Raw genomic sequence first — 57,127 nt, 5'->3', positions numbered from 1 at the left:
CAAGTATTAGGGTTATAATTCTTGTTGTTGAAACTGTTTGATCTATTTTTTCATTTTCATTTTGACTAATTGGCAATTCTTTGGCTGGGAGTGTGAATTCTTCTGCAATTTCTTTTGTTTCTTCATCTCTGATGCAATTTACCAAAAGCCTATTTGGTCTAGGTGGCAAAAATGGACTACAGGTTAGTAGGGTTAGCATATCTTCATCTTCCCTAGGCTTTAGCTTGTTCCAATCGTAAGGACCTATGACTTCTTTGTCGAAAACTACATAGCGCATGGTTCTATCTGCTCTTTGTACATAAACATAGTCGCCTGCTTCTAGTTGGTCTAGGTATAAAAATATGGTATCTCCCCAATATCCTCTGTGGCCCGCTATAACTGATCTGGTGTTTTTGCCACCAATTGGAATTGATGTGCCATCAACTTGAGCAACGCCAATTGCCAAATGGTGATTGCTTGCATCTAAATAAATTGGCAAATTTTTATCAAGTTTTGGGATTAGCAAGTAGGCAAATGGAGTGTCGGTGTTTTTGAAATCTACGTAATTTGTTTGGTATTCATCGGCTGTAAAAGGATCTATTACCGACAAATCAGAATTTCTTACTATCTCGTTGTATTTTTCTGCATTTTCATTTTCTTCGTTTATTTGATCAGCTGGTCTTTGTTTTTCTTTTTCTAAAAATTCTTGATCAGCCTTAAAAGCCTTGTAATCATTTATAGATCTTCTTGTCAAAGGAATACTAACAAATAGTAGGCCTATAAGAATTAGCAAATATCCTATTGTGCTAGTTTTTGATAGAATTAATTTCTTCTTCAATGATTTCTACCTCCTTTGAAATTTTTCTGGTTTTCTTGCTTTCTCTAATTACTATGACTAGCAAAAATCCTATCAAAGGCAGCATAATCAAAAATAATTGGAAAAAGTCTGGTTTAAGTCTTGGTGTATTTGCTATGCCATCATCTATGGCTTGTTGATAATCTATCCTATGACCTCTTACCAATAGCCTGTGGGAATTGATCATATAAGGTGTACAAGTAAGTAAAGTTGCATAATCGTGACCTTCTACTACCAAAACTGGATCAAAGTTTGAGGGTTCTACAACTTGAATTTTGTCGATTTTGTAGGCAAGAGTTTTTTCTATATTGTGAATATAAAAAATATCTCCCTCTCTAAGGTCATCAAGATTTCTAAATAATTTGGCATTTGGCAATCCTCTGTGGGCGGTGATTACAGCGTGAGTTGAAACTCCACCAATCGGTAAGCTTGTTCCCTCCAAGTGGCCTGCACCTTTTTCCAAAACTTCGTCAGTTGTTCCAGCATAAATTGGTAAATCTTGTCTGATTTTTGGAATTTCCACATGGCCTAGCATCTCATTTACTTCAAGCATTCTTGCATATTCAACTCTTCCTGCTTTTTCTTCTTCAGTAAAAGGATCTGCAAGTCTTGATGGGTCTAGGGTGTGGTTGTAGGCTCTTGCCAAGCCTATACGTCTTTTGATATCTTCTTTGTCAATTTCGTCAGTTTTTTTGACAAATTCTATAACCTCGTTATTTGCTTCTATCTCATAATATTTTTGACTTATCATTGGATAAGAGAATATTCCAAGCCCTAAAAGAAACACTAGAATGAAGGGCAAGTTTCTCTTGAAATTATCTAGCCTTTTCATCGTCATTTCCTTTATCGTTTATAATCGGAAAATCATTATCATTAGTATTTCCCATTTGCTCAAAAATATCTGCTTTTCTTCTGTTTATCCTAAAAGAATTTCCTTTTAACAAATTTTTGATATTGTCTTGTTCTTTTCTAACTTCTTCAAGCCTTTTGTAATAGTCTTTATTTTCGCGTCTTAATCTTAAAAGTCTAAAGATTAGTAAGAATATCAATAATAAAGCAACGAAGAATAATATTCTAAATATCCAGTTGGTCTTGTTGGTCTTGATCAATTCTTCATCAACTGCCGCAACATAAGGAACTCTATGTCCTCTTACTATAAGCCTGTGAGTGTTAATCATTATTGGCGTACAAGTAAGAAGTGTTACATAATCATGGCCTGGTGCAACCATCAAATCTTTGAAGTTACTTGGATCAATAACTTTTATCTGATCAACTTGATAGGCCAAAACTCCCTCGATATTATGTACATAAAATTTATCGCCTATTTCAAGCTCGTTTAGGTGGGTAAAAAGTGTCGCTTCAGGAAGTCCAGAATGGGCTGTCAAAACTGCGTGCGTTGAGTTTCCTCCAACTGGCAAACTTGTTCCCTCTAGGTGGCCAACGCCTTTTTGCAAAATATCTTCGCTTGTACCTGCATAGATTGGCAAATCTTGGTTGATTCTTGGAACTTCCACGTGGCCAATCATTTCCTCTACTTCAAGCATACGGGCGTATTCTTTCCTGCCCTCTTCTCTTTTTTTCTTGGTGTAAGGATCATCAGCTATGGCGCCTGTTAGCGAATCGTTGTAAGCTCGAGCCAAATCAATTCTTCTTTTGATATCTTCAGAATCCAAATTATCCGTTCCAGTCTTAAAAGTTGTGACCTGTTCATTTGATTCGATTCGATAATACATACGGTTTATCAAAGGATAAAGCATTACTAGAAGTCCAAAGAGAAAGACAAATCGCCATAACCACTTGGATTTTTTGTTATTTTTATTAGATTTTCCTTTTTTATTTTTCTTAAAAGACATATTAATCTCATTTTCATTAAAAAAAGGTGCTTGCCTAAGTTCTTGCCAAGATATTGGTAATGAACTTTTGGCTCACACTTTTAATAGTTATAAATATATTATTTTGCTAATAAGATGGGAGAATAGGTGAAAATCCCTACTCTCCTTTTCTTGATATTTAAAATTTTATCTATAGCTAAAGTAATTTTTTTGTACAAAATTTTTAATTTTATGCCATAATTCTTTGAGCTTTTTCAGATTTTCTTACTAGGAATGTTCCAGCAAAAATCATAATCATTCCGATGGCCATAAAGATTACTATTCTGATATCTCCAGTTTTTACAAGTGGTCCTCTAGGGATTGATGGAGTGTCAGTTGGCACGTAATATGTTTTATTAGGTACATTTGGTTTTGTTGTTTTGACAACTGGTGGAACTATTTGTCTAGTTGATTTTTTATTTTCAATCATTATTGCTGCTTGTTGATAGCTTGTTGATGTAACTAAAAAATCAATCGGCTTTGTATCTAAGATATAACCTTCTGGAGCAGCTGTTTCACGAAGTCTATATTTACCAAATGGCAAATCTCTAACTTCAAACTCACCATTTTCTCCACTTTTTAATGTTACTCTTTCTTTTTTTTCATCCTTTGTTATTTCATAAGGACTTTCTTTGCCATCTTTGTCTAATACATAAAGAGCAAATATTGCATTTTTCAATCTATTTTTATCTTTGCTGTTATCAACTTTTACAAATCTATAGCCACCTGTATTTTCTTTTGGTGGATTTTTAGGATTTTCTGGAGTATTTTCTACTATTACTTCTGTTGTTTCCCTATTTAATCTATCTGAAGTTTTTCCATTATTTTCAGCTAAATTATAGCCTTTTTGTACTATATTTTCTTTAAAATAATATTGGCCTTCAGGAAGATTATTTACATAAATCTTGCCTTCTTTGTTGGTGTATAATTGGGATTCTTTGGCATCTTTTTCGTATTTGTAAGATCCATTTTCTCCATTTACTAAAACCAACTCGTCTTTTTTGCCATCAGCAGCTTTTCTAAATAGTTGGAAACCAACCTTATCTATTGGTTTTTTGCTTATGCTATCGATTTTTCTTAAAAGAATATTTAATTTGTCTTTGGAGTTTTTAACTGTTACTGTGTCATTTAGTTTAACTAAAAAATCTTCATCGGTTCTAGGCAAATATCCATCTAGGCTCTTTACTTCCTTAAAGACATAGCTAGCATCTTTTGGCAATTCTGGCAAGTTTTTGATTATGATTTTGCCATTTTCGTCAGTTTTGTAATCATAGCTAACATTAGCATCAGCATTTGTAACTTTGCCATCTTTTAATTCGCTTAAAATTATTTTGCCATCTTTGATTCCAACTTTTTGGCTAAGTTTGTCGCCTACTTTTGTATAAAGATTAAAGATGACTCCGGAAAGACTTTTATCGCTATCATCAATTTTGTGAAGACCAATGAAATTTTCTTCCTTAGAGTTTATTACAGTTTGCAAATAAGCTTCTCTGTAATTGTAAGTAAATTCTTCTTTGTCTTTATCTTTTTCAGAAAGTTTGTAAGGATCTATAGTTTGAGTTTCTCTAAAGTGATATTTGCCCAAAGGAAGATTAATTATTTCAATTAAACCAGCTTTGTCTGTGACAAGCTCAATATTACCTTTTTCTGGATCGTATTGGTATTTGTCTGAGCTATCTTTGGTGAATTTAAGAGCTTCGCCTTTTTCATCTATCAAATTAAATTTAACGCCTTCAAGGCTTATTTCTTTGCCGTCTTTGTCTTTTTCGGCTGCAATTTTGTGAAGTTTTAGAGATTTTGGCTCGTCTAATTTGTCTTCTATCGTTGCAATTTCGCTGACTTCATGATCTGCATACCAAGCTATGGTTATTGCCCTATATTGGTGAGCATTAGAAGATTCTTCTGTTTCTTTGATTATGTAAGTTCCAGTTGGAATGCCTCTTAATTTTACAAGATCATAATCCTTGCCATCTTTTTTTACTATCTCAGATTCTTCTGAAAGTTCTCCCTCTCCTAAATTTTCCTTTTCTTTGATATCCTTAAAAGATAATTTGTCAAACTTCTTGTAAGCTTCGATAAGTTCTTGGTCAGATAATCTCTTGTCAGATATTTTTATATATCTAAACTGACGAGGCTTTGAGCTTTCTTTGTTATTTTCTCCTTTTCTAGGGATCCATATATCAAGGTTACCAAAAGTATTGCTAGCTGCTTTTTCTTCTGCAAAGGATTTTGGCAAGTTAATAAAACCTAAGATCATAAATAGACTTAGAAAAAGAGTAAAGATTTTTAATTTACTTCTCTTTAGCATAATAACTCCTAACACAAAAATATTTTATGAATAAAGTATAGATAATTAGTTATACGTTTTCACTTATATTATATCTTAAAATCATAAATGACACAATAAAAAACGGGCATTTTTTTAGCTTTCTTAGCATAAAATGACTAAATATAAAAGATTTGTGAAATTTAGCTTAAATGTTTGTAATTTTATTAACTATTCCTACTATTCCAATACTTAGACAAACTCCAAGACCCAATCTCTTGTAAGGAAATTTGCCTTCGTTTTTCTTGTTTTTGTAGTAAGTTTTTATAGTAACAGCCTGTAAAATTTTTCCACATCTAGGATTTGTCTTTATATTGTATTTGCCAACTATCATAGGAGTTTTTGAATAGTTAATGCTAGTAAGTTCATAGTCAGGATTTGTCTTTTTTTGGTATTTTTTTAGTTTTTCATCTTGGTAAGATTGCTTAGGCTTTTGTTCTTTTTCTATAATTTCTTCAAAATCTTTTCCATCGGATAATTTTTCTTTAGAAATTTCCTTATCTTTGGCTTTGATGGATTTTTCTTTTGTAAAAATTTCTTTAAGTCTTTCTTTTATTTGCGAGATGTCGCTTGTATTATAATTTTTATTGCCAAAACCAAAAGATTTGAATAATTCTTCTCCTCTTTTTATTTTTATGGTTGAGTTTTTTTTATTATCAGTCAAAACATCCTCCTTGATTTTATTATTTTATTTATACCCAAAGAAGGGATTTTTGATAAAAAAAGACCACTTTGGATGGTCTGTTTAGTTATTTTCAAAAAATTCATACATTTTTTCAAATATTATCTGCCTATGATCATAGTTGGTAAAGGAATGGTCGGCTCCTTCTATTTGCTCATAATTAGCATTTGGATAGGCTTCTTTTAGTTTGATATTTGCATCGTTAAATACCAATTCATCTTTTGTTCCTCTAAGGATTAGAACATTGCCTTCGTATTTACTTGCTTTGGCATAGATATTTATAGGTAAAAATTCCAACCAAAACTTTACAGAAAGTTTTTCTCCACCTATGTCCATCTCTTTATGTTCTTTAATTAATTTGATAATTGATGCATTACTTGTGTCTTTGTCTATATCAAATACACTTGCTTTCATCACTTCTAAGAAATCAAGGTTGTTCATATCGCTTGCTGGGGCAAGAAGAGCCACAGCTTTGGGATTTACTTCAGAAGCTATAAGAGTTGCTATTACTCCACCAAGTGAATGGCCGATTAGATAAATTCTCTCATTATCGACATAAGCTCGCGTTTTAGTAAAGTTATAGATCATAATCGCTTCTTCTTTTTCGCGATTTACCGTCATATCGTAAAATTCTCCGTCTGATTCGTTTGTGCCAGAAAAATCAAATCTTACAACTACATAGCCTTTGGAAGTTAATTGTTTGGCATTTTGGATTCTCATCCAGGTTCTGCCATCTCTATTTCCCCCAAAACCATGATACATGATAACTGTGGGATATTTTTTGTCGGTATCAAAATCATCTGGAGTATTTACAACTCCTCTTAGGATAATTCCATCTTTTTTGCTAATTTGCTTATAATAATATTTCATTTTTTACCTATCTGTTAAAATTCTTGCCATTTCTACACCTGAGGCAGATGCTTGGGAAAGTGAATGTGTTACCCCCGAACCATCTCCTAGGCAAAATAGTCCTGGCATAGTCGTTTCAAATTTGCTATCTACATCTACTAGAGAGTTGTAAAATTTAACTTCTATTCCGTATAATAGCGTATCTTCATTTGCTGTTCCTGGAGCAATTTTATCTAGTTGATAAATCATTTCTATAATATCATCTAGCTGTCTTTTTGGCATTACTAAAGATAAATCTCCGGCAGTAGCATTTAGGGTTGGCTTTGTAAAAGATTTTGCCATACGTCTTTTTGATGATCTGCGTCCTTTTACCAAATCGCCAAATCTCTGCATCAAAACTCCTCCACCAAGCATATTGGAAAGTCTTGCTATTGATTCTCCATATTCGTTGGAATCTTCAAATGGTTCAGTAAATCTGTTGGTTACCAGCAAAGCAAAGTTGGTGTTTTGACTTTTTAGAGAATCATCTGTGTAAGAATGACCATTTACTGTTAATATTCCATTGGTATTTTCTGTTACGACTTGGCCATAAGGATTCATACAAAATGTCCTAACAATATCATTGTATTGCTTGGTCCTATACATTATTTTTGCTTCGTAAACGTCATCAGTAATGTGTTTGAAAATTTCAGCTGGAAGCTCTATTCTTAAGCCAATATCCACACGATTTTTCTTGGTGTTTACTCCAAATTTTTCACAAATTTCAGAAATCCACTTAGAACCAGAGCGTCCTGATGCAAGGACCAAATTTTTACAAGTATAAGTTTTATTATCATCAGTTATAAGCTTATAAATTCCATCATCGTATGAAACATCCACAACTTTTGTCATGAATTTAAAATCAATGTCATCTTTGATATAATCATAAATTCTTTGCAAAATCACCTTATTTCTTTCAGTTCCAAAGTGGCGAACTTTGGCTTCCAAAAGATGTAGATCGTGTCTTAGACATTTGGTTTTTAGATCGTTTTTATCAGTTGAATATAGGGTAAGATCATCTCCACCATCAAATTTCATCAAGACAGAATCCACATATTCCATAAGCTCCATAGCCTTATCTTCGCCAATATATTGGTGTAAGTCTCCACCAAAATTTGTGGTGATATTGTATTTGCCATCAGATAAGGTTCCTGCTCCGCCAAATCCATACATAATGTTGCAAGGCTTACAGCCTATGCAGTGGTCGACTTTGCCTTCTGTTATTGGACAAGTCCTATTTGAAACAGCTCTTCCTTCATCTATAACTAGTATTTTCTTGTCAGTATTTAATTTTTTAAATTCATAAGCCATAAAAGCTCCGGCAGCGCCAGCTCCAATGGCTATTACATCATAATCAAACATAATTCCTCTCTTTGTTTTGTTTAAGCCACAAAAAATGGTAAGCTTTTCTACTTACCAATTTTCTCTTCTCTCCCATAATAAAATAAATATTGTTGGGCATAGCCAGCATTTTTGCCAAAAAATTTCCTTCCATAATCATCTACCAGTTTTTTGTCAACTTCATAACCTATAAATAATGTTTCCATAACTCTTTTTATCCAAACATCGACAGGAAAAGTTTCTCTTCTGTGGTAGGCAAAAAGCAAAATGCAATCAGCAACCTTTGGCCCTATGCCTGGCATTGCCATCAATTTTTTCTTTAATTCTTCTGTTGATAAGGCCATGTCAGATTCAAAATCCAGATAGCCATCAGCTATCATTTGACTAGCCTTTACTATTCTCTCATCCCTAAAGCCAACTCTTGCAAATTCTCTAAGCTCTTTGGGATCTACTTTTGCTAGAGTCCTAGGATCTGGAAAAGAATAGTAGGATTTTTCTTTGTAATTGCCCAAAAAAGACCCATAACGTTCGCTAATTATTCTCACCGAATTTTTGATTCTTGGAATTTGGTTGTTGGCTGAAATTATAAAAGAGATCACCGTTTCAAAAAGCTCTTGGTTAAGTATTCTTATTCCATAGCCATAATCTTTGGCAAGATTTAGGGTTTGGTTTGTGGATAATTGCTCTTTTATTTGCCTATAATCAACTCCTAGGTCAAAGTAATCGTAGAAAACATCGTAAAAATCATCTAAGCTTACATTTTTTATCAAAATTCCATCAGTCGTATTTTTTAGATTTATAATCTTATCTAGGAAAACTGCAGTATATGAGCCATCTTCTTCTTTGGTGAAATTAAAGCATTGACCACATTCAAAGATATGCTCTGGGTTAAAGCTATCGTGATTTAATAAGAGATTTCCATCTTCTTCTTTTATATCGAGTTTTTCTTTTACTTTGTTTTGATATCTCATCTATTTTACTCTTACAGCGTGAATTGCTAATCTTTGATCCTTGTAATCGTATTGGCAAGTTGAAAGAGTAATTATCTTATCATCTGCTTTAAATGTTGGACTATCAAGTAAAACTTCGGAGTTGCTTCTTAATTTGTTAAAAAATGGGACTACATCATCTCTATCAGTAAAATAAAGTGTCCTATATTGATAGTCGGCTGGTATACCATAGGCAGAGAAAATCTTATATTCTCTAAGCTCTGTAAGGGTTGCCAAATAAATTGTTTGGTGTTTTTCTGCAAATTCTTGTTTTCTATATTGGTCTAGTGGAGTAAACATTGATTTTATTTCAAGATGATGACCGTAAATAACAGTATTATCATCGTTAAAATCAGGCTTGTTGTTCATATCAATAAAAATTGAACCAGCTATATCATATTCTCCATTTAGGCCGCGATTTAGATAGTAGTCATTGTCAATTCCTTGGACAATTGGATAAGAAACTCCAACATCTGGAATATCGATAAAAGCAACAATATCATCATTGTTGTATTTTTCTTTAAGAACTGAAATGATTTTTTGATAATGCTCCTTCTTTTTTTGAAACTCTTCTTCAGGACTTAGTGGCTTAGAATCTGGTTTTTTGTCAGCATCATTTGTGGTATTGTTTGTACTATCTTTTTCTACTTCTTTTACAACCTCTTCTATGGCCTTGTTATTTTGTAAATTTGTTCTATAATCAAGTAATCTTTTGCCTAATATTGCAAGGCAAGCTAATATTATAATGATTAGTATAAACCTAATCACGCTCATTATTTTTGATTTCATTTTACCGCCTTTAAAAAATTAGTTACTATTAGTATAATATACCATAATGAGTTAATTATGAAAATAACAAATTAGTTTATTTGTAAAAAAAGAAAAGTTAGGAGAGAAATATGAAAGATTATATACTATATGTAGGTACGATTTGTCCTTTTTGCAAAAAAGTTGAAAATTTCTTAGATGAAGAAAATATTGAATTAAAAATAGTAAATATAGAAAAAGATCGCGATGCGATGATGAAATTAATAGAAGAAGGTGGCAAAAGACAAGTTCCATGCCTATATCACGACGGAGAATATTTATACGAATCAGACGATATTATAGAATTTTTAAAAGCAAATAAAGAAATTTAAAACTATTAGCAAAGGTCATTTTATGATTAAAATTATTACATCTGACATAGATGAAACCTTAGTTGATAATAATAAAAAAGTTCCCCAAAGAAATATTGATAATATAAAAAAAGCCAAAGAAATGGGTCTTATAGTGATGCTTGCAACCGGTCGTGGTCCTTACGAACTACACGATATCCCAAAAGAAGCTGGCGTTATAGATAAAGATAGATTTATAATTTGCTGCAATGGTGCAGTAATTGTAAGAGCAGATGACAGAAAAATTGTCGATTCTCAAACTTTAGACTTTAAATATGTAAAAAAAATATTTGATTTTTGCAATGAGAAAAAATTAGAATTTTTTATATACACAATGGATAAGAAATATGGGATAAATCTTGATTTTAAAGAAAAGATCAAATCCTATACCAATGATTCATCTGTCGTTGAAATCAAAGATTCTAATATCGATTTTCTAAAAGATGAATTAATACTTAAAGCCCTAATCAAAAATACCGATATGGCTTATCTAAACAGTCTAGAGATAGATATAGCAGAAATTACCGATTATTCTCTTGAAATAGCATATTCTTCTGATATGTTCATGGAAATAAATGCCAAGGGAGTTGATAAGGGCATTGCCCTAAAAAAAGTTTGTGATTATTACGGAATTGACATAAGCGAAGCACTTGCAATTGGCGATAATTACAACGATGTTGCCATGCTAGAAACTGCAGGAATTGGAGTAGCTGTTAGAAATGCCCACCTTCAAGTAAAAGAAAGGGCAGATTATGTGACAGAAGCCACCAATGAAGAGGGCGCAGTTGGGGAAGCTATAGAAAAATTTGTATTAAATAAATAAAAAATAAATCTTGCAAATCCACTAATAATTTAGTAATTTGCAAGATTTTTTAATTGTACCAAAATTTTTCTTTGCCTGTAAGCTTGTTATAGATAAAATATCCCGCTCCTCCAACTAATAAAAAAGGTAATAGTTGAACTATTAAGCCTATACCAAGACCTATAACTATTATTGGGATAAGTACGATAGCACCAATTATCAAAATAGGTAAAAAGATCGCTCCGCCAATTAATTTAAAGATTATGCTAAATAGACCTACTAGTAATTTTATTAAAAAAACAAAAAATACTATTGCCATTGCAGCTGTTAATAATGATATAAGCATAAACTCCTCCTAAAATTGATATCTCTTTCAAATATCTTGATATTATTATACCATAAATTTAAGATTTGCAAACAAATTTAAAATATTTTATATTTTTGCTTTAATATTCTTTTAAATTTATAAGACCACCATTTAAAAAAATGGTGGCCTTATGATGAGAAAGAGTTGACTATAATTATTGAATTTGTGGCTCTACTGCTGGTCCTCTTTGACCTAATTCTTGATCTAGCATATAGATATGATGCCAATCATCACCTATTCTTTCAAGTCTAGTAATTATTTTTGAGAAGTTTTCTTCTTCTTCAACTTGTTCGTCAATATACCATTGAATAAAAGAGAAAACTCTTGGATCTTCATCTTTTGCTGCATTTGAAATATTGATAATTCTTTTTGTAACTTCTTTTTCGTGAGCTAGAGCAGTTTTCATAACATCAAGAACATCCTTGTAATCTCCCTTTGGTGCTGCAATAGCTGTGTAGTGAGGTTTATATCCACAAGATTGTAGGAATTTTCTCATTCCTTCACCATGAAATACTTCTTCGTCAACTTGTGTATCTAGCCAACTTGTAAAACCATCTAGGTCAAGATCATCTGTAAAAGCACTCATAGCCTTGTAGATATATGCTGATTCGAATTCAAAATTCATTTGTTCATTTAGTAAATCTAATACTTTTTCACTCATTTTCTTCTCCTTGTTCCATTTGTAAAAAATTATCGTAAAGTACATAAACACCAAAAAATGGTAGTTTATTAGCAAGCAAAATACTTGTAATCTTTGGAATATTGTCCAAAAGAATTTGGATAGTAAAAGAATCATTTTTTAAAATGAATAAATCTTTACATAGTAAATCCTCATCTTTAATCAAAGTATAGGCTTTTTTTATCCCTTCTCTTGAAAAATCACTGCCCAAATTAAAAGTTACTGGGTAGGATTCTAAAGAATTGGGATGGTATTTAATTTTTTTAATTAAAGATACATCTTCCATACTATCACCTTCATCTTTTGCTATTATACAGATACCCATTATTAAAGAAAAAACACACAAATTATTTTTTTGTGTGCAAATTTTCTTTATTTGTATTTAATTCCTTCATTTCTTTATAGGAAAATATACAGCCACAGTAAGATTGCCTATAAAGCTTGTATTTTTTTGAAAGCTCTATTGACATTTTGTAGCCATTTTTCTTTTTAAAATCTGAATATAAATATTTGACCCCATAAATTTTTTCCAAATCTTTGCCTATTTCATTTAAGTAAGTGGAATTTTTGTAGGGAGATATGGATAAGGTGGTTGAAAAATAGTCATAAGAATTTTCTTTGGCGTAAATGCAAGTTTTTTCAAGCCTAAGTTTATAGCACTGATAGCAAGCAAGTCCTCCCTCTTTTAAATCTTTCCTTAACTTTGCAATCTCAGAAAAATCTCTAATATCATTATTAGGTACGATAATTTCACCTGAAAAATCCATAGAGTCCTTGAGAGTCCTTACTTGGTCAATTCTCTTATCAAGCTCGTTTGCTGGATAGATCATAGGATTATAATAGTATAAATCTATATCAAAATCATCCTTAATCCTAGCCAAAACTGCGCTAGAGCAAGGTCCGCAACAAACTTGTAGCAAAAGCTTTGGTCTTAAGCTCTTCTTTCTATTTTCGTTAATAATTTTTTCCATTTCAAGGTTGTAATTAATTTTGTTCATAAAATGACTATACCTTTAATAATTTCAAATAAAAAAAGCACATACAAATGTATGCGCTCGTTGTTTTTCTTATCTCTTTGAGAATTGTGAAGATTTTCTTGCCTTTTTTTGACCTGCTTTGTATCTTTCTTTTTTACGTGGGTCACGGGTAAGAAATCCTGCTCTTTTTAGAGCTTGTCTATAATCAGGATTTACATCAAGTAATGCTCTTGCTATTGCATGTCTGATTGCTCCTGCTTGTCCGGTAAATCCTCCACCATTTACATTAACTTTGATGTCAAAGCTATGTTCATTTTCTGTAAGTGTTAGTGGTGATTTTACAAGGATTTTAAGTGTTTCATAATCAAAGTAGTTTTCTAAATCTCTACCATTTACAACAATATTTCCGCTGCCTGGTTTCATTGTAACTCTAGCAACAGAAGATTTTCTACGTCCGGTTGATTGAATAATTGTATCTGCCATTTAAATCTCCTTACTTTAATTCCAATTTTTCAGGCATTTGAGCTTCATGTTTGTGGTCAGGGCCTACTACAACTCTAAGTTTTTTAGCCATTTGGCGACCTAATCTGTTGTGTGGAAGCATACCTACTACAGCATGTTCTACTATTCTTTCTGGGTGTTTAGCCATCATATCTTTGAAAGTTGTGATTTTTAATCCACCTGTATAGCCTGAATATCTCTTGTATTCTTTTTGTTCGGTTTTGTTACCTGTAAGTTTAACTTTTTCAGCATTTACAATAATTACATAATCTCCAGTATCGATGTTTGGAGTAAATGTAGCTTTGTGTTTACCCCTTAATATTGCTGCAACTTGGCTTGCTAGACGACCTAGAACCATGCCTTCTGCATCAACAACATACCATTTTCTTTCGATAGCTGGTGCGCTTGGGGTGTAAGTTTTTTGATACTTCATCAATGTTCCTCCTATAAAATTTTTGCCTATCACATTTAGACACCGCTTCTGATAGGTGGCGGCTGTACTCGTCCTGACATTTATTTTTAAAATCGCTTACAGGAAGCGCGATTTAATCAAAAAGTTTCATAAAAGAAACTTAATAATCGACTAATTTATATTACTATATATTACTCTTATTGTCAAGTTATTGTGGCATAAATGTGTTTGTTTCACCCTTGCCAAAGATTGCTTTTCTATTTGACAAGAACAAAAATACAAAGACTGCTACAAAAATTATTGTTGATAGGGCATTTATCGATGGATTTATTCCACGTCTTGCCATTGAGTAAATGGTCATAGAAAGATTGCTTACCCCGTTGCCACTTGTAAAATATGATATGGCAAAATCATCTATTGATAGGGTAAATGATATCAAAGCTCCCGAAAATATGGCATTTTTTATGTTGGGTAAAACAACTTTTCTAATGGCATAAGATGGAGTTGCCCCAAGATCAAGAGCTGCTTCCACTATGTTTTTATCCATCGTTTCTACAGCTGGAAGCACTGATAAAACAACATAAGGTATGCAAAACATAATGTGGGATAAAATCATTGTCGTATAGCCTAATTCCATTTTCAAAAATCCGTATAGGCCCATTAGCGAAATGGCCGTTATGATATCTGGATTTAGGACTGGCAGATAGTTTATATTTAAAATTACCGATCTTTTTCTTCCTCTAAGCTCAGAAATTCCAATTGCTGAGACAGTTCCGATGGCTGTTGCTATTATTGTTGAAACAACTCCAACTATTAGAGTTGTCCTTACTGCTGCTATTATTTCTGGATTTTGAAATAATTCCACATACCAATTTGTCGTAAAACCAACCCATTTTCCCCTTAGTTTGCTATCGTTAAAGGAAAAAACCATCATAACGACAATCGGCGCATAAAGAAAGATAAATATTAAAGCTGTATAGATTTTTGATAAAGCTTTTCTCATATTATATCTCCTTGTAATTCTCTACCGAATTTTCTTTGAATACCAAGAGCGATAAATAGTATCAAAATTAAAATTATCGCCGTTGCAGATCCAAAGCCCCAATTGCCTGTAAAGGTAAATTGTTGGTCGATCAAGTTTCCAATCATGTAAACTTTTTGTCCGCCCAAAAGATTTGAAATTACAAATGTTGAGATAGCTGGTATAAAGACCATAATTATCCCCGTATAAACTCCCGGCAAGGACAAAGGAAAGATTACTTTTTTAAAGATTTCTTTTTTGTTTGCTCCAAGATCAAGAGCCGCTTCTATTAAATTCGAGTCAACTTTTTTTAGGGCATTATAAATCTGTATCACCATAAAAGGCAAAAATTCGTAAACCATGCCGACAATTACAGCTGTTAGGGTATACATCATATTTAAAGGCCCTAGGTTAAAAATCGCCAAAAATCTATTGAGCATACCGTTTCTACCAAGAAGGCTTATCCAGCCGTAGGTTCTTAGCAAAAGATTTATCCACATTGGCATAATAAAAATAAAGAGGAAAATCTGTGCGGTTTTTTCGTCTTTTTTTGAAATTATATAGGCTATTGGATAAGCCAATAAAAGACAAATTACTGTTGTTAGTATTGCAATTAGAATACTTATAGCAAACATCTTTAGGTAAAGCGGGCTAAAAAATCTGCTATAATTATCCAAAGAAAAGCTAAAGTTTTCAAAAGCTATGGATCCTGAGCCGTTAAAAGAATATAGGAAAATCAATATCAAGGGTAGGATTATAAATACAAAAGCCCAAGCTAGATACATTTTAGTGTATTTCTTCATTTGCTTCTCCTAAAGTTTTTCTAGTTTTATTTTCCATAACGTGAATGGCATCAGGCTCTATATCAACGCCAACATTACTTCCTATTTCTATATATTCCGGATGGTAAACGTGAATAGAAAAATTATCTCCAGCAACTGTAATATCGTAATAATTTCCCTTAAACATGGTATTTGTTACCTTGCCTTTAAGTTTGGCATCATCTGTTATATAAAGATATTCTGGTCTAAGCATTAGGTCGACTTCTTTACCTGGAAGAACCTTATCCACACAGCTAAAATTTATGCCCAGGAAATTTACAAGTCTATTTGCTACCATTTTGCCCGGGAAAATATTAGAATCTCCCAAGAAATTTGCCACGAAAGCATTTACTGGTTCTTCATAAATATGTTGAGGAGTTCCAAATTGCTCAATAATTCCCTTATTCATTACGGCAATTTTATCTGACATGGAAAGGGCTTCTTCTTGATCGTGAGTTACATAGATAAAGGTAATCCCAACTTCTTTTTGAATATTTTTAAGCTCAAATTGCATTCTTTTTCTAAGTTTTAGATCTAATGCTCCAAGAGGTTCGTCAAATAAGATGATTTCTGGTTCATTAACCAAAGCACGAGCTATGGCAACTCTTTGTTTTTGTCCACCAGAAAGACGAGCAATTGCTCTTTGGTCGTAATTTTCCAAATCGACAAGAGCCAAAGACTCCTTAACTTTCTTTTTTATTATTTCTTCTTTTACTTTTTTTATCCTAAGACCAAAAGCCACATTATCGTAAACATTTAGGTGAGGAAAAAGTGCGTAATTTTGAAAAACTGTGTTTATATTTCTTTCGTTTGGAGGAATTTGTGATATTTCCTTACCATCAAAAATTAGCTCTCCCTCATCCGGGTTTTCAAAGCCCGCAATTATTCTAAGAGTTGTAGTTTTGCCACAGCCTGATGGTCCGATTAGGGTTAAGAACTCGCCTTTTATTACATCTAGGTCAATGTTTTTTAGTATTTGCTTGCCTTCATAAAATTTGCTAACATTTCTTAAATTTAATACTTGATCCATAAAATCTCCTTAGTATGATGCTAATACCTTAACCCAGGCATTGTTGTAAACTTCCATATAATCCTCTAAATCCTTAAACATTTCTATTTTTGGAAGCGTTTTTTCATCTGGATAGGCTTCGTTGGAATTTTTGATATAATCTGGTAACATTTCCCTTACTCCCTTAAGTGGAGAGGTAAAGCCTTCCATCCACTCGGCATTGGCTGCAGAAATTTTTGGATCTGTAAAGTAATTTATAAATATTTCTGCGTTTTTTTTATTTTGGGCTTTTTTGGGGATAGCAAGGCTATCTACCTGTCGATTGCCACCTTCTTTTGGTATGACATATTTAAGATTAGGATTTTCCTTGCTCATAAGCAAGGCATCGCCAGAATACATTACTGTCATTGCCGCATCGCCTTGAATTATTACATCGCGTGCCTCATCTGTAAGATAAGCATAAACTAGAGGTTTTTGCTTGATTAATTCTTCAGTTGCTTGGTTAATTTCTTTCATATCTGTGGTATTTATGGAATAACCTAATTTTTGCAAGGCAACAGACATTGAAAGTCGAGGAAGATCATACATAATAATCTTGCCCTTATATTTTGGATCCCACAAGTCAGCCCAAGAATCTATGGGCTTATCGACCATATCCTTGTTATAAACTATGCCAAAAGATGAAGTGAAATACGGGACTGTGTATTTGCCTTCTGGGTCAAAGGGTAGGTTTTTGTATTGGTCCATAATATATTTGGCATTTGGTACATTTGAAAAATCAATCGGCGCTAGCATATCATATTTTAAAAGCTTTTCTACCATATAATCCATTGGGACTACAACATCGTAATTGTTGGCAGATTGTGTTAATTTTACAAACATTTCTTCATCTGATTGAAAAGTTTGATATATAACTTCAATACCAGTATCTTTTTCAAATTGTTTTATCAAATCCATATCCATGTACTCGCCAGCGTTGAAAACAACTACTTGCTCTCTATTTTTGCCAGTGCAGGATGTGAGAAATAAAAGCAAAAAAATCATATATATTTTTTTCATCATAAGCTCCCCCCCTTTTTAATTTAAAATCTAAAAAAAGACAAAAAAAGTCCTTGCACATTATTTTGAACAAGGATTTTATGGTCATATCTACTTACTCATTGTTTAAATCCTATAGATATGAATTTATTATTCGGATTTGGCAATTTGCCCCCTGTGGTTGTGAGTTTTAACCATATAAATGAGTAAAAACAATGGCTAAATGTGAGTTTGTCCCACCAGTTCTTACCCCACAAGTGTTCTTAATGTTTTCTAGATTTTATTATATTGTAACTAAGCTAATTATAATATAAAAACTACAAAAGTCAATTATTTATTTCTAAGCTTTTTATATGATCTTGGGGAAAATAGCAAAATCATTGGATATAATTCAAGCCTGCCAAAAAGCATAGCAAAAGATAGGACAAATTTTGATAAATTGCCGATATTTTCAAAAGAAGTAATCGGTCCAAATTGACCAAGACCTGGGCCTACGTTATTAAATGTTGTTGCCACAGCTGTAAAAGCTGTTTCAAGATCATTGGTATCAAGTGTTACTGCAAACATGAAAATTATAAATAGTAAAATATAAACTATCAAATATTTGTTTACATAATGTTCTATATCCTTATCGACTTTTTTGCCATCAAGTTTGTTTACTGTAATTCTCATAGGATTTATGGCTTGTTTTACCCTATTGATTCCAGTTTTTACAAGCATAGTTATTCTTGAAACCTTAATGCCACCAGCAGTTGAACCAGCGCATCCCCCAATAAACATCAGTAAAATCAAAATATTTCTTGAAAATAATGGCCACTTGCTATAATCTAGTGATACATAGCCTGTAGTTGTAATTGTCGATGTTACCGTAAAAAACGAGCTTACACCACTATGAAAAACATCTTGGCTTTGTGGAAGAATATTTATAAAAATCAATAGCGTTGCTGCAAGAATTATTATCAAATACCATTTTAATTCCTCTGATTTGAAGCTATCTTTGGCAGATCTATAAATTGCATAATAATAAAGGTTAAAATTTACTCCAAATAAAAGCATGCCGATACTTAAAATAATTTCTATGGCTCTTGAATCGTAAAATCCAATTGAAAGTCCGCGGTTGCCAAAACCACCAGTTCCTGCAGTTCCCATGGCATAAATTATGGAATCAAATACGTTCATGCCGGCAATTTTTAAAGCAAGTGCAGTTATTGCAGTAAGAGATAGATAAAGAATATAAAGAGCTCTTGCTGTATGTACAAGCTTTGGGGTAATCTTGCCAAAAGTTGGTCCTGGAACTTCTGCCTGCATGAGATTGGCAGATTCTTTGTGTTGTTTAGGTAAAATCGCCAAAGTAAAAACCAAAATCCCCATACCTCCTATAAGGTGGGAAAAAGATCTCCAAAAAATTATTGAATTTGGCAAAGTTTCAACATTATTTGCAACAGATGCCCCACAAGTTGTAAAACCACTTGCCATTTCAAAAAATGCATCCAAAAAAGTTGGATAGTTGCTTGGAGTTAAGAATAAAGGAATTGCTCCAATAGCTGAATATAAAACCCAGCAAAAAGCTGTTGTAAACATACCTTCTCTATTGTATATATGGCCGTTATCATTGGAAATCTTTACTAGTAAAGTTCCAACTATAAGGCAAATTGCTATGGGAATTATAAAGTACATCTTGTCAGCTAAAGTTTCTTTGTAAATAAAAGAAACCAAAAGTGGGACAGACATAAGTATTGCAAGCACTTGCAAAAGCTTACCTATTGAATTGTTAATTACCTTTAAATTCATTTCTACTCCAAAATATCATCTATTTTGCTAATATTTCTACTTTTTGTAATTACCAAAACCCTATCGCCCATATCTATTATCGAATTACCTGTTGCTACTTCTATTTGTCCATTTAGCTCGCTATGTTCTATAATTGCAACAAGCGTGTCGGGCTTTAAGTTTACATCTCTTAGGGCTTTATCAAATATTAAAGAATTTTCACTTACTTCAAATTCTAAAACTTCAACCTCATCGCTTTCAAGCCTGTATAATTTGTTCAAAGTTGATATATCGCTTGCCTCGAATTTTGACCTTATAAGTCTATTTATATAATTAGATGCGGCTGATTTCGGGGTGAAAGTTGCATCAATATCCAAAATACCAGTTAGTTTTAGTAAGTTTGTTCTATTTACCTTGGCTATGATTTTCTCTATTCCATATCTTTGGGCAATTAGGGAGATTAAAATATTTTCTTCATCGATTCCTGTTAGTGAAATTACAGAATCATATGTATCAATTCTTGCTTCTTCTAGAATATCAGGATCTGAACCGTCAGCATTTATTACAACTGCATCTGTGAAATTTTCTTGTATATCGATGGCCTTTTCTCTGTTAATTTCAATAACTGTTACATTGAAATTTCTTTCTAAAAGTAGACCTGCTAGATGATGGCTAATTGGTCCTGCTCCTATTATTAAAACGTCTTTCATTCTTATATTTTCTGGAATTTCGGCCTTGTAAAATAAGTCTACGTCATCTTTGGTTCCAAGAATATATATTTTTTGTCCAGCTTCTAAGAGAAAATTACCATTTGGTATTGTAATTTTTCCATTGTCATTTACAATGCCAATTAAAATATCCAAATTATCCAAATATGAAGTGGTCTCGCTAAGTCTTTTTCCTGCCAATCTAGAATTTTCGCCTATGACAATTTCCATCATAAGCACCCTATCTTCCATAAAAGTTTGGACATTTCTTGCATGGGAATACTTTATAGAACGTTGGATTTCTTTGGCAGCCAAATATTCTGGATTTATAACCAAATTTGACCCAGTTAATTTTTTTATCCTATCGACGTTGTTGACATATTTAGAATCGCGTAGTCTTATAATAATTTCTCCTGCTCCCAAGGAATTAGCAAGAGCTGCAGAAATTATATTGGTATCGTCATTTCTTGTAAGGGCAATGAAAATATCACAATTGGATACATCTGCTTCTTTTAGAATTTCAATATCGCATCCATCGCCTTCTAATGCCATAACATCATTTTGTTCTAGTAATCTATTTAAAACATCCTTATCTTTGTCAATAACTAATATGTCATGATCTTGTAAGGACAATTCATTTGTAAGATAAGAGCCAACCTTGCCTGCTCCTAAAATTATAATATTCATCTAAGCCCCCTAAGTCTATTTAGTATAGCACTTATATAATTAAATACAAGTATCAATCATAAATATTATTTTGAAATCTTATTTCTAAGTAAATCTTCTATCAAACTATAATATATCTTATTTTATTTTCTAAAATTTTCCAGAAAAAAAGAGCTTGCGATTATTTTCGCAAACCCTAATTATTTTATTGTTTTCTAATTTTCTTCAATGCTTGCTTCAATCTCTGGTATATCCTTTATATAATCAAGATAAAAATTTGATAGTTTTGCTTGTAAAATTGCTGAAGCTACAAATATATATATTAAAAAAACTAAAGCTAAGACTAATATAAAGGCAATAGCTCCCATAGGAGCATCCATAGCTGGATTAAGAGCATATTGAGTCATTTGTGATCTTATAGTTGCTACAAGTATTACAATGTAAATTATTGAAGGTAGAACCATTAATTTTATATAAGTTGGAAGAGTTTTTTTGAAAAGATCTTTTCCTACTACGAAAACTTCCTTAAATAATGCTCCAAAGCTTAGTTGGTCTTTATCAGCTGCTACAAAAAATTTATAGGATGTAAAAATATCGTAAATCATCCCAAAGATAACAAGCAAGACGATAGGAATAATAAAGTTTGTTGGAAGATACTCGCCTTTTTCTAAAGCATTTACAGTTAAGTTTTTGATTGGCGTTAAGAAAAAGCTCACTAAGCCAGCTGATGAGATCAAACTTATTAGAAACTCCAAGGCGAAAACTTTAAAATTTAAAAAGTTCACATTATCCAAATATTCACCAAGGCTTCCCATTCTGTTTTTCAAAAGCCCTCTAGCTATGGCAAAACCTGAAATGGTCGTTATAACAAGCGAAAGCAAACTTGCAATAATATAAGCGCTTGTAATTTCGCTATTATCATCTCCAAGAATTTTTGAAATTATAGCACTAATCATTGCTACTATTAAATTAATTATAATAATTGATGATAATTTATAATCTCTTTTCATAATTTCTCCTTTCTACAAACAATTTACCCCCAATTTTTTTCTAAACAAGCTGGTTTTCTTTAAAAATAAGGAGTCTAATTGCTGGAAATTCCATCAACTAAACTCCTCTTGCAAATTTTATAAAAATTTCATCCTATTTGGGTCAATATCTCTTTCAATTTCGTGAAAGCCTTTGATTTCTATATTGTTTTCTTTGATAATTTCTTCAATCTTTGGCTTATCCTCAATATTTTCATAAAGAATTGATATACCACAACAAATATCCAAAACTCTTGGAGTTGGAGCTATTGTTGCTTTGATAGAATTATTTTTTATCAAATCGTAAAGCTTTTTGCCATTTTCTACATCTTTAAATAAGATGTAGTTCATTTTATTTTTCATTTTCAATCATTTCAACGAAAGCTTCAATTCTTGTTTTTAATTGTTCGCTATCTTCGTCTGTGTAGTCAGTTTCAATTCCTAATACTGGAATACCTTGTTTTTTAAGTTCTGCTTCTACTAGGTGACCTTCTGTATCATAGATGTTGCAGAATTTTAAGTTTACATCTATTACACCATCTACATTATATTCTTTTGCAAGTCTAATGATATCGTCAGTTCTTTCAGTATTTGGTGTGTAGCATGCACAGTTGATACCTTTCATGTATCTATCTGTTAGTTTATCAACCATTTCATCCATTGTTTTTCCTGATTCATCAACTGTTAGTTCGAAATATCTAGATCCTGTACACATTTCTTCACAAACAATTGCTGCTCCTGAAGATTCGATTATGTGGTGTAGTTTCCAGTTTGGAATTGATAGTGGAGTTCCTGTAAGCATAAGTCTTGTTGCACCTTTTTTGTAGACACTTACATTTTCTTCTTTTCTCTTGTCTAATTCGTCGCACAATTCATTAACTTTTTGGGCAAATCTTGCTGGATCATCATAAAAAGCAATTTGAGAAATTAATAGACAATCTTTTCCGCTTATCGGAACATTGTCTAATTTACGGAATTCCCAAAGTCTTTGCATTGCACGTCTTTTGTTGTTGATTAGAACTATTGCATCGTGTAGAGATTCTTCTGTTAGTTTGTTTCCTGTTAATTCTTCTATTCTATCTATGTATCTGTAAACTTCGTCTTTGAAGAATTCTACATCCTTATCTCTTTTCATTTGTGGAAGGTCAAATATGTACATTGGTGCATCTTTTGCCATGATTTCCCAAGCTTTTTTCTTGCCATCGCAAGTTGTTTCTCCTACAAATAAATCTGCTAATCTAAAGAATGGACAAGTTCTTTCAAATCTTGCTCCAAGGGATGCTTTAATTAGTGGACAAGTTGCTGTTGGTAGATGTTCTTCTCCACCTGGTACCCAAAATTGTGATCCTGAGCATAGACCTGTATTTATTGCTCCGCAACCAAATACTACTTCATCAGGAACGTGGATACAGAATGTTCCAACTACTTTGCCACCTTTTTTTTGAAAATCGATTAGCTCAGCTGGTCTAATTCCGTGAATTTCTGCAACTACCATGTTAAAATAGTCCATTTTTTCTGGTCTGTTTTCTTGTGATAAGTAAACATCACCAAATGCTTGTGGCAACACTTCGCAAAGAACATCGTGTTTTTCAACATCCATGTCAAGATCTTCCCACATTTTTCTGTAATCTGCCATACCAAACCTCCTAATAGGCAATTTCTTTATTTTCAATTTCAATTTGGCTGCAATTGTGAATGATGTAATCAGCCTCCAGATCAAATTTCCCGTATTTTTCTTTTATAAAATCAAAAGAATTTGTCGTATAAATTTTCTGATATTCTCCCTCACAAAAATAGCCTTCATTGATTAATTGACCAATTTTTTTATATATTCCTGCTCCTGCCTGAACTTTTGCTATAGATTTTTCTTCTTTCGAATCATCTATGTGCTTTTTTATAAATTCTATTTTCTTATCCATATCAAATATGAATTTTGAAAAATATTCAACTTCATAAATCCTTTGATTAGGAATTTTGCAAGATCTTAAAGCTACTATAAGTTTTGAAATTTCCTTGGATTTATTAACTAGCTCTTCAAACTTTTCTTTATTGAATTTTGTTTTTGATTTTTCTTCTAAATAATTTATCAAAGATTTGTAGTCGTTATTTTTGTAAATATAAACTTCTTTGTCGGTTTTTTTTCTTAAATTTTCATATCGGCTTTTGCAATAATCATCAACTATAAAAAACGATGAAGCATACATAAATGGGCATTTTTTAAGCTCTAAATAGGCAAATGAAGAATTTAGCATATCGCAATAATTGTTATCTTCATAACCTTTGGTAACTTCTTTATCGATCCCATAAGAATATACGCTTTGGTAGGAAAAGCTTTCCACTATCTCCCAAGGAACCCTTCCCCAAAGTGAAACTACTGTTTTCTTACTAGAAATTTCTAAAATATCTATATAAGCGTTTTTTCTAATTTCTAAATAGTCCATTATTTTGCCAAAACTGCAGCACCAATAGCTCCTGCGTATCTGCCATCGTGATTTGTTCCTACTTCTGCTCCAAGTATTTCTGATAAATGAGCTACCATATAGTCATTGCCAGAAAATCCACCTGTTAAGAAATAATAATCTGATTTTGGAAGTCTGTTAACCAAGGTTTTAACCTTGTTTATGATAGAATGAATTACTCCACAAGCTATATCTTCTTTTGGAGTTCCTTTGCCGATTAATGAAATAATTTCACTTTCTGCAAATACCGTACACATGGATGAAATTTTCACATCTTTGCCAACTTTTGCAAGTTCAAACATCTGGTTTAAGTCTACACCGAGTCTATTTGCCATAACTTCCAAAAATTTGCCAGTTCCAGCTGAGCATTTATCATTCATCAAAAAATCATCGACCATGCTATTTACAAGTCTGATGGCCTTGGTATCTTGACCACCTATATCTATGATAGTCATATCTCTATTTTCAAAAAAATGTGCGCCTTTGGCATGGCAGGTAATTTCTGTTACGACCTTATCAGAAAAAGGGACTGCTACTCTTCCATAACCTGTGGCAACAACCTTGCTATTATCTCCGTTGATATCGTTTTCTTCTAGCCATTGTTTAATGGTTCCGCTTGTTTCAACAGAAGACCAGCCTGTTGGCATAACTTTTTTTAAAAGAATTTTTTCTTTTGATTGATCAAGAACAACTACTTTAGAAGCAGTCGAGCCTATATCGATTCCTACATTATACATTTTTATCACCCTTTTTATTATATCATAAATCATTAGATAAAGATAAATTTATCAGAATAATTTATCGCAAATTTGGGGTAAATATTAAAAGAGGTGAGTATATGCAAATAAAATTTGAAAAAGATAGAAAGAAGGCTTTAGCCTATGACAATGATTTGGAAATTGCTTATTGCCAATATGAAATAAGAGATGAAAATTTGTGGGAAATTACCCACACGGTGGTTGATAAAAATTATGGTGGTCAAGGTCTTGCAGGAAAATTGCTCGATGAAGTCTGCGAAAACGCTCGTAAAGAAAAAGTAAAAATTATCCCTACTTGCTCTTATGCAGCAAAAAAATTTGACGAAAATAAAGAAAAATATCAAGATCTTGACGCAAGATGATTTTTTAGGCTTTAATATGGAGATTTTTCCTCCATATAAGAGCCTATTTTTTTATTACATTAATGTGCTATTGTTTACCTTTTTTCTCTGATTTGTTATTATAGGTCTATGAAAAGAGGAATTATGGTGAAAAACAATTTGAAATTAAAGATTGCTATCCTTGCCCTATCTATTTATGTTGCAAGTAATAGTGTAATTTCTGGAACTTTGGTCTTTATGCAAAAAGATCTGGGCTTATCAATTACAAATGCAGAGATGATGATAACTTTATCGTCGATCACTTCAATTATAGCAATTTTATTAAATGAAAAGATTACTCAAAAAATAGGCATGAAAAAATGTGTAATAATAGGTCTAATACTGGTAGGCTTAAGCTCAATTTTGCCAGTAATGTCAAAAACTTACCCGGCGATTTTTATAAGCAGACTCATGATGGGTGCAGGTGTTGGGCTTTTTAATGGTCACAGTGCCAATTACATAAATGTATTTTTTTCTGGCGATGAGGCAAATAGCCTACATGGTATTAGAATTTCTTGGGAATTTATAGGACAAATCCTCCTATTGTTCTTGGCAGGACTTTTTATAAAAATTCATTGGACTTATGCTTTTTTGGTTTATTCCTTTGCCTTTGTAATACTTATTAATTTTATAAAAAATATACCAGAAGTTGATATAGCAAAAGAAGAAGACGAAGATGGCGAAAAATTTAGATTAAACAAGCAAATATTTTTTTATGTGATTTTTGCAGCCGTCATAATTATGAACAATACAGCAATTAGCGTTAGATTTCCAAATATCGCAACGCTTGCTAAGGGAATGGATGCAGAAATTTCAATGTATATGCTAATTCTTCCAATTTCTGGAATGATTTTTGGCTTTATGTTTGGGATGATAAATAGAGCTTTAAGAGAAAGAACAATTTTTTTGGGACTTATAATTTATATAATTTTTAATACGATTTTAGCGATTTTTGGTTATAATATGTACATTTACCTAATTTCTATGGTATTTATAGCCTTTTCCCAATCCTTGTGCACCCCATATCTTTTTGCAGAAGTTGCAAGATTTATAAGAGGATCAAAGGCAAGAATTGCCAACAACTTGATTTTTATTGGTTGTAATTTGGGTGGATTTGTAGCTCCATTTTTCTTAAAATCAGTAAACAGCCTTTTTTCCACTGATTCCTTGATATTTGCTTTTTCAGCCTTTAGTTTGATTTATGCAATAATGCTTGTAATAAACTTTTATGAATACAAAAAAGTAGCTAGCCAAGTTGCTTACGAGAATTAAATTTTTTTATAAGAGTAAATTGTAGAATTTACTCTTTTTTTAATCCATAAAATTTCCAAAGAAAAACCCTAGCCTAAGCTAGGGAAGGTTTTGATGTTATTTTCTTAAAAATTATTTGATTTTATAAATGGTGATATTCTCTTATAGATAAGCTCTGTAACCACAGCTTCCACAGCTCCTTTTATAATATTAAATGGCGCTATTGAAAATATCATTAGTGTAAAGTAGTTATTTACTAGACCATTTCCTGGAATCATTTTTGCAAATGCTTCAAGATCTGTGTGCATTACTTTGCCATAGATTGGAAATACTACAAATGCATTTGACAATGTTGCTACTGCGCTCATTGCAAGAACGCCAAGGATAAGTGCTATAATTGAGTTTTTCTTAGTTTTATTATTTCTATAAATGCTTGTTGCTACTAAAACAAAGGTTGAACCAACTATGAAATTTGATAATTCTCCAACTCCACCTGTCATTGTTTTAGATAAATTTAAAATATTTTTAATAAGTTGAATTAAAACTCCATACCAAGGTCCAAGAGCAAAGCCACCAATGAGAGCTGGCACGTCAGCAAAATCCACTTTCATGAAAGGTGGTGCAATAGGAATTGGCATTTGGATAAACATTAAGATATAAGCAAGAGCTGCCAAAATACCTACTTTAACGAGACGATTTAAACTAAATGATTTACTTCTACTTTGATTCATAATTACCTCCTAATCTGGGCAATAAAAAATGCCCGAAAATTCAGGGCATCTAAACTAATCAATTACTTACTAAGAATTTTCTTACTATATTTAAAATAAAATAGTATAAGAAAATTTCTTATTAATCGATGACTAGAAGAATATATTTCTACCATCCAGACTATACTGTCGGTATTGGAATTGCACCAATTCAACCCAAAGGCTCGCAGACTATCACTGCCGGTTTAGGAATTGCACCTTACCCCGAAAACAAGTCCTTACGGATAAAATATCCGCAAGACTATAAATTATTTAGTTTCTGATATTATTATAACACTAGGAAAATGTTTTATCAAGCTTATTTTAATTTAAATTTTACCAAAGATGTCAAAGACTTTCCAGCTTCCCAACTAGCAAAAACTTTTTCTCCTTTACTTTTTTTATCAGAAATTCCAATTCCATAATCCTTACCAATTACATACACTGTATATTCGAAATCAGTATCTGATGTAAAACTTGCTTTTACATTATCTCCTTTTTTTTCAATAGTCCAATTTGATATATCAGGTAAATCTATTTTTTCCCTTTGTCCGCTTGTTTTATTATCTAAAATCAACTTATCATCTTCTTTAGATTTTATTTTTATTATATCATTTTCTGAAATTTTCAAACTTTCGCTAATATATACTTTTCCATTCTCATCTACTGCAATAATATTATACAACTCTCCATTTTTAAAAACGGAATTTGGTATCAGGTATTTATCTTCTTCATCCTTGCATAATAATATTTCGCTTTTACTAGCAATTCCAACTGCACTAAATTTATTTTTCCCTAAATCTTCGATAATAAGTGCCTCTATTTTCTTTGAATTTGTCTTTGTTAGATAGATTAATGATGCTAAAGCAATCAAAGCTATCAATAAAAACAAAGGCTTATTACTTCTCTTTATCTTCATTTTATAAGCTCCAATCTTTTATCTATAATTTTGTAAGCTCTTTTGCTGATTTTAATAAAATCCATATCATGGCTTACTACAACTATTGTTTTTCCTTTTTTATTTTCTTCAATTAGTATTTTTATCAAAATATCTTTATTTGATTTATCTAAAGATCCTGTTGGCTCATCAGCTAACAGAATTTGATAAGGCTTTAATAATACTCTAGCCATAGCAACTCTTTGTTGCTGACCACCTGAAAGTTCATAAATTTTATTATCAATTTTATCAATTACACCGAGCATATCTAATATTTGTCTTATTTTTTCTTTGTCATTTTTGTATTTACTATATTTTAATGCAATATCTAGATTTTCTTTTACAGTCATATTTTCTATTAAAGCGAAATTTTGAAATAAATAGGCGATTTTTTCTCATCTTAGAATCATTGAATTTTTATAATCTTTAATGGGATCTTTATAGCCAAAACTTTCTACTTCGCCACTATCGTAATCTTCCAAAGTTCCTAAGATATTTAATAAGGTTGATTTTCCAGATCCACTTGCACCAATTATAGTTATAAAATCCTCTGGAAATATGCTAATATTAAGATTTTCTAAAATTTTGTGCTTACCATAAGATTTATTTATATTTTCAAGTCTTATTTGAGTTTGCATTAATTTCCTTCTTTCAGTTTTATTGTCAATTTATCATTATCTTTTAGTATTTTTAACTCTATCAGATATAAGCCTAATAAGAGTATAAAACTTAAAGCCAATCCAATTAATATATCTGCATTTGACCGATCATTTCTAGGAGTAAAAAATCCAAAATAGTTATATCGATTGGTAAAATTTATTATTATATAAAAAATTATCAATGAAAATAAGTAAGATATAGCAGTATCTTTTATCTTTTTTTTGTGAATATCTTTAAATTCATAGCCAAATAGACTCTTCACTGCTAGCTCTTCTCCATGGTTTAGGTAATAATTATTCTTATCTAAAATTATTATTAAGCTATAAATAACAAAAAATAAGATAGTCCCAAAAATATATATTAACATTTCAATTTTATATTTATTTACTTGATAATTTACATAATTAAATGTACTTTCTATCCACAAAACATATTTACTAGCTGGGTTTTTATTAATAAATTTCTTTAATTCTTTTAAGCTAACATCTTTATTTTCAAGATAAGGATGTAGGTAGCCATTGACTAGAAAATAAGAAAGAAGATCATCAGTTTTTCTTAGCGAGTCTTCATTTATTAAAATTAAAATATAATCATATGCAAAAGGTTCATCGATTTTTGCCTGAGAATCAAGCTTTGCTAGCTTTTGATTTGCTTTGATTTTTATAAAAGTTGTTATCAAGTTTTCTTCATTTAAGTCCGTTTGTTCTAACTGTTTTCTTTTTATATAATCAAGGTCATTATTATTAAGCTTAATATTTTCAGGAACAAGGATTTTCCATTCATTTTTCTCAATATCATCTGATATCTTTCTTCCATTTGCATCCAAAATATCAAATTTTTTTACATAATTAGAATTTATATAAGCAAATTTACCATTGTTTAATCTATACTCCTTGAGAGTATTGTCTGTAAAGTTCAAAGCTTCTCTTTTCTCATAAGGATTTGAAAATATAACTGCTCCCTTATCGATTAATTCATATGCTAAGTTTGTTGTTGGTTTTGTAAATAGTTTTTCATACTTACTCTGATCCTTGTCAATGACATATTGCCAAGGTAATCCTACGCTAATATTTGCATAATATTTAGAAAATCGCCAATCATTTAAGTAGTTTTTTACATATAAATAGTCTTTTGCAGAAAATATCGATATGAAAAACATATAGCATATACAAGCAGCAAATATCATTTTAAATGGGAAGAGTAATTTGGCAGATGTTTTTCTCTGACCTTTAATTATTAGTATTGGTTCTTCTTTGCTTGCTTTAAAAAATAGCAAGAAAAATTCAAGTATAAATATAACTAAAGTGAAAGCTGCAACAAATTTATAAATAGGATTCATGGATAATAAAAATCCACCAATACTATCTGGGTTAGTAAGCTTGAAAAAAATAATCCAATCTATAACAATTGCTAAAATAAAGGATGGCATTAAAATATTTATAGTTTTACCAAGTGCTAATTTAATATCAGAATATCCAAATAAAAGCGAAACAGAAATTTCCTTAGTTAAGCTTCTATTATATATAACAATTGCAAATAATGTAGCAAATATTATTATAAAATTTACAACTAGACCTAAGAAAAATTCTTTCATAGTAATATTAGATACACTCATATAATCAGGAGTTTTTTTGATATCGGCAAAATCAGATAAATCTTCAATAAATTTATCCAAGTCTTCATTATTCCCACTTACTGCATAATCTCCAGAAATATTGTCTATATTCAGATCTTCAAATTTTATTATGTCGATATTATTTCTTGACAAAAAATTATTCTCTTTTACACATTCAAATTTATTGACACCTTTCGGATTTTCTTTAATAATTAAATCCCTGTGATTTTCTGTAAACCTTGAATAATCAGCTAAAAATAAGTAAGCATTAACATCCATTTTATCTTTAATATCATATCTAATTTTATTATCAAATTTAACAAGGTTAATATTATTTTTTAGTGCATATTTTTCAATTTCTTTTCTAATATCTTTATCTTCATAATTTACAAGATTTATAAATTTGTCAAAATCCGGAAATTTTCCTATAGCTTGATTGCTATCCACATAAAAAAAATAAGTTAACGATGATAAAATTAATGTTATGGCAATTAGAAATTTTATTATCTTTTTCATAGCGTTTCCTTTATAAAGATTTTATAGTAGCAAGACAAATTAAAAGCCTTGCTACTATAAAACATTATGTCAGTTTATAACATTAGCATAAGCTTCATTTCCTGATGGAGCTTTTTCCCAACTAGCATATGCAGTTTCTCTTGGATTTGTTATTCCAGAATATCCAAATTTTCCTCCAGCTCCTTTTACAGAAGTCGTATGGAATCTCTTTGAATGATAAAACCATGACCAAACATGTGTATCATTCACACCATGTCTCCATTTTCCACCTAAAAAATCTTTAATACCACTGTCATAATTGCTTACAGTTACTGGTGGATTATTAGATCCTTGATTACTAAGAACTTCTGGTTGATTTGCAAAAGATATAGGTGCCACAAATAATAATGCTAAGGAAAGAATTGCTACTTTTTTTTATTTTTCATATTTTCCTCCTGCAATAAATTTAGAAAACTTAGGTGCACTCAATTATTTTCTATTAACTTAATTATAAATCGTTTATATTGAAGATAGAATAGCTTGTGTGCCGTGTTTCACGATACATTAAAGCATTAGAATTTCCTAATTCCTGTCTTATTAGGAAATTTTTTAAGAACATTCTATTAATAATAAACAAAAAAATAATGCTCTTAAGCATTATTTAAAATTATAAATCAAATATTTTTTTAGATTTTCTTCAAGTTTTTTTCTGCCTGATAATCTGCAAAGCTCAAAAGACATATTTATATAATCCATGGCTTTTCCATCTTTTTGTTTGATCAAAAGATCCCCTTTTTGATAATAGCTATATATTAATCCTAAGATATCATTGTTATTGATTGATGTTCTTATAGCTTTGCCATTCCAAAAAAATGATTTTTCGAAATTATTATCTAAATCATAATATCTACTTATTGTATAAGCCAATAAAGGATAATCTTTAGAGCTTTCGTTTATTTGAGATTCTATAAACAATAGGATGTCCCTGCCTAAGTCAATTTCCCCAATATTTCTTAATCTATTTGCAATAGTTCTTAAAATTCTAAGCTCGAATTTAGTAAACGAATGTAAGGCAAATGTTTCAATCTTAAAATATTCATGATTAATTTTAATAACATCTATCAAATTGTTTATGTATTGCTCATTAGTTATGTTTTCATTTAATATAACTATGTAAAATTTTAAATTTTGTTCATATCTTTTTTTATATGTTATTGATAATTGAGACACGTCTAATTTTTCAAAGTCTTTTAATAATTCTTTTGCTTTATCAAAATCCAAAGAGTTTAAGGAAAAATCTATTTGCAACAAGTATTTTTCTACAGTTGACCATTTTGACTTTTCAATATTCTCAAATATATTATAAAATTCAATTCCCAGAGTATCCAACACTTTCAAAAGCGAGCTAATTTTTATATCAACTTTACCACTTTCTAGTCTTCTTATTGTATCAATTGAAAGATTAGTGGCAAAAGAAATATCCTCTTGAGTTAATTTTTTGTATTTTCTAATATTTCTTATCTCTTTTCCAATATAAGTAAAATCGCAGTTATTATTCATTGAAAATACCTATGGAGTGCAAGAATCAAGAACCCACCTATATCCCATACGGTTAACTGTTTCTATTGGATAAAGATCTGCTTTTTTAAATTCTAATCTTATTTTTCTTATATGTTCTCTTACAGATCTTTCTGTTGTTTCTAGGCCTTTTTTTGCCATTTCTTCAACTATTTGATCTTTTGATAAGGTTTTGCCTAGATTATTTATTAATACTGCACAAATTGAAATTTCAAATTTTGTCAAATCTAGTATATCATTACCTATTCTAAATATTCCGTTATCTTCTTCCATTGTGCAAAATCCAAGATTAACTATCTTTGTATCGTTAAGTTCTTCGACTTTTTCAAATACGTGATTTACAAATTCTTCTCTGGTGTTTGAGTGGATTATAAATTCCTCATCTTCGATTTCTTGTTCATAGGGACTTTTGTTATATCTTTCTGTTAAGTATATTGCAGGTGTATTTGTAGTTTGTTTTATGTATTGGATTACTTGTAGGCATTTGTTGTGGGTCATATCTACAAGTATTAGATCATATTCTTTTAGATTTATTCCTATGAGGTCTTCCAAATTATCAAATTTGTTTACCATTACATCATTTTTGTCAAAGCGTGAATTTAATAATTGTGATACACCATTTTCGTATTCTACTGATGCAATTTTCATTTCATCACCTCTATCTTATATTATAATTACTAATTAATAAATGTAAAGATATTTTTATAAAAATTTCCAAGCTCTGTAAAATTTGTTCAAATTTTCTTGTATGATATAAAATATATTGGATGTTTTACTAATTATTAACTTATTAAAAAAATTGATGGCAAATAGAATTTCTATTTACCATCAGTACTTTTTATTTACAAATAGTATTTTTTGATCATATTAAGATCATTATCTAGTTCATAAACCAAAGGTTGACCTGTTGGAATTTCTAGGCCCATTATATCATCATCTGATATTTTTTCTATATGTTTTGCCAAAGCTCTAAGGCTGTTGCCGTGAGCTGCTACTAAAACTACTTCATCTTTTAGTAGTTGTGGAGCTATGTGGTCAAAATAATATGGAAGAGCTCTTTCTAGGGTTATTTTTAAATTTTCTGCAGCAGGAACTACATCCTTTGGAAGTTTTGCGTATCTTTTTAAGTGATATTGTTTTTCCATTTCTTCTTCTGATAGCAATGGAGGAAGTGTGTCGTAGGATCTTCTCCAAATATGAACTTGTTCATCGCCATATTTTTCTGCTGTTTCTGCCTTGTTTAATCCTTGCAAAGCACCATAATGACGTTCATTTAGTCTCCATGATTTTTCTACCGGAACAAACATTTGATCAGAATATTCCAAAACATAGTTACAAGTTTTTATAGCTCTTTTTAATATAGATGTGTGAGCATGGTCAAAAACAATGCCCGCTTCTTTGATTTTTTTGCCAGCTTCGATTGCTTCTTCTACGCCTTTTTCAGATAAGTCTACATCTACCCAACCTGTAAATTTGTTTGCCAAGTTCCACTGGCTTTGTCCATGCCTTACCATTACTAATGTCTTTGTCATTATCTTCTCCTTAATTTTTCGCTATCTTCTAGCTCTTTTTGTTTTAGTTTCTTAGAATCGTTGTAACCTTTGTCAATTTCATCAAGCCAGCCTAAAGCTCTACCTGTGCCATTTATTACACACTTACTAGCATCTTCTGCAATTTTGACTTTTATTTGAAGTTTTTCTTCTAGTCTATCTTTAAGTGTTGGTGTATAAGCTCCACCGCCAGTAAGTATTATTTCCTTGTCATAGATATCGCTTGAAAGTTCTGGTGGAGTTACTTCTAATACTTTTTTTACCCCATCTACTATCAAATCCACAGAAGCTCTAATACAATCTTTAATTTCTCCTAGAGGAATGTAAACTTTGTTAGGTAGTCCATCTGTAATTTGTCTACCACTAACTTCTAGAGATTCATTATCTTTAATGGAATTGGCTTTTATTTTTACTTCTTCTGCCTTGTTATCCCCAATTAGTAAACCGTATCTTCTTCTGATGTTATCTTTGATGTCCTTATCAAAATTTAAACCTGCTACTGGCAATGATTTGCTAATGATAATTTGACCTGCTGATATAACTGCTATATCTGTTGTGCCTCCACCAATATCTATTATCAAATCTCCACTTGCTTTTGTTATATCAACTCCTGCTCCAATTGCAGCAGCAAGTGGTTCTTCTATTAGATATGTTCTATGAGCTCCAGCATTTTCGCTAGCTTGAAGGACTGCTCTTCTTTCAACTTGAGTTGCTCTTGATGGTATGCAAATTAACAAATCTGGTTTAATAATTGCTTTTTTGATAGATTTTTCCAAAAAGTATTTTAGCATTTTTTCTGTTGACGGAAAATCTGCTATGACTCCATCTTTCATAGGCTTAATAGCTTTGATGTTTCCTGGAGTTCTGCCTACAAGTTTTTTGGCTTCGCTTCCTACTGCAAGAATTTCATTAGTTAAAACATCCACAGCTATCACTGAAGGTTCATCCAAAACTATGCCCTTGTTATTAACATATACCAAAACTTCTGCTGTTCCAAGATCTATAGCTACACTTCTTCTAAGTCTTGCCATTTTTTCTCCTAATATTTTTTAAGTTTTTCGACTTTATCTAATTTCTCCCATGTAAAATCTTCATCATTTCTACCAAAGTGTCCATAGCTTGAAGTTTTCTTATAGATTGGTCTTAGTAAATCAAGATAATCTATAATTGCTTGTGGTCTAAAATCAAAATTTTCTTTTACAATTTCTAATAATTTTTCATCGTCATAAATTCCTGTGCCAAAACTATCAACATAAATTGAAAGTGGGTGAGCTACTCCTATGGCATAGGAAATTCCAATTTCTAACTTATGACAAAGTCCTGCTGCAACCATATTTTTTGCTGCATATCTTGCCATATAAGCTGCAGATCTGTCTACTTTTGTTGGATCTTTTCCAGAAAATGCTCCGCCACCTGATTTGGAATATCCACCGTAAGCATCTACAATGATTTTTCTTCCTGTAAGTCCACTATCGCCTTTAGGACCTCCAACTACAAATTTACCTGTTGGATTTACATAAATTTTTGTATTTTCATCCATCAAAGAAGGATCTATTACTTTATCTATGACTTCTCTTATTATATCTTCTCTTATAGTTTCAAGGCTTACTTCTTCGGTATGTTGACTTGATATTACTATACTATCAATTCTTATTAATTTGTCGTCTTCATATTCCACTGTCACTTGAGTTTTGCCATCTGGTCTTAGGTAGGATAAGGTTTTGTTTTTTCTTACCTCTGCAAGTTTCATGGCAAGTTTGTTGGCATAGCTTACTGATGCTGGCAAATATGAATCTGTTTCATCATCAGCATATCCAAATATTATTCCCTGATCTCCTGCTCCAATTTTATCATATTTTTCATTTGATAATTTGTATTCTTGGGAATTATTTACTCCAAGAGCAATATCTGGTGATTGTTCTATTAGTGATGTTAGAACTGCAACATTTGAATAATCAAAGCCGACTTTTGGATCATCATAGCCAATTTCTTTTATGGTATCTCTAACTATTTTCTCAATTGGCGCATAAGCTTCAGTGGAAATTTCTCCAACTACCAACACTAAACCTGTTGATGTTACTGTTTCGCAAGCAACTCTACTATTTTTATCTTGTTTTAGGCACTCATCTAGGATTGAATCAGAAATCCTATCACAAATTTTATCTGGGTGTCCTTCTGTTACTGATTCACTTGTTATTAATTTACGCATTTTTCTCCTCTAATATTACTACACTTCGAGCCTCTATTCCTAATCCTTTGCCAGTAAAGGATAAACCCTCACTAGTAGAAGCTTTAACTGATACATTAGATATGTCAGTTTGTAAGTGATTTGCAAGTATTTTTCTTATTTCTTCTCTTCTGGGATTAATCTTTGGCTCTTCGCAAATTACTACACTATCTACGTTACCGATTCTATAGCCATTTTCATTCATCAATTTAACTACTTTGTCTAATAGCTCTAGTGAATTTATGTCCTTATATTTTGGGTCAGTATCTGGAAATAATTTTCCAATATCTCCCAAAGACAAGGCTCCCAAAATCGCATCCATGATAGCGTGAGTTAGCACATCTGCATCTGAATGACCCAAAAGTCCCAACTTGTAATCAAAATTTACTCCACCAATTATTAATTTTCTATTTTCTACTAGTCTATGAACATCATAGCCTATTCCTATTCTCATAAAATTCCTCATCTTCCAAACTTTTTATATAGGCTTTGGCAAATAAAATATCTTCCTTTGTGGTAATTTTTATATTTGAATATTCTCCATCCACAACTTTTACTGGAATATCTCTTTTAAAAAACTCAAAAAGTTGACTATCATCGGTTATTTTAAACTCACTTTCTACATATTTTTCATACATAGAAAATAATAATTTCTTGTCAAAAGCTTGGGGAGTTTGGATATTATAAACATAGTCCCTATTTGGTGTAAAATCAACTAACATATTTTCATCGACGATTTTTATGGTGTCTTTGCTCTTTGTCGCTGAAATTACAGCCTTGTAAAGCTTTAGCTCTTCTAAAACTTTCTTAAATAGATCTAAACTAGCAAAAGGCCTTACCCCATCGTGGGTTAAGACCAGTTGGCATTTTTTATTTAGGGCTTTTAGTCCCTCAAATGTGGATAGTTCACGAGTTGTGCTACCAAAGACGTATGATATTTTTTTTGGATATTTTTCTAAAATTTTTTCTACTATTTCTCTATCTTCTTTTCTAATTACAAGGATTATCTCGTCAAAATTTTCTATCTTGCTAACCTTATCAAGGGTTAGTTCTATGATTTTTTTATTTTCTATAGTTAAATAAGGCTTGTTTATCTGACTATTCATGCGATTGCCAGAACCTGCTGCTGTTATTATGGCCGATAAGTATTTACCATTTAGCATTTAATCCTCTTTGCTTTTTACAAAAATCATTCTTCCAGCAGATGTTTGTAGAACACTTGTTACTGTAGCAATTATAGTTTTATCCAAGTATTTATCCCCATCTTCAACTACAACCATAGTTCCATCTTCAAGATATCCAACACCTTGATTTCTGCCTTTGCCAAGTTTTATAACCTCAATTTCCATGCTTTCTCCAGGTAAAACCACTGGTTTTAAGGCATTTGCAAGATCGTTGATATTTAATACAGGAATACCTTGGACATCACAGACCTTGTTTAGATTATAGTCATTAGTGAAAATTTTTCCATTTAAATCTATTGCTAATTTTAAAAGCTTGCTGTCAACTTCTTTGATTTCTGGATAATCTGTGTCAACTATGACAAGATTTGTTTTTTCGTTATTTTTTATCTCGTTAACAATATCAAGGCCTCTTCTGCCACGTTCTCTTTTTAGATCATCTGGGCTATCTGCTATGTGTTGCAATTCCTCTAAGACAAATTCAGAAATTATCAAATCTCCTTCGATAAATTCAGTGTTTAGTATATCTACAATTCTTCCGTCTATGATTACAGATGTATCAAGGATCTTGGCTGTTGCAAGATTTTTGTTTTTGTCATGCTTTAATATTGACTTTTGCTCTTTTACATCTTTGACATTTTTAAAAAGGCTTAGAAAATCTTCGCTATTTCTAACTGAAACTCTCCATCCAAGATAACCAAAACCAATATATAATAAAATAGATAATAGCACAAAAATTGAATTGCCCACATAAGGTACTTGTAGGCTGGTTAATGGTCTTGAGATTAAGGTTGCAATTACAATTCCTATTATAGTTCCGATTGTTCCAACTATGAGCTTCGATGCTGGAATCTCACTCATTTGCCCTTCTAAATTTGAAAATTTGTTGATAAATTTGCCTGCAAATTTACCAGATATAAAATAAAATATTATTCCACCAACTAGTCCTGCTAGGACATTTGCAATTATAAATATAATGCCGCGTTGTTCTATGAAGGAACTTGCGGCATTAACTATATTAAAAATTACAATGCCTAGTACAATTCCAATTAGTGTAATAACCAATTGAAAAATACGTTTCATTTATACTCCTTTTAATAATTTAAAGACCAATGGACTCATCTATCATTTCTTCGCCCTTGCCTTTTTCTAGAGAACCTGCCATTACTAATTCACTTGCCAATATACGTCTTGCTCTATTAAGTAGTTTTTTCTCAGTTGTTGATAATCCTTTTTCCTTATCCAAAATTGCAAGATTTCTTACCATCTCGGCGATTTTGTATATGTCTCCTGTTTTTATTATTTCTTGATTTTCTCTATATCTAACATTCCAATTATCGGCCATTGGACTAGGATCATCGTCCAAAATTTTTAGGATTTCATCCCCTTCTTCTTTGCTAATAACATCTCTTATATTCATTTTATCGATATTTGAAATCGGTATTGAAATCTTCATGGAACCGATAGGCATTTTTAGGATGAAGTATTCTTTTTCTTCTCCCAAAAATTCCTTTTTTTCAATAGCGTCAATCACTCCTGCTCCGTGATTAGGGTATACGATTTTATCGCCTATTTTAAACATTATAACCTCCTAGGTTCTCACTTATATTATATCAAATTGCGAGAAACTAGTAAAACTTAGTTGGTTATTTTATTAATTTTAATATCTTCTAGGCTTTTTTGTTTGAACCTGTCCTAATTCGTATCTTTTTTTGTAAGATTTTTATCTGAGAATTTTTACTTCTTCCTCCAAATTCTCCATCCAAAGACCAGGAAACTTCTTTATCAGTAGATATTTTAAAATCACTTCCTTTTCTTAAAATTAGCATTTCATTTTCTTCGCCATTTGTAAGGCCCGAAATTATTTTGTTTAGATCTGCCAATGATTTTGGTGCTTTTACCATGGTTAGTTCAAAAATTCCATCTGATAAGCCTACATTATCACCAGTTATCCCTGTAAAACCACCAACAGAAACAGAATTTGTTACCATGAAATGGACGAATTCTCCAGAAATTTCTTTTCCATCTACTGATACTTTCATTTTATATGATGGCATGTTAGATAGAGGTAAAGTTTGCTTTAATCCTTCAAAAATATAAGCAGATCTACCAAAAATATTTTTCACGCCTTGATCTGTAGAAAAAGAGATATCAGAAAGAGCTCCAAAGGCTGCAACATAGACGAAATATTTATCATCAATCGCTCCTACATCTATCTTTTTTTCTTTACCATTTATTATAAGCTTTGTCGCCTCTTCTACATCTTCTGGAATATTTAGAGATTTTGAAAAGTCGTTGGTTGAGCCTGTTGGTATATAAGAGATTAATGGATCTAAATTTTCCTTGCAAACTGCAGCAACTATTTCATCTAAGGTTCCATCTCCACCAGCTACAATAATTTCCTCAAATTTTTGTCCACAATTTTCTATTAACAAAGCTCCATCGCCAGATTGCTGAGTGGCATAGATAGTAGTTAAATACTCATTTTGACTTAAATAATTGATAATCTCTGAAAGATTATCGTTTATTGTTTGTTGACCACTATTGGGATTATAAATAAATAGAGTATTTTTCATAAGTTCTCCTTGAAATTTCAAAAAATAAATTCTCTATTATATTTTACTCCTATTTATATTTATAATAAATAAAAAATTGCTCTCCTAAGATAAAAAGCACTTAGAAGAGCAATTATTAATTAATTTACTGATAATTTCTTATCGTGTAAAAAATAGCTTATCCCATACATTATTGACGATACTACTAGATTAAATAAAATAGGTATCAAAAATGTAGTATTTGAAATATTAGTAACTATTTTCATTCCCATGGCATTTACTTCTTTAACTTCATTAAGGTTGTTATAAAGAACATTTGTTTGTAGGTAAGAAAATGAAAAACCTATTAGAGCAAGCAGTATTATAAATACAAAAAGTGCTGCTGATTTAGAATATTTTGCCAAATATCTGCTGCCAGTTGCTGTTGATGCTAGTAAAAGCATACTAATAAGAGTTATTAAGATGCTAAAGGCTACAAGTAGTATTAGAGCAAACCTTCCTAGGCCTATATTTGCAATAATAGTCTTTATACCATCAAAAATATCACTTAATGTATAGGTCTGTTCTTTTTGAGCCAATCCTAATATTATAAAATTTACTATAAAAGACGTAAAAGATAAGATTCCTATTAGTAGATAGTTGATAAATCTTGCCCCTACTATCTGTGAACTTTTGTAGGCAAGCGTAGAATAAAAACTTGCTTGTTTGTCATAAAATCTTTTCATATCGTTATCTGTACCTATGCTTAAAGCAATAATAGGACCTACCATCAATAAAGTAAAGGAAATCACTATTGCAATTCCTATTAAGGCAGAAGTTTGAAAGACTTCATATAGTTTCATCAATATAAAAGATGAAATCAAAGGAAGAATCAACCACAAAATTATGCTTTTAAAATCCTCTTTGAATGTTTGTCCAATAAGTTTACCCATTACATTACCTCCACGAAATATTCTTCAATAGTCATGCCCTTATCTTCTCTAATCTCATCGGCACTTTGGTTTATGATAATTTTGCCCTTATCAAGGAAAATCGCCCTGTCGAGGATATTTTCAACTGCTGATATAAGATGAGTTGAAATTAACATAATTCCCTGATAATCAAAATTATCAATTATCGTATCTATAACTATTTTTCTAGATTTTGGATCAACTCCACTTATCGGTTCATCCAAAAGATATATCTTAGCCTTTCTCGATAAAGTTAGGGCAATTTGAACCTTATCTCTCATACCCTTAGAACATTCTTTCATTTTAAGATCTTTTGAAATATCAAATTTTTCTAGCAAATCGTAAAATTTATTGCTTTGAAAATCTTCATAGAATTTCCTATACAAGTCGACTATTTCTACAATTTTCAAATTATCATCAATTGCCAAATGATCTGGTTGGTAGGAAATTAAACTATTTGTAAGCCCTCCTGGATTTTCGCCCTTAATTTTGACATCGCCCTTGTAATTTCTCTCAAGGCCAGCTAGTATTCTAAGCAAAGTAGTTTTGCCCGAACCATTTTCTCCCAAAAGTCCAATAATTTGGCCTTCTTCTAATTTTAGATCTAGATTATCTAAAACAGCTCTGCCTCCATAAACCATGGTTAAATTTTTAATATCAATCATTTTTTACTCCCAATATTTCCTTAATTGCTCAAGCGCCTCATCTTTTTCTAAATTCAAGTTTTTTGCTCCTTGGATAAAATCATCTGCAATCTTTTCAAAAGTTTTGTTTTCTAGCTTTGAAATAAGTTTAGTATCTTCTGTTACAAATCTTCCAGCAGTTCTCTTACTTTCGCAAAATCCATCTCTTTCAAGCTCCGCTAATGCTTTTTGAACTGTATTAGGATTTACCTCATAAATTTTGGCAAGATTTCTGACAGAATCAATTTTTTCTCCAGCTTTCCATTCTCCAGTTGAGATTTTTATCTTAAAATCTTCTAAAAGTTGCAGATATATAGGTCTTTGTGAATCAAATTTCATCAAAACCTCCTAGCTTTGTATTATTGTATTACTGTCTTGGTACAATAATATTATATCACCATGATTTTCTATGTCAAGACATTTTTGAAAATTTTTTATATTTTTTAAATAAAAAAACAAGCCCTAGGGCTTGCAAAAAAATATTTTTTAAATTTTGTTGATTTTTGTCATATCTCTTGTCAAGAAATTTCTTAATAGGTAGATAATTACTAAAGTTATTGCAAATTCTACTAGTAAAAATGAACCGTTATAGATTATTGAATACATCAAGGCTCCTTGGCCTTCAGGTGCATATGAAGCAAAGAATATTACTCCAGTTAATACATGGCAAATAAATCTTCCCAATACAGCTATTGCTGTGCCTACTAGAATTGGACCTATATTTTTTGTTTCTAAAAATTTGTCAGAAAATATTCCAGCTAGTCCCAAAAGTCCAAAAGCTAATGGATAATCCAAGATGGCTTGAACTGGATGCATAATATAACCACCAAATATCATATCCAAAACTCCATAAACTGCGCCAACTAATAGACCCTTTACGCATCCATGTCTTAGGGCAAAGATTATTAAAGGAATCATTTGACCTGCTGTAATTGAACCACCTTGTGGCATTTCAAATAATTTTATTCGTCCAAGTACAAAGGATAAGGCTATGCAAATAGCTCCTTCTGTTAACATTCTAGTTGTCCAAGTATTGTTTGTTTTTTCCATAAAAAAATACCTCCTTTGCACATACTCAAAGAGGCTTAGACACTTTCCTCCGCAAGCATTACCTTGAGTCAGGTTAAGGGTATAATCTCAGCTAAAAAGCACCCCTAGTGCGTATATATTATATACCAATAAAATTTTTTTGTAAAATAAAAGGGGCCAAGCCCCTAAATTTCCGATAAATTACAAGTTTCTATATAAAAATTATCTCCATTATATTCCACAAATACAAATCCATTTTCTTCTTCTTGCAAAATTTTAACAAGAGATCCCTTTTCCAAAGTGTCAAAACTTGCGTTTTTTTCTGGAGAGGAGAAAATTTCAGAATCTTCTTCGACCATATAAAACCCGTTGATTTGAAGAGATTTATCTTCTCTTATTTCTTTTTTATTTTGGAAAATTTCGATATTTTTTTGCTGGTAAGTTTCTTTTTGTCCGCAGGAACTTAAAAATAATAAGGAAATTATAAGTAGTAGTTTATTAATGATAAATCACCCCTAAAAGTTTAATTTCAAGTCTTTCTAGCTCTTTGATGTTGTAGGTTAGTTCATTTTTATGGCTATTTTTCTTAACTAAAATAATTTTATAATCTTCAAAATCAGAAAAATCTATGGTTGATGGATTATCCAAGGCTTCTTCATCAATTAATATATAAGGAGATTTTTCTTTTGCATCTTCTATTTTGTCTATATCCTCGGAATTTATTACATAAGCATCTAAGATTTCTCCTAAGTCTTTTCCTATTGATAAATCTTTACTTTTTTTATTTAATGGACTTAATCCTACTATCATCTTCGGGGATAAAAATCTTATTTTACGGCTTACTTTGCTAAGCTCGCCCTTGGTTTCTTTAGATAAATCAGCCAAAACTTCTATATTCATTTCTCTTATATCAGCTGCTGAATTTATCTTATCTGATAAAATTTCTCTTACGATGAGTATAAAAATTCCAATTAATCCTCCAAGGAAAAATCCTAAAAGTGTAAAGATTATTCCACGTTTTTTTGGAGAATTATTTACATTTACTTTTTGCAAATATTCAATATTTTCCATATTTAGATAATTTTTGGCAAAAGATCTAAATTCTTCAGCAATTAGGGTCAAAGTGTCTTTGGCACGATTTTTATCTGAATCCTTGTAAGTTAGGGTAATCACTCCTCCTTGGGGATTTACTTCATAGGAAAATTTATTGGAAATATTATTTCCACCGTCAGCTTTTACTTCTTTTTCAACGTCTTGAAATAAATCGTCTGACTCCAAAAACTGCCCATAAATATTAGCAAGTTTTTCGTTTAGAATTAATTTGTTGTAAGTAATTGGCTTATCGTCGTTGCTTGTAACTATCAAAACAGTTTCTGCTTGATATTTGCCTTCAAGCAAAATTTCTTTGGCAAAAACCAAAAGCCCAAGAATGAGCGCGGGAATTATTATAAATTTTTTATTTCTTTTGATTGCATCAATAATTTGATTTGTAGTAAGTTTTTCCATAAAATCTCCTATTTTAGTGAATAAATTGCATTTAAATTTGTAAAGAAAAAGTCATAACTTGGAGCTTTGACCATCAAAAATACTGCGTAGGGCAGTATAAAAACCACAAGAGATAAAATAATTAAAAATCTGCCAAGTTTATCTATCTCTTTTATTTCATCAAGAACTAAAGGTATATAAATTATTTGTAGAATGGATATAAAGGTTGAAAATCTAAAGGCTATGGCAATTGACGACCTAAAAACCAATAAGGCAATCAAATAAAACCACATGGCCTTAAGAGAAGCTTCTTCAATAGAGAATTTCTCAAAAGATTTCTTGTTAAAATACATTATACTTGTTACAAATAGGGCCAGAGCAAAAATGATTCTCGGATCATATATTGCCATAGCTCCGGCAAATTTCCCGGTAAAGGTATAGGAATTTATCTTTAATGCCATTCTCGATAAGCCAACAGCTGACATTAAACTTGCCATCAAACTAAAAAATCTTGCCGAGAAAATACTAACAAGAAAAGCAGCGCCCAGACTCAAAACTTTAAGTAGATTTCCAATTCTAAAAAGCATCAAAAATAAAAATGCCAATAAAATTATGGCAGCCCTATGAAAGCTAAAAGCAAGGAGAAAAAACATAAAGCTTTTAAAGAATTTTTTCTCTGACAAGGCGTCAATGCTAATAAGTCCAAGGCCAATAGCTGATGCAGTTCTTGCAGTTTGCATATCAAATTGCATGAAAACCGGCAAAAATATAAGGGCAGATAAAAAAGGATTCCTGCTTTTTTTAATAGAAATATAAGCAACCGGGATAATTGATAGTGCATTCATCAAAACTATGACCCATTGGCGAGAAATTCCAAAATAATTAATCAAATAGGAAAATAATCTAAAAGAAAATTCTACTGGATAAGAAAAATTTAAAACTTTTGAAAAATCTAGACCAATATCTTTGACAAACCACAAATAATTGTAATAATCAGCATCACCTGATCCACGCAAGGCCGCAAAAATAAACATTATAAAAAACATTAGTCCTGCAAAAATTTGTTTGTTTTTTTTATTATTAAATTTTATCAAGCTATTTACCGCAAACAAAACTAGTTCGGTAAGTGTAAATAATGTAAAACCCATAAAGACCTCTATTTTCTAAAAATATTATAACAGATTGGAGGAATTTTAGGAAAAAATTATAGATTTTACCTAAATTTTACAAATTATTTAAAAATTCAAAATAAGTTTTGCCTATTATATAATTAAGTAAACAGAAAATATAGTTTCCGCTGATTTTTATAATAAAAATTACTTTCTTCCTTAAACGTTATGTAAAACTGTTTACTAGTGCAAAAGTTGGACCCTCAAACTTTTGTAAAGCTCTCTAGAAAATAAATAAGAGAGAATACTGTCAACTAGATGTTGACAGTTTTTGTTTTAAAAAAATAAAACCCTAAGTTAAGTAAAATTTACACTTAACTTAGGGTTTTATAATTTTTATCTTAGAGAAACTTTGCCAAAGCTAGAATCTATATTTATATTTAGATCTGTATTGTTGATATTGGTTGAAACTTCAAAGCCATCTTCGTTTTGGATCTTGTTTTTAAATCTATCTGAAATATCAAGATAATGTCCATCGACATTTGCTTTGATATCGCCATTGTAGCCTTCTGCATCGATTATAATATTTCCTGAAGTAGAATCTAGGCTGATATTTTTTGTATCTTTGATGCCAAAAATTCTAATATTTCCAGAAGTTGTATCAGCATCAAATTCTTTGGAATTTAGTCCATCAACTCTAATATTTCCACTTACAGCATCTACACTTGCCATTTCGCCACTGATATTTGATAGATAAACTGCTCCATTTACATTGTCAATTTCAAGTTCACCGTTGGTATTTTTGATATCTATTTTGCCATTAACATTGTCTATGGATAGGTTGCCAGAAGAATTTATAATGGTGATTTTTGCGTTAACAGAATCTATGGTTTGATCTTTAAAATCTACATCTGAAATTTCTACAGTTCCATTTACTATGTCAATTTCTAGATTTTCATAAAGATTTTTTGCCAAAGAAAGTTTAATAACCGCACTTGCATCGACATTGTTATATTTGTCATTAACTGTAATATTTAGTGAATCTTCATTAATATCGACATCTAAATAATCGATAAGATCATTTTTCTTTGACCAAATATCTTGAGATAATGTTATTGCAGAGTCAACTGCTCTTTCAATTAAGATTTTCCCATTTGGAATATCAATAGAAATTTTATTGATATCATCGTCAATTCTCATTTCTGCGTGAGTATTGCTCTCGCCTTTGATATTAAATTGATTTATATCAAAATTATCAAAATCAATATTATTTATGGTTTCTGTTGTCTTTTTTATTACGCTATCAATAGATTGGCTTAGTTTTGAAATAAAGTCATTTTCGCTTTTGATTTTTTTGCCACCTACTGCATCAAGTAAGCTATTTGCTTCTTCAACTGTAATTTTGCCTTCTTTAAGCATTTCTAAAATCATTTGTTTTTCATCGTTCATCTTTTAATTCCTCCAATAATTCACGAGCTTGCTCAGCTGTAATCTCGCCATTATCAAGCATATTAAGTATGTCGATACGACTAGCCTTCTTGTCAACTGTTCCACCTAATTTGGCAACCAACTTATCAATTCTATTTCTAACTGTAGGGTATGAAATTCCAATTTCCTCACCTACATCCTTAATGCTTCCTCTTTTTTGTAAAAAAAGTTCAATAAATTCTTTATCTTCCTTATCAAGTCTAGCAAAATTATCCATTTCAAATTCGCCAGAAACTTCAGTATAACAATTATTGCATTTATATGATGTGATCATCATTTCAGATCCACAATTTGGGCATTTATTAATCATACAAATCCTCCTTTTGATATGAATATACTATCAAATTAATATTTGTAAAGTCAAAATTAATTTTTTTAATTATTTTTTTTGTTTTTATAAATAATCGAAGTTGAACCTTGTGTATTTTGATAAGAGTTGATTTTATTTTTCTTTAAAATATATATTATCTAAATGATTTTTGTAAAAATCCCAATAAAAAAACGAGTCTTTTTCAAAACTCGTGTCTTTATAAATTTAAACAATTTCAACAAAATCCCTATCCCAATAGGAACGTAAGGTTCTTGTTATCCATAATATGGTATTTAGCATCACTATTGCCAATAAAACCATGCCAATCCACATAAAGTATTCTAGGGCTATTTTATTTTTCATCAAAAGACTTGGGGCGAATCTATAGATAAGGGCACAAGCAAAGAAAAAAGTCATCCACTTTGCGCTTGTTCTAAAATTTTCCTTAAAATCAGGAAAAATCATTGATTTTTTGCCATATTTGCCCAAGTATTTATCCCTTGCTTCTTTTATTTTTTCCCTGTCTTCTTTGGGCAAATTATCTATTAGAGCTGAGTAATAATGCTCCATATCTACTGGGGTTGAGGCGTATTTTCTCAAATTTAATAGCTCTTTTAGGGAATATTCTAGTGTTAAGATTTTTCCTGTAATTGTAGCTTTTGACCTATAGGTTCTTCTTTCTTCTCTTAGATTTTTTAATTTTTCTACATCTCTTAGAGGATCTAAAAGTTTTTGAGTTTCCACTTCATAATTTCTCTTATTTGCCAAAAATTTGCTAAATATTATTACTGCTACAAACATTACAAATATTTGAGAAACTATTAAGGCTATATTACCTCCACCAAAAGATGATGTTATTATCAACATCATGCCAGGTATAAGCTGGGTCATAAATGCTATTAGTAAAAAATATAATATTGATCTCATAAATTCATTACCTTCTTGTAACAAGCAACTAGTTTTTTGCCTGTATTTTCTATGGATTTTTCTTCTGCTATTTTATAGGCAACTTCGCTTAGACTTTTTAGTTCCCCCTCCAAAATTTGACGGATTTTCTTTTCAAAGTCTAATATTCCATCTGCCTTGTAAATATTTACGCCATCTTCATATTCATCTTCAAAAATTTCTATATCGCGAATCAAAATATCCGCCTTGCAAGCCAAAGCTTCAAGAAGGACTATGCCTTCTGTTTCTTCGTGTGTTAGAAATACATACAAATCGCTTCCGCAATAAGCTTCTCTTAAATCATCGCTATTTATATAGCCTGGAAAATGAAGATTTGCTGGGGCTGTATCTATATCCTTGTTTATTTCTGGTGGAATTATGGAGGGATTTAATTCGCCAAACCAAATAAATTCATATTCTGGCATCCTTTTGGCAAGGGCGATGAAATCATCTATGCCCTTTCTTTTGATTGGAAGACCCACTGAAATGATAGTTTTTTTTTTTTTATCAAGTCCATATTTATTGTAAAAATTTTCCCTGTCATTTTCTTTTTGCTTCCAAAAATCTAGATCAATTCCATTAGAAACTACTTCTATGTCTTTTTTTAGCTTATAACTTTCTAAGATTCTTTTGGAATACTCACTTGGGGTAATAATTAAATCTCCCTTGTTGTAGCAATATGTAAGCCAAACCTTAAAGGCTGGTGCAATTTGATTGCTTAGGATAAAGGAATCTTTAAAATCTTCCTTAGTTGAATGAGCGTGGTAGATGACTTTTTTGCCATCTTTTTTGGCCTTATCTGCAAAAGTTACAGAATTTGGCAAAATCGTATTTATATGAACCAGATCGTATGAATCATTCTCATCGAGGGTATAATCACAACCAACTGTTTCAAGAGCCTTGATCTGGTGGTCGATGGCCTTGCCAACTCCCGATTGTTTTACTTTATCATAATCTTTTGTATATAGAAGGACTTTCATAATCGTACTCGTTTACCGCTTTCTCGTATAAATCTTCACATTTTCTTCCAAAACTTTCCACAGAAAAATTTTCTATGGCATAGGATCTGGCGTTTTTCTTTAATTTTTCGTAAAGATCTGTATCATCTAATATTTCATCAACATAAGTTTTGTATTGGTCAAAATTTTCATAAGAATAACCGTTAAATCCATCGATTAGAACATTTTCTAGTGATGTATCTTTCCTACAAACTGCAATCGTCCCATTGGATAAGGCTTCATAATAGGTAAGGCCTTGGGTTTCTGATGTAGATGCAGTTGTAAAGATATCGGCAATTTGATAGTATTTGTTGACATCTTTTGGATTGACCATGCCTACAAAATTAATATTTTTCTTAAAATTTTTGCTATATTCTTTTAATTTTTCAAGATATGGCCCACCACCGACAATAATAAATTCCGTATCAGCTCTATCAAGCTTTTGGTAAAAATCTATTAGCTCTTCGATGTTTTTTTCTTCGGCAAGTCTTCCTAAATAAAGCAAAACTTTTTTGTTTTTGCTAATACCAAGCTCACTTCTTAGATCTTCTTCATAAAGTTCTGGGATTTTTACTCCAGTTGCTATAATTTTTATTTTTTCTGGACTTATCTGATAAGATTTTAAAATTTCGCTTGTTTTTTCTGTAGGAACTATTATGTAATTGCAAAGATCAGAAAAGGCTTTGCTTGCCTTAGCCACAAGCTTTACACCGATTTTTTTGTGAGAAGTAAAATAATGGGTGTAATCTTCATAAACTGTATGGTAGGTGTGGACTATGGGAATATTTAATAATTTTGAAAGAGCTTTTGCCATAATGAAGGTTGAAAATTCGCACTGGCTATGGATTATATCTGGCTCCCACTTTCTAATTGCCCTTAAGTGTGTTTTTGCCAAAATATTTGTAACTCTCGCCTCAGGATAAATTTTCTTAGCAGAAAGAGAGCCAATATAATAGACATCTTCGCTTGTAAAGCTTGTGATGCTATCAGAAAGTGTTAGAACTTTCACCTCGTGGCCTTGTTTTTCTAAATATTCTTTTAAATTTAAAACCGAACGCACTACCCCGTTTACAACAGGGTAATACCAATCGCTTGTTATTAATATTTTCATAGTATCCTCATCATTACTATATGTGCTTTTATTTTTTTTACAATTTTTCTAAAATATCTCACTTTAATTATTAAAAAACTTTAGTATAGTTTTAAAAAGTGAGGTAGATATGGGTCCTTTAATCGCATCAGATATTATACTATTAATTTTTACAATTTATGTAGGAATCTTTTTTAGAAATTTTTATAGCCCTTATCCTGAAATGAAAGTTGGTTTTCATATTTGGGAAGTTTGTTACAGCAAAGACTGCTGGGAATACGGCAACAAATTTGCCGGCAAAGTCGCCATTATTCTTGGTCTTTTGCTTTTTGGCATAATTTATCCAATTCTACTTTTTATAAAGTTAAAAAGATCCTACCTAACAATTTTACTAATCCTATTTGCTCTAATTTATTTCTTATTGCTTTATTTTATAGTAAAAATAAGAATGCACAAAAAATTTAAGCTAAAAGATAAATAAAGCCTAAAGGCTTTATTTTTTTATCCTAAAATTCTCATGAGAACTTGTTTTTATGGCAAAGGCAAATACTCCAATTAAAAGCGCCATTATAATTGCCATATATAATAAAATTGTATTCTTATCAACCGTTCCTTTCCAAATTCCAAGAGGGATAGCTATGCAATTAATATAATAAAAAATGCGCACTACAAAATTATAAGCTTTGCCAACACTCATGGCAGATACATCGTAAGGCTGAAAGCTATAATAATTAAAAAGGTCAAAAGATGGATAAAAAATATAGGCTATAATTGCAAAAATCCCACAAATCATTAAATTTTTTAAGGCAAAAAATGGAAACTCAAAGTAAATAAAGCCCAAAGCCAATAAAATCACAAGCAAGGCTGGAAAACTTATTTTCAGAATTGACCTAATTCTAAATTTGTACATATCAAAAATCGCCTTTTTATCCTTATAAAATCCGTAAACCATCAAAGATCTATCGCAATTTTCAAACATGATTCGACTTAGCTTTTCAATTTTAAAAAGTATATAAGTTATAATTATTAATCCTGTTGGAATTATTTTTTCCACCGAATCAGAAATATCTTTATAATAAATTTTGCCAAAAACTATTGCAAGGACTAAAAATCCAGCAAAAATAATGTATTTTTTTATTAAAGGCTTAATAATAATTCTCTTGTGCCTTTGGAAAAATAACTTATTTAAAAATTCGTAAGCAAAAACATTAGAAGATTTATCAAATGTTAGATCTTCTTTTTTAAGACTTATTGAAGCTTTATAAATTTCCTTAGGATCTGTGCTAATATTTGCCTGGTCAAATTTAGCTTTTTCTAAAATTTTTCCATAATTATCAAAGGAAAATAAATATTTTAGACTAAATAAATAAAAAATCAAGCTTATGGCAAAGCTAATTAGTAAAATTTTCTCATCAATTACTCTGATTTTTTGGCAGAGGAAAAAAACTATGACAAAATTTCCCAAAACTACAAGTGCTTTATTGGTAAAATCTTTTTCATATTTGTCAAAGATATGTAAATTTAGTCCGCTTATGCTAACTCCTAGAAAATTGATGATAAAAGTTAGTAAAATTGCTTCTTTTAGAGAAAAAATCATACAAAAAGGCAAAATTCTTCCAATAGTTTCTAATAAAGGTTCAAAAATCCCAAAAATCAAACTGCTTTCCTTAGCTTTTATCTTATATATTATCCCAAGCATCCTCATTTTAAACCTACTTTTATAAATTTCATTGGCTAATAAAGTAGGAGCCAAATAAAAGGCCAAAAAAGCATAGGAATTTTTACCGATATTAAAAAAAGTATCGTAAATTCCACCGTTTAATTTGCCAAAACTTGTAAAAATCCAAAGGATAAAGCCTGACATAAAAATAGCTAATAAAAAGGATAAGTAGGAAATTACAATTTGCTTGAGGATTGAAAAAATTGGCCCAAAAAAATAGACGAATTTTTTAAGTCTGTAAAATTTGTACTTATCTCCAGTAAATTTCCCAATTATAGGAAGATTGTGAAAAAATCTTATAATAGTATTTATAAGAGCGCAAAGCTCTGCATTTTCAATAATTCTATATTTTTTGTAATATTGCATATCAAGCCTTTAGTAAATCAATAATTTCCGCCTCAAAATCAGGATTATCTTTGATTTTCTTGTCAACTTTTTGAATTTTCCCTTGGTGAAGCAAAATTATTTCATCGGCCATATTTTTTGCCAAATCCAAAATATGAGTAGAAAAAATAATTATGTGTTCGCTTTTGATCGATTTAATCAGATCTTTCATTTCTTTTTGAACCACCACATCTAGGGAATTTAGAGGTTCGTCCATCAAAATTACCAAAGGCTTTAAAATTAAAAACATCATCATTTGTAGTTTATTTCTCATTCCGGTCGAATAATCTTGGATAAGTCTATCCAAATCTTCATCGAGAAATTTGACCAAATCGAAATAATAAGACGCATCTTTTAGGTCTTTGATTTTTTCCTCGTTAACTTCTATAAAAAATTTTATAAATTCTCTTCCAGTCAAAAATTTCGGCAAATCTGGTTCTGCTAACATCAAAAATATGTCGTCTAGCTTTAGTGGAAGTTTTTCATCGCCATCTACAAGGTAAAATTCTCCTTGGTCATTTTCAAGTTCTCTAGCTATTAGGTTAAACAAAGTAGTTTTCCCTGCACCATTTCTGCCCAAAAGTCCATAAATAATTCCCTGGTCAAAAGTTACCGACAAATCATTTAGGACGTTTTTCTCTTTAAAACTTTTTGATAAATTTTCTATAACAACTTGCAAAGTAAGCTCCTAGTGCCTCAAATTCTTCTAATACTTGTAATTTCTTCTGGCGAATCTATTATCAAATCTGGTTTTTCTTTTTCTAAAATTTCCCTATCTCTAAAGCCCCAAGAACAAGCAACTGTAAAGACATTGGCATTTTTGCCACATTTTATATCAACTTCGCTATCGCCAAAATATAAAATATCTGAGAAGTTCACCCCAAAATGATCGGCAATTATCATAAGTCCCTCTGCTGAAGGTTTTCTCTTGTAATCATTTCTAAAACCTAGAATGTAATCAAAATAATTTTCTCCAAAAATTCCATTTAATATTTTTTTGCAAGTTTGGTCAGGTTTATTGGAAAAAGCTACAACTATCTCATTTCTTTCTTTCAGAATATCCAAAGCTTCTTTAATACCAGAAAAAGGCTCTGTTAGATAAAGTGGATTATCGTCGTAGGATTTATTATAAACTTTGTAAATTTCTTCTTTTAAGCTTTCATCTCCATCAAAATTTTGATAGTCAAAGGCTCTATTAAGCAAAACTTTTGGCCCATTTCCAACAAATTCCCTCACTTTTTTTATTGGAATTTCAACTAGTCCATAAGCTCTTAAAGTTTTATTTAGGTGGTAGCTAATAACCTTTAGAGTATTAAGCAAAGTACCATCTATATCAAAAATATACATCTTAACTCCTTTTAAATTTATACTAACACTTTACCATAAAAAAATTTTTTTGGATAATATGATTTTTTTTATTAATAATATTAGTAACTTTTCTTAATACTATATGATAATTTGATAAAAAAATCTTAAGTTTCATTATTTTTTTAATTCTTAGCCTTCGTCCTTGGAGGGCGGCTTTAAGGAACTGTCGATTGTCCCTCCAAACTACTCCGCAACCTCACCCTTAAACGACCATTGCATGGAGCAACAAGGGTAGGAATTGCTTCGCAATGTCCTTTTTGAATATAAAGTCAGAAAATTGAAACAATAAACTTACTGATATTCTAAAGTGTTTATAACTCAACTATTTCAAAAAAAAAGAATTCGCGGAGCGAACTTCTACTACTCATTGCTCCCTGCAAGGGCGGCGGGAGATAAAAGCCCATTGATTTTGGGCTTTTATCCCGAAAACAGAGTGCGATAGCACGGAGGAGCTTCGAAGAAGCGAGTTTTCGTAGAATAAGGTTGGGGGTTTGGGGGAGGATAAAGGGGTCTCCGTTACCCCTATATCCTATCCCCCAAAAACGAAGGCAATTATTAAAAAAACGAAAACATAAAGATATCAAAATATTAAAAGCACAATAATTAAAAAAATAATTTTTCTAGGTCTTTTCCATGTAATTGTGTATACAAATGGTAAAGTATAAAATAATAAAAAAACTTGAAAAGAGGCTTTAATGAATAATAAAAGAAATTTATCCCTGCTTAGTGATTTTTATGAATTTACTATGGCAAATGGATATTTTAATAATGGTATGAAAGATACTGTGGCAATTTTTGATGCATTTTATAGAAATAATCCTGATGGAGGTGGATATTCAATCTTTGCGGGCTTAAATGACATAATCGATTATGTGAAAAATTTATCTTTTTCTGCTAGCGATATAGAATATCTTAGAAAAGAAGGTAATTTCTCAGAAGATTTTTTGGAATATCTTAAAGATTTCAAATTTACAGGAGATATTTGGGCATATCCAGAAGGATCTGTAATTTTTCCAAATGAGCCAATTGTAACTGTCAAAGCTCCAATAATTGAATGTTCAATTTTAGAAACATATTTACTTTTGTCTATGAATTTTAATTCATTGATAGCTACAAAAACTAGCCGAATTGTAAAGGCAGCAGGCAACAGACTTGTTATGGAATTTGGCGCAAGACGTGCCCAAGGAGCAGATGCTTCACTAACTGGAGCAAGAGCAGCTTACATAGCTGGAGCTCCTGTTACAAGCAACACTCTTTCAGCCAAAACTTACGGTTTTAAACCTGCAGGAACTATGGCGCATTCTTGGATTCAAGCCTTTGATAGCGAATATGAAGCTTTCAAAACTTACGCTCTTTCCTATCCGGAAAATTGCATTTTGCTAATTGATACCTACGATACTATCAACAGTGGTCTACCAAATGCTATGAGAATTTTCAAGGAAATTCTAGAGCCAAGAGGCTTATCTGGTGGTGTTAGAATTGATTCTGGCGACCTTGCATATTTATCCAAAGAAATTAGAAAAATCTTAGATGAAAATGGTTTTAAAGATGCAAAAATTGTAGCAAGCAATTCACTTGACGAATTTAAAATTATTTCCCTACTTAACCAAGGAGCTGAAATAGATTCCTTTGGCATCGGCGAAAGACTAATAACTAGCAAATCTGACCCAGTTTTTGGTGGAGTTTATAAGCTTGTGGGAATTTATGATGATGATAAACTCATTTCAAAAATCAAAGTTTCAGAAAATGTAGAAAAAATCACCACCCCAGGCTTTAAAAATGTTTACAGACTTTACGACAAAAAAACTGGCAAAGCTGAGGCTGATTACATTAGCCTTAGAGAAGAAGAGATGGATGATAGCAAGCCACTTGTAATATTTGATCCATTATTTACCTGGAAAATGAAAAAAATGGATAATTATAAGGCAAGACTAATGCAAGAGAAGATTTTTGAAAATGGTAAGTTGATATATGAAGAACCATCCCTTGATGAAATTGCAAAATATTGCAAAAGCGAGCTAGATAGTATGTGGGAAGAAGTGAAAAGATTTGATACACCGCACAATTACTATGTCGACCTATCTCAAGACTTGTGGAATCTAAAACAAAATCTAATTCTTGAAGCTAAAAAAGGCATATGATTGCAATAATAACAGGAGCAAGCTCTGGAATAGGCCTTGAATTTGCCAAACAAATTGACAAGATCGGCTTTGATAAAATAATTCTTCTAGCAAGAAGAAAAGAAAGGCTTATAGCTTTAAGCGAAATTTTGCAAAGTAATGTCCAAATTCTAGACTTAGACCTAAGAAAAGATGAAAGTTTTAAGATCCTAGAAAAAAATATAAAAAATGAAAAAATAGGACTTGTCATAAATTCGGCTGGACTTGGGATAAATGATTATTTTGATCAAATTTCAATAGAAAAAGATGAAAATGTTATAGATGTAAACATAAGTGCTCTTACAAAAATAATAAAAATTGTAAAACCCTACATGGCAGAAAATTCTTCCATAATAAATGTGGCATCAGTAGCTGGCTTTATCCCTCAGCCAAAATTTGCAGTTTATGCTGCAAGCAAATCCTATGTAATAAGCCTATCAAGAGCATTAAATATGGAATTTAAAGATGAAAAAATACACGTCCAAGCGCTCTGCCCTAATCCAGTAGCAACTGAGTTTCTCCAAGGAAACGATCCAAAATTCAAAAAATTTGCCTACGAAGATATAGAAAAATTGGTAGCAAAATCACTAAAAAAATCCAAAAGCAAAGACCTAGTGACAACAAATCCACTTGCAAAAATAGTTCAAATACTAGGAAAAATTTTTCCCCACAAATGGATAATGATAATTGAAAAATTAATAGAATTATATTAAGAGCAAGATATTTTTTTCTTGCTTTTTTAATTTGCTATTTTTTAGAAGTATCGGAAATAGAAAACAATATTTTTTATAGATGTAAATCTTATATTCTAATATTCTTTTACTTTCTAGACTTCGACCTTGGAGGGCGGCTTTAAGGGACTTTCGATTGTCCCTCCAAAGCCCCCTCCAAACCACCCCGCAAAGGACACCCTGTAAACGACCATTGCATGGAGCAATAAATGTAGGAATTGCTTCGCAATGTCCTATTTGAAATTAATTTCAGAAAATTGAGAGAATAAACCAACTGATGTTCTCAAATTTTTAAAAAATAAATTATTTCAAAAAAAAGAATTCGCGGAGCGAACTTCTACTACTCATTGCACCACGCAGTGGCGGCGGGGGGTAACAAGGGTAAGGGGGTTTGGG

The 57,127-nt window shown here is 31.2% G+C and carries 62 protein-coding genes, 1 pseudogene and 2 riboswitches (1 of these 65 cut by a window edge); of the genes and pseudogenes, 7 read left to right on the top strand and 56 right to left on the bottom strand.

Annotated features, from left to right (window positions below):
• The 9 genes from GAN53_RS09580 to srtB all read right to left on the bottom strand — a co-directional run.
• A protein-coding gene (locus GAN53_RS09580; protein ID WP_151410827.1) for a class C sortase crosses the window boundary here: on the bottom strand, positions 1-817 show its 5' portion. It extends 86 nt beyond the left edge of the window; only the first 817 of its 903 coding nucleotides appear in the window; its start codon is at positions 815-817; the stop codon falls past the left edge of the window.
• The gene (locus GAN53_RS09575; RefSeq protein WP_151410826.1) at positions 786-1,667 is read right to left on the bottom strand and encodes a class C sortase; all 882 of its coding nucleotides are present in this window, start codon (positions 1,665-1,667) and stop codon (positions 786-788) included. The genes GAN53_RS09580 and GAN53_RS09575 overlap by 32 nt, the downstream gene beginning before the upstream one ends.
• Positions 1,651-2,688: a class C sortase gene (locus GAN53_RS09570; RefSeq protein WP_151410825.1), complete on the bottom strand. Its 1,038-nt coding sequence runs from the start codon at positions 2,686-2,688 to the stop codon at positions 1,651-1,653. The genes GAN53_RS09575 and GAN53_RS09570 overlap by 17 nt, the downstream gene beginning before the upstream one ends.
• Before the next feature lie 208 nt (positions 2,689-2,896).
• Positions 2,897-5,014, bottom strand: a complete 2,118-nt coding sequence (locus GAN53_RS09565) for a SpaA isopeptide-forming pilin-related protein (protein WP_151410824.1) — start codon at positions 5,012-5,014, stop codon at positions 2,897-2,899.
• Positions 5,015-5,180: 166 nt separating this feature from the next.
• Positions 5,181-5,696, bottom strand: a complete 516-nt coding sequence (locus GAN53_RS09560; RefSeq protein WP_151410823.1) for a hypothetical protein — start codon at positions 5,694-5,696, stop codon at positions 5,181-5,183.
• Positions 5,697-5,777: 81 nt separating this feature from the next.
• Positions 5,778-6,584 (bottom strand): alpha/beta hydrolase family protein, encoded by an 807-nt coding sequence (locus GAN53_RS09555; protein WP_151410822.1) that lies wholly within the window; start codon positions 6,582-6,584, stop codon positions 5,778-5,780.
• A 3-nt stretch (positions 6,585-6,587) separates the two neighbouring features.
• On the bottom strand, positions 6,588-7,964 hold the full coding sequence (locus tag GAN53_RS09550; RefSeq protein ID WP_151410821.1) for an NAD(P)/FAD-dependent oxidoreductase: 1,377 nt from the start codon (positions 7,962-7,964) through the stop codon (positions 6,588-6,590).
• A gap of 47 nt (positions 7,965-8,011) precedes the next feature.
• Positions 8,012-8,914: a DNA-3-methyladenine glycosylase family protein gene (locus tag GAN53_RS09545; RefSeq protein WP_151410820.1), complete on the bottom strand. Its 903-nt coding sequence runs from the start codon at positions 8,912-8,914 to the stop codon at positions 8,012-8,014.
• Positions 8,915-9,721 (bottom strand): class B sortase, encoded by an 807-nt coding sequence (gene srtB, locus GAN53_RS09540; RefSeq protein ID WP_151410819.1) that lies wholly within the window; start codon positions 9,719-9,721, stop codon positions 8,915-8,917.
• A 110-nt stretch (positions 9,722-9,831) separates the two neighbouring features.
• Between srtB and GAN53_RS09535 the strand changes: the two genes are divergently transcribed.
• The gene (locus GAN53_RS09535) at positions 9,832-10,071 is read left to right on the top strand and encodes a glutaredoxin family protein (RefSeq protein ID WP_151410818.1); all 240 of its coding nucleotides are present in this window, start codon (positions 9,832-9,834) and stop codon (positions 10,069-10,071) included.
• A gap of 22 nt (positions 10,072-10,093) precedes the next feature.
• The gene (locus GAN53_RS09530) at positions 10,094-10,912 is read left to right on the top strand and encodes an HAD family hydrolase (RefSeq protein ID WP_151410817.1); all 819 of its coding nucleotides are present in this window, start codon (positions 10,094-10,096) and stop codon (positions 10,910-10,912) included.
• Positions 10,913-10,961: 49 nt separating this feature from the next.
• On the opposite strand, the gene GAN53_RS09525 is transcribed toward GAN53_RS09530, so the two are convergent.
• The 17 genes from GAN53_RS09525 to GAN53_RS09445 all read right to left on the bottom strand — a co-directional run bounded on the left by GAN53_RS09525 (position 10,962) and on the right by GAN53_RS09445 (position 25,083).
• Positions 10,962-11,237, bottom strand: a complete 276-nt coding sequence (locus GAN53_RS09525; protein WP_151410816.1) for a hypothetical protein — start codon at positions 11,235-11,237, stop codon at positions 10,962-10,964.
• A 175-nt stretch (positions 11,238-11,412) separates the two neighbouring features.
• A complete protein-coding gene (locus tag GAN53_RS09520; RefSeq protein ID WP_099321259.1) occupies positions 11,413-11,919 on the bottom strand; it encodes a ferritin in 507 nt (168 codons plus the stop codon).
• Entirely contained in the window at positions 11,912-12,223 is a 312-nt protein-coding gene (locus GAN53_RS09515; RefSeq protein WP_151410815.1) for a hypothetical protein, read from the bottom strand. The genes GAN53_RS09520 and GAN53_RS09515 overlap by 8 nt, the downstream gene beginning before the upstream one ends.
• A 61-nt stretch (positions 12,224-12,284) precedes the next feature.
• The gene (locus GAN53_RS09510; protein WP_151410814.1) at positions 12,285-12,935 is read right to left on the bottom strand and encodes an epoxyqueuosine reductase QueH; all 651 of its coding nucleotides are present in this window, start codon (positions 12,933-12,935) and stop codon (positions 12,285-12,287) included.
• A 69-nt stretch (positions 12,936-13,004) separates the two neighbouring features.
• Complete coding sequence (rpsI, locus tag GAN53_RS09505; protein WP_151410813.1) at positions 13,005-13,397, bottom strand: 30S ribosomal protein S9; 393 nt, start codon at positions 13,395-13,397, stop codon at positions 13,005-13,007.
• Between the two features lie 10 nt (positions 13,398-13,407).
• Positions 13,408-13,848, bottom strand: a complete 441-nt coding sequence (gene rplM / locus GAN53_RS09500) for a 50S ribosomal protein L13 (protein ID WP_151410812.1) — start codon at positions 13,846-13,848, stop codon at positions 13,408-13,410.
• 187 nt (positions 13,849-14,035) lie between these two features.
• The gene (locus GAN53_RS09495; protein ID WP_151410811.1) at positions 14,036-14,830 is read right to left on the bottom strand and encodes an ABC transporter permease; all 795 of its coding nucleotides are present in this window, start codon (positions 14,828-14,830) and stop codon (positions 14,036-14,038) included.
• The gene (locus GAN53_RS09490) at positions 14,827-15,651 is read right to left on the bottom strand and encodes an ABC transporter permease (protein WP_151410810.1); all 825 of its coding nucleotides are present in this window, start codon (positions 15,649-15,651) and stop codon (positions 14,827-14,829) included. Before GAN53_RS09490 ends, GAN53_RS09495 begins: the two co-directional genes overlap by 4 nt.
• Positions 15,635-16,699 carry an ABC transporter ATP-binding protein gene (locus GAN53_RS09485; RefSeq protein WP_151410809.1) on the bottom strand — a complete coding sequence of 355 codons (1,065 nt, stop codon included), beginning with the start codon at positions 16,697-16,699 and terminating at the stop codon, positions 15,635-15,637. Before GAN53_RS09485 ends, GAN53_RS09490 begins: the two co-directional genes overlap by 17 nt.
• Before the next feature lie 9 nt (positions 16,700-16,708).
• Entirely contained in the window at positions 16,709-17,740 is a 1,032-nt protein-coding gene (locus GAN53_RS09480; RefSeq protein ID WP_225791869.1) for an ABC transporter substrate-binding protein, read from the bottom strand.
• A 306-nt stretch (positions 17,741-18,046) separates the two neighbouring features.
• Positions 18,047-19,507 (bottom strand): TrkH family potassium uptake protein, encoded by a 1,461-nt coding sequence (locus GAN53_RS09475; protein WP_151410808.1) that lies wholly within the window; start codon positions 19,505-19,507, stop codon positions 18,047-18,049.
• Positions 19,508-19,509: 2 nt separating this feature from the next.
• Complete coding sequence (trkA, locus tag GAN53_RS09470; protein WP_151410807.1) at positions 19,510-20,880, bottom strand: Trk system potassium transporter TrkA; 1,371 nt, start codon at positions 20,878-20,880, stop codon at positions 19,510-19,512.
• A 194-nt stretch (positions 20,881-21,074) separates the two neighbouring features.
• Positions 21,075-21,869, bottom strand: coding sequence for a hypothetical protein (locus tag GAN53_RS09465; RefSeq protein WP_151410806.1), 795 nt, complete (start codon positions 21,867-21,869; stop codon positions 21,075-21,077).
• A 117-nt stretch (positions 21,870-21,986) separates the two neighbouring features.
• On the bottom strand, positions 21,987-22,250 hold the full coding sequence (locus tag GAN53_RS09460; RefSeq protein WP_225791868.1) for a DUF3343 domain-containing protein: 264 nt from the start codon (positions 22,248-22,250) through the stop codon (positions 21,987-21,989).
• Entirely contained in the window at positions 22,240-23,523 is a 1,284-nt protein-coding gene (locus GAN53_RS09455) for a double-cubane-cluster-containing anaerobic reductase (protein ID WP_099321271.1), read from the bottom strand. Before GAN53_RS09455 ends, GAN53_RS09460 begins: the two co-directional genes overlap by 11 nt.
• Positions 23,524-23,533: 10 nt before the next feature.
• Positions 23,534-24,328: a 2-hydroxyacyl-CoA dehydratase family protein gene (locus GAN53_RS09450; RefSeq protein WP_151410805.1), complete on the bottom strand. Its 795-nt coding sequence runs from the start codon at positions 24,326-24,328 to the stop codon at positions 23,534-23,536.
• Positions 24,328-25,083: an acyl-CoA dehydratase activase gene (locus tag GAN53_RS09445; RefSeq protein WP_099321273.1), complete on the bottom strand. Its 756-nt coding sequence runs from the start codon at positions 25,081-25,083 to the stop codon at positions 24,328-24,330. The genes GAN53_RS09450 and GAN53_RS09445 overlap by 1 nt, the downstream gene beginning before the upstream one ends.
• Before the next feature lie 50 nt (positions 25,084-25,133).
• On the opposite strand from GAN53_RS09445, the gene GAN53_RS09440 reads away from it, so the two are divergent.
• Positions 25,134-25,466: a GNAT family N-acetyltransferase gene (locus tag GAN53_RS09440; RefSeq protein ID WP_318655667.1), complete on the top strand. Its 333-nt coding sequence runs from the start codon at positions 25,134-25,136 to the stop codon at positions 25,464-25,466.
• Positions 25,467-25,589: 123 nt separating this feature from the next.
• The gene (locus GAN53_RS09435; protein ID WP_225791867.1) at positions 25,590-26,756 is read left to right on the top strand and encodes an MFS transporter; all 1,167 of its coding nucleotides are present in this window, start codon (positions 25,590-25,592) and stop codon (positions 26,754-26,756) included.
• Positions 26,757-26,860: 104 nt separating this feature from the next.
• Here the strand turns inward: GAN53_RS09435 and GAN53_RS09430 are convergent, their stop codons facing one another.
• From GAN53_RS09430 to GAN53_RS09305, 27 genes and pseudogenes are all read right to left on the bottom strand, one after another.
• The gene (locus tag GAN53_RS09430) at positions 26,861-27,466 is read right to left on the bottom strand and encodes an ECF transporter S component (RefSeq protein ID WP_099321276.1); all 606 of its coding nucleotides are present in this window, start codon (positions 27,464-27,466) and stop codon (positions 26,861-26,863) included.
• A 139-nt stretch (positions 27,467-27,605) separates the two neighbouring features.
• Positions 27,606-27,721, bottom strand: a riboswitch (FMN riboswitch).
• Positions 27,722-27,803: 82 nt separating this feature from the next.
• A complete protein-coding gene (locus GAN53_RS09425; protein WP_151410803.1) occupies positions 27,804-28,403 on the bottom strand; it encodes a hypothetical protein in 600 nt (199 codons plus the stop codon).
• A pseudogene (locus GAN53_RS09420) lies at positions 28,400-29,059 on the bottom strand (ABC transporter ATP-binding protein). The gene GAN53_RS09425 and the pseudogene GAN53_RS09420 overlap by 4 nt, the downstream one beginning before the upstream one ends.
• Positions 29,059-31,212: a hypothetical protein gene (locus tag GAN53_RS09415; RefSeq protein WP_151410802.1), complete on the bottom strand. Its 2,154-nt coding sequence runs from the start codon at positions 31,210-31,212 to the stop codon at positions 29,059-29,061. The pseudogene GAN53_RS09420 and the gene GAN53_RS09415 overlap by 1 nt, the downstream one beginning before the upstream one ends.
• Positions 31,213-31,281: 69 nt before the next feature.
• Positions 31,282-31,590 (bottom strand): lactococcin 972 family bacteriocin, encoded by a 309-nt coding sequence (locus GAN53_RS09410; RefSeq protein ID WP_192574112.1) that lies wholly within the window; start codon positions 31,588-31,590, stop codon positions 31,282-31,284.
• A gap of 258 nt (positions 31,591-31,848) precedes the next feature.
• Positions 31,849-32,751 (bottom strand): helix-turn-helix domain-containing protein, encoded by a 903-nt coding sequence (locus GAN53_RS09405; protein WP_151410800.1) that lies wholly within the window; start codon positions 32,749-32,751, stop codon positions 31,849-31,851.
• A 9-nt stretch (positions 32,752-32,760) separates the two neighbouring features.
• On the bottom strand, positions 32,761-33,417 hold the full coding sequence (locus GAN53_RS09400; protein WP_151410799.1) for a winged helix-turn-helix transcriptional regulator: 657 nt from the start codon (positions 33,415-33,417) through the stop codon (positions 32,761-32,763).
• Positions 33,418-33,611: 194 nt separating this feature from the next.
• Entirely contained in the window at positions 33,612-34,301 is a 690-nt protein-coding gene (gene gpmA / locus GAN53_RS09395; protein WP_151410798.1) for a 2,3-diphosphoglycerate-dependent phosphoglycerate mutase, read from the bottom strand.
• Positions 34,301-35,350, bottom strand: coding sequence for a rod shape-determining protein (locus GAN53_RS09390; RefSeq protein ID WP_151410797.1), 1,050 nt, complete (start codon positions 35,348-35,350; stop codon positions 34,301-34,303). Before GAN53_RS09390 ends, gpmA begins: the two co-directional genes overlap by 1 nt.
• A gap of 8 nt (positions 35,351-35,358) precedes the next feature.
• Positions 35,359-36,528 carry a methionine adenosyltransferase gene (gene metK, locus GAN53_RS09385; RefSeq protein WP_151410796.1) on the bottom strand — a complete coding sequence of 390 codons (1,170 nt, stop codon included), beginning with the start codon at positions 36,526-36,528 and terminating at the stop codon, positions 35,359-35,361.
• A complete protein-coding gene (gene ispF / locus GAN53_RS09380; protein WP_151410795.1) occupies positions 36,521-37,000 on the bottom strand; it encodes a 2-C-methyl-D-erythritol 2,4-cyclodiphosphate synthase in 480 nt (159 codons plus the stop codon). The genes metK and ispF overlap by 8 nt, the downstream gene beginning before the upstream one ends.
• Positions 36,978-37,709 (bottom strand): 2-C-methyl-D-erythritol 4-phosphate cytidylyltransferase, encoded by a 732-nt coding sequence (ispD, locus tag GAN53_RS09375; protein WP_151410794.1) that lies wholly within the window; start codon positions 37,707-37,709, stop codon positions 36,978-36,980. Before ispD ends, ispF begins: the two co-directional genes overlap by 23 nt.
• Positions 37,710-38,810 (bottom strand): PIN/TRAM domain-containing protein, encoded by a 1,101-nt coding sequence (locus GAN53_RS09370; protein ID WP_151410793.1) that lies wholly within the window; start codon positions 38,808-38,810, stop codon positions 37,710-37,712. It lies immediately after the preceding gene.
• Positions 38,811-38,829: 19 nt separating this feature from the next.
• Positions 38,830-39,309, bottom strand: a complete 480-nt coding sequence (locus tag GAN53_RS09365) for a CarD family transcriptional regulator (protein WP_151410792.1) — start codon at positions 39,307-39,309, stop codon at positions 38,830-38,832.
• Positions 39,310-39,397: 88 nt separating this feature from the next.
• Positions 39,398-40,303, bottom strand: coding sequence for a diacylglycerol/lipid kinase family protein (locus GAN53_RS09360; RefSeq protein WP_151410791.1), 906 nt, complete (start codon positions 40,301-40,303; stop codon positions 39,398-39,400).
• A 119-nt stretch (positions 40,304-40,422) separates the two neighbouring features.
• Positions 40,423-41,214: a hypothetical protein gene (locus GAN53_RS09355; RefSeq protein ID WP_151410790.1), complete on the bottom strand. Its 792-nt coding sequence runs from the start codon at positions 41,212-41,214 to the stop codon at positions 40,423-40,425.
• Positions 41,214-41,897, bottom strand: coding sequence for an ABC transporter ATP-binding protein (locus GAN53_RS09350; RefSeq protein ID WP_151410789.1), 684 nt, complete (start codon positions 41,895-41,897; stop codon positions 41,214-41,216). The genes GAN53_RS09355 and GAN53_RS09350 overlap by 1 nt, the downstream gene beginning before the upstream one ends.
• A gap of 3 nt (positions 41,898-41,900) precedes the next feature.
• Positions 41,901-42,254 (bottom strand): GntR family transcriptional regulator, encoded by a 354-nt coding sequence (locus tag GAN53_RS09345; RefSeq protein WP_151410788.1) that lies wholly within the window; start codon positions 42,252-42,254, stop codon positions 41,901-41,903.
• A gap of 147 nt (positions 42,255-42,401) precedes the next feature.
• Positions 42,402-42,965 carry an energy-coupled thiamine transporter ThiT gene (gene thiT / locus GAN53_RS09340; RefSeq protein WP_151410787.1) on the bottom strand — a complete coding sequence of 188 codons (564 nt, stop codon included), beginning with the start codon at positions 42,963-42,965 and terminating at the stop codon, positions 42,402-42,404.
• A gap of 27 nt (positions 42,966-42,992) precedes the next feature.
• A riboswitch (TPP riboswitch) is annotated at positions 42,993-43,081 on the bottom strand.
• A gap of 48 nt (positions 43,082-43,129) precedes the next feature.
• Positions 43,130-43,303, bottom strand: a complete 174-nt coding sequence (locus GAN53_RS09795; RefSeq protein WP_192574111.1) for a hypothetical protein — start codon at positions 43,301-43,303, stop codon at positions 43,130-43,132.
• Positions 43,304-43,442: 139 nt separating this feature from the next.
• The gene (locus GAN53_RS09335) at positions 43,443-44,450 is read right to left on the bottom strand and encodes a YveK family protein (RefSeq protein ID WP_151410786.1); all 1,008 of its coding nucleotides are present in this window, start codon (positions 44,448-44,450) and stop codon (positions 43,443-43,445) included.
• A gap of 8 nt (positions 44,451-44,458) precedes the next feature.
• Positions 44,459-45,577 carry an EpsG family protein gene (locus GAN53_RS09330; RefSeq protein WP_151410785.1) on the bottom strand — a complete coding sequence of 373 codons (1,119 nt, stop codon included), beginning with the start codon at positions 45,575-45,577 and terminating at the stop codon, positions 44,459-44,461.
• Between the two features lie 357 nt (positions 45,578-45,934).
• Entirely contained in the window at positions 45,935-46,987 is a 1,053-nt protein-coding gene (locus tag GAN53_RS09325; RefSeq protein ID WP_151410784.1) for a DUF4097 family beta strand repeat-containing protein, read from the bottom strand.
• A complete protein-coding gene (locus GAN53_RS09320; RefSeq protein WP_151410783.1) occupies positions 46,977-47,336 on the bottom strand; it encodes a DUF2089 domain-containing protein in 360 nt (119 codons plus the stop codon). The genes GAN53_RS09325 and GAN53_RS09320 overlap by 11 nt, the downstream gene beginning before the upstream one ends.
• Positions 47,337-47,561: 225 nt before the next feature.
• Positions 47,562-48,263, bottom strand: coding sequence for a hypothetical protein (locus tag GAN53_RS09315; protein WP_151410782.1), 702 nt, complete (start codon positions 48,261-48,263; stop codon positions 47,562-47,564).
• On the bottom strand, positions 48,260-49,261 hold the full coding sequence (locus tag GAN53_RS09310) for a glycosyltransferase family 4 protein (RefSeq protein ID WP_151410781.1): 1,002 nt from the start codon (positions 49,259-49,261) through the stop codon (positions 48,260-48,262). Before GAN53_RS09310 ends, GAN53_RS09315 begins: the two co-directional genes overlap by 4 nt.
• Positions 49,230-50,390, bottom strand: a complete 1,161-nt coding sequence (locus tag GAN53_RS09305) for a glycosyltransferase (protein ID WP_151410780.1) — start codon at positions 50,388-50,390, stop codon at positions 49,230-49,232. Before GAN53_RS09305 ends, GAN53_RS09310 begins: the two co-directional genes overlap by 32 nt.
• Before the next feature lie 109 nt (positions 50,391-50,499).
• Between GAN53_RS09305 and GAN53_RS09300 the strand changes: the two genes are divergently transcribed.
• Positions 50,500-50,850, top strand: a complete 351-nt coding sequence (locus GAN53_RS09300) for an SdpI family protein (protein ID WP_151410779.1) — start codon at positions 50,500-50,502, stop codon at positions 50,848-50,850.
• Between the two features lie 12 nt (positions 50,851-50,862).
• On the opposite strand, the gene GAN53_RS09295 is transcribed toward GAN53_RS09300, so the two are convergent.
• From GAN53_RS09295 to GAN53_RS09285, 3 genes are read right to left on the bottom strand one after another with little or no spacing between them, the layout of a single operon-like run.
• Entirely contained in the window at positions 50,863-52,455 is a 1,593-nt protein-coding gene (locus GAN53_RS09295) for a hypothetical protein (protein WP_151410778.1), read from the bottom strand.
• 1 nt (position 52,456) lies between these two features.
• A complete protein-coding gene (locus tag GAN53_RS09290; protein ID WP_151410777.1) occupies positions 52,457-53,152 on the bottom strand; it encodes an ATP-binding cassette domain-containing protein in 696 nt (231 codons plus the stop codon).
• Between the two features lie 17 nt (positions 53,153-53,169).
• The gene (locus tag GAN53_RS09285; protein WP_151410776.1) at positions 53,170-53,820 is read right to left on the bottom strand and encodes an HAD family hydrolase; all 651 of its coding nucleotides are present in this window, start codon (positions 53,818-53,820) and stop codon (positions 53,170-53,172) included.
• Positions 53,821-54,536: 716 nt separating this feature from the next.
• Between GAN53_RS09285 and GAN53_RS09280 the strand changes: the two genes are divergently transcribed.
• Together GAN53_RS09280 and GAN53_RS09275 are read left to right on the top strand one after the other, a co-directional pair.
• Entirely contained in the window at positions 54,537-55,982 is a 1,446-nt protein-coding gene (locus GAN53_RS09280) for a nicotinate phosphoribosyltransferase (protein WP_151410775.1), read from the top strand.
• Positions 55,979-56,713: an SDR family NAD(P)-dependent oxidoreductase gene (locus GAN53_RS09275; protein WP_151410774.1), complete on the top strand. Its 735-nt coding sequence runs from the start codon at positions 55,979-55,981 to the stop codon at positions 56,711-56,713. Before GAN53_RS09280 ends, GAN53_RS09275 begins: the two co-directional genes overlap by 4 nt.
• Positions 56,714-57,127: the final 414 nt, after the last annotated feature.

It is taken from the genome of Anaerococcus sp. Marseille-P9784, from assembly GCF_902500265.1.
GTDB lineage: Bacteria > Bacillota > Clostridia > Tissierellales > Peptoniphilaceae > Anaerococcus.
The sequence above is the reverse complement of the archived record's forward strand: the minus strand, read 5'-3'. Positions and strand labels throughout refer to the sequence as shown.

What these genes read in the sequence shown, in the direction of transcription:
- GAN53_RS09300 (WP_151410779.1), top strand. Translation starts at nt 50,500, where the DNA reads ATGGGTCCTTTAATCGCATCAGATATTATACTATTAATTTTTACAATT.
- GAN53_RS09565 (WP_151410824.1), bottom strand. Translation starts at nt 5,014, where the DNA reads ATGCTAAAGAGAAGTAAATTAAAAATCTTTACTCTTTTTCTAAGTCTA.
- GAN53_RS09345 (WP_151410788.1), bottom strand. Translation starts at nt 42,254, where the DNA reads ATGAAATTTGATTCACAAAGACCTATATATCTGCAACTTTTAGAAGAT.
- GAN53_RS09295 (WP_151410778.1), bottom strand. Translation starts at nt 52,455, where the DNA reads ATGCAATATTACAAAAAATATAGAATTATTGAAAATGCAGAGCTTTGC.
- GAN53_RS09330 (WP_151410785.1), bottom strand. Translation starts at nt 45,577, where the DNA reads ATGGGTTTTACATTATTTACACTTACCGAACTAGTTTTGTTTGCGGTA.
- GAN53_RS09530 (WP_151410817.1), top strand. Translation starts at nt 10,094, where the DNA reads ATGATTAAAATTATTACATCTGACATAGATGAAACCTTAGTTGATAAT.
- GAN53_RS09280 (WP_151410775.1), top strand. Translation starts at nt 54,537, where the DNA reads ATGAATAATAAAAGAAATTTATCCCTGCTTAGTGATTTTTATGAATTT.
- GAN53_RS09525 (WP_151410816.1), bottom strand. Translation starts at nt 11,237, where the DNA reads ATGCTTATATCATTATTAACAGCTGCAATGGCAATAGTATTTTTTGTT.
- GAN53_RS09415 (WP_151410802.1), bottom strand. Translation starts at nt 31,212, where the DNA reads ATGAAAAAGATAATAAAATTTCTAATTGCCATAACATTAATTTTATCA.
- GAN53_RS09480 (WP_225791869.1), bottom strand. Translation starts at nt 17,740, where the DNA reads ATGATGAAAAAAATATATATGATTTTTTTGCTTTTATTTCTCACATCC.
- GAN53_RS09520 (WP_099321259.1), bottom strand. Translation starts at nt 11,919, where the DNA reads ATGAGTGAAAAAGTATTAGATTTACTAAATGAACAAATGAATTTTGAA.
- GAN53_RS09495 (WP_151410811.1), bottom strand. Translation starts at nt 14,830, where the DNA reads ATGAGAAAAGCTTTATCAAAAATCTATACAGCTTTAATATTTATCTTT.
- srtB (WP_151410819.1), bottom strand. Translation starts at nt 9,721, where the DNA reads ATGAAATCAAAAATAATGAGCGTGATTAGGTTTATACTAATCATTATA.
- GAN53_RS09335 (WP_151410786.1), bottom strand. Translation starts at nt 44,450, where the DNA reads ATGGAAAAACTTACTACAAATCAAATTATTGATGCAATCAAAAGAAAT.
- GAN53_RS09365 (WP_151410792.1), bottom strand. Translation starts at nt 39,309, where the DNA reads ATGTTTAAAATAGGCGATAAAATCGTATACCCTAATCACGGAGCAGGA.
- GAN53_RS09510 (WP_151410814.1), bottom strand. Translation starts at nt 12,935, where the DNA reads ATGAACAAAATTAATTACAACCTTGAAATGGAAAAAATTATTAACGAA.
- trkA (WP_151410807.1), bottom strand. Translation starts at nt 20,880, where the DNA reads ATGAATATTATAATTTTAGGAGCAGGCAAGGTTGGCTCTTATCTTACA.
- GAN53_RS09390 (WP_151410797.1), bottom strand. Translation starts at nt 35,350, where the DNA reads ATGGCAAGACTTAGAAGAAGTGTAGCTATAGATCTTGGAACAGCAGAA.
- GAN53_RS09285 (WP_151410776.1), bottom strand. Translation starts at nt 53,820, where the DNA reads ATGTATATTTTTGATATAGATGGTACTTTGCTTAATACTCTAAAGGTT.
- GAN53_RS09465 (WP_151410806.1), bottom strand. Translation starts at nt 21,869, where the DNA reads ATGAAAAGAGATTATAAATTATCATCAATTATTATAATTAATTTAATA.
- GAN53_RS09455 (WP_099321271.1), bottom strand. Translation starts at nt 23,523, where the DNA reads ATGGCAGATTACAGAAAAATGTGGGAAGATCTTGACATGGATGTTGAA.
- GAN53_RS09475 (WP_151410808.1), bottom strand. Translation starts at nt 19,507, where the DNA reads ATGAATTTAAAGGTAATTAACAATTCAATAGGTAAGCTTTTGCAAGTG.
- metK (WP_151410796.1), bottom strand. Translation starts at nt 36,528, where the DNA reads ATGCGTAAATTAATAACAAGTGAATCAGTAACAGAAGGACACCCAGAT.
- GAN53_RS09350 (WP_151410789.1), bottom strand. Translation starts at nt 41,897, where the DNA reads ATGATTGATATTAAAAATTTAACCATGGTTTATGGAGGCAGAGCTGTT.
- GAN53_RS09460 (WP_225791868.1), bottom strand. Translation starts at nt 22,250, where the DNA reads ATGAAAAATAAAATGAACTACATCTTATTTAAAGATGTAGAAAATGGC.
- GAN53_RS09320 (WP_151410783.1), bottom strand. Translation starts at nt 47,336, where the DNA reads ATGATTAATAAATGCCCAAATTGTGGATCTGAAATGATGATCACATCA.
- GAN53_RS09485 (WP_151410809.1), bottom strand. Translation starts at nt 16,699, where the DNA reads ATGGATCAAGTATTAAATTTAAGAAATGTTAGCAAATTTTATGAAGGC.
- GAN53_RS09275 (WP_151410774.1), top strand. Translation starts at nt 55,979, where the DNA reads ATGATTGCAATAATAACAGGAGCAAGCTCTGGAATAGGCCTTGAATTT.
- GAN53_RS09450 (WP_151410805.1), bottom strand. Translation starts at nt 24,328, where the DNA reads ATGGACTATTTAGAAATTAGAAAAAACGCTTATATAGATATTTTAGAA.
- GAN53_RS09570 (WP_151410825.1), bottom strand. Translation starts at nt 2,688, where the DNA reads ATGTCTTTTAAGAAAAATAAAAAAGGAAAATCTAATAAAAATAACAAA.
- GAN53_RS09360 (WP_151410791.1), bottom strand. Translation starts at nt 40,303, where the DNA reads ATGAAAAATACTCTATTTATTTATAATCCCAATAGTGGTCAACAAACA.
- GAN53_RS09435 (WP_225791867.1), top strand. Translation starts at nt 25,590, where the DNA reads ATGGTGAAAAACAATTTGAAATTAAAGATTGCTATCCTTGCCCTATCT.
- GAN53_RS09535 (WP_151410818.1), top strand. Translation starts at nt 9,832, where the DNA reads ATGAAAGATTATATACTATATGTAGGTACGATTTGTCCTTTTTGCAAA.
- GAN53_RS09370 (WP_151410793.1), bottom strand. Translation starts at nt 38,810, where the DNA reads ATGAAACGTATTTTTCAATTGGTTATTACACTAATTGGAATTGTACTA.
- GAN53_RS09425 (WP_151410803.1), bottom strand. Translation starts at nt 28,403, where the DNA reads ATGAAGATAAAGAGAAGTAATAAGCCTTTGTTTTTATTGATAGCTTTG.
- GAN53_RS09545 (WP_151410820.1), bottom strand. Translation starts at nt 8,914, where the DNA reads ATGAGATATCAAAACAAAGTAAAAGAAAAACTCGATATAAAAGAAGAA.
- GAN53_RS09400 (WP_151410799.1), bottom strand. Translation starts at nt 33,417, where the DNA reads ATGAAAATTGCATCAGTAGAATACGAAAATGGTGTATCACAATTATTA.
- GAN53_RS09555 (WP_151410822.1), bottom strand. Translation starts at nt 6,584, where the DNA reads ATGAAATATTATTATAAGCAAATTAGCAAAAAAGATGGAATTATCCTA.
- ispD (WP_151410794.1), bottom strand. Translation starts at nt 37,709, where the DNA reads ATGCTAAATGGTAAATACTTATCGGCCATAATAACAGCAGCAGGTTCT.
- thiT (WP_151410787.1), bottom strand. Translation starts at nt 42,965, where the DNA reads ATGGAAAAAACAAACAATACTTGGACAACTAGAATGTTAACAGAAGGA.
- GAN53_RS09355 (WP_151410790.1), bottom strand. Translation starts at nt 41,214, where the DNA reads ATGGGTAAACTTATTGGACAAACATTCAAAGAGGATTTTAAAAGCATA.
- GAN53_RS09305 (WP_151410780.1), bottom strand. Translation starts at nt 50,390, where the DNA reads ATGAAAATATTAATAACAAGCGATTGGTATTACCCTGTTGTAAACGGG.
- GAN53_RS09315 (WP_151410782.1), bottom strand. Translation starts at nt 48,263, where the DNA reads ATGAGATCAATATTATATTTTTTACTAATAGCATTTATGACCCAGCTT.
- rplM (WP_151410812.1), bottom strand. Translation starts at nt 13,848, where the DNA reads ATGAAGTATCAAAAAACTTACACCCCAAGCGCACCAGCTATCGAAAGA.
- ispF (WP_151410795.1), bottom strand. Translation starts at nt 37,000, where the DNA reads ATGAGAATAGGAATAGGCTATGATGTTCATAGACTAGTAGAAAATAGA.
- GAN53_RS09795 (WP_192574111.1), bottom strand. Translation starts at nt 43,303, where the DNA reads ATGGTCGAAGAAGATTCTGAAATTTTCTCCTCTCCAGAAAAAAACGCA.
- GAN53_RS09430 (WP_099321276.1), bottom strand. Translation starts at nt 27,466, where the DNA reads ATGAATCAAAGTAGAAGTAAATCATTTAGTTTAAATCGTCTCGTTAAA.
- GAN53_RS09310 (WP_151410781.1), bottom strand. Translation starts at nt 49,261, where the DNA reads ATGAAAGTCCTTCTATATACAAAAGATTATGATAAAGTAAAACAATCG.
- GAN53_RS09575 (WP_151410826.1), bottom strand. Translation starts at nt 1,667, where the DNA reads ATGAAAAGGCTAGATAATTTCAAGAGAAACTTGCCCTTCATTCTAGTG.
- GAN53_RS09515 (WP_151410815.1), bottom strand. Translation starts at nt 12,223, where the DNA reads ATGGAAGATGTATCTTTAATTAAAAAAATTAAATACCATCCCAATTCT.
- GAN53_RS09550 (WP_151410821.1), bottom strand. Translation starts at nt 7,964, where the DNA reads ATGTTTGATTATGATGTAATAGCCATTGGAGCTGGCGCTGCCGGAGCT.
- GAN53_RS09405 (WP_151410800.1), bottom strand. Translation starts at nt 32,751, where the DNA reads ATGAATAATAACTGCGATTTTACTTATATTGGAAAAGAGATAAGAAAT.
- gpmA (WP_151410798.1), bottom strand. Translation starts at nt 34,301, where the DNA reads ATGACAAAGACATTAGTAATGGTAAGGCATGGACAAAGCCAGTGGAAC.
- GAN53_RS09490 (WP_151410810.1), bottom strand. Translation starts at nt 15,651, where the DNA reads ATGAAGAAATACACTAAAATGTATCTAGCTTGGGCTTTTGTATTTATA.
- GAN53_RS09445 (WP_099321273.1), bottom strand. Translation starts at nt 25,083, where the DNA reads ATGTATAATGTAGGAATCGATATAGGCTCGACTGCTTCTAAAGTAGTT.
- GAN53_RS09325 (WP_151410784.1), bottom strand. Translation starts at nt 46,987, where the DNA reads ATGAACGATGAAAAACAAATGATTTTAGAAATGCTTAAAGAAGGCAAA.
- rpsI (WP_151410813.1), bottom strand. Translation starts at nt 13,397, where the DNA reads ATGGCAGATACAATTATTCAATCAACCGGACGTAGAAAATCTTCTGTT.